Source organism: Streptomyces albidochromogenes, from assembly GCF_005981925.1.
GTDB classification, from domain to species: Bacteria; Actinomycetota; Actinomycetes; order Streptomycetales; family Streptomycetaceae; genus Streptomyces; species Streptomyces albidochromogenes.
The window spans coordinates 1-41250 of sequence record NZ_VBVX01000018.1 but is presented as its reverse complement, the minus strand read 5'-3'; the positions used below and the strand labels follow the sequence as shown (position 1 = coordinate 41250).

At 72.6% G+C, this 41250-nt stretch carries 45 protein-coding genes and 2 pseudogenes; 26 read left to right on the top strand and 21 right to left on the bottom strand.

The window, feature by feature from the left end; genetic code table 11:
- Window positions 1-190 precede the first annotated feature (190 nt).
- Window positions 191-1170, top strand: a pseudogene (bla, locus tag E2E34_RS04585) (class A beta-lactamase).
- Window positions 1171-1324: 154 nt separating this feature from the next.
- The gene (locus tag E2E34_RS04580) at window positions 1325-1675 is read left to right on the top strand and encodes a hypothetical protein (protein WP_208765143.1); all 351 of its coding nucleotides are present in this window, start codon (window positions 1325-1327) and stop codon (window positions 1673-1675) included.
- Window positions 1676-1719: 44 nt separating this feature from the next.
- Here the strand turns inward: E2E34_RS04580 and E2E34_RS04575 are convergent, their stop codons facing one another.
- Together E2E34_RS04575 and E2E34_RS04570 are read right to left on the bottom strand one after the other, a co-directional pair.
- Window positions 1720-2070: a hypothetical protein gene (locus E2E34_RS04575; protein WP_138900599.1), complete on the bottom strand. Its 351-nt coding sequence runs from the start codon at window positions 2068-2070 to the stop codon at window positions 1720-1722.
- Window positions 2071-2174: 104 nt separating this feature from the next.
- On the bottom strand, window positions 2175-2606 hold the full coding sequence (locus tag E2E34_RS04570; RefSeq protein WP_138900598.1) for an ATP-binding protein: 432 nt from the start codon (window positions 2604-2606) through the stop codon (window positions 2175-2177).
- A gap of 250 nt (window positions 2607-2856) precedes the next feature.
- Here E2E34_RS04570 and E2E34_RS04565 point away from each other — a divergent pair, with 250 nt between their 5' ends.
- The 4 genes from E2E34_RS04565 (at window position 2857) to E2E34_RS04550 (ending at window position 5901) form a co-directional block, all read left to right on the top strand.
- A complete protein-coding gene (locus E2E34_RS04565) occupies window positions 2857-3030 on the top strand; it encodes a CsbD family protein (RefSeq protein ID WP_138900597.1) in 174 nt (57 codons plus the stop codon).
- A gap of 270 nt (window positions 3031-3300) precedes the next feature.
- Window positions 3301-3597 carry a polyprenyl synthetase gene (locus E2E34_RS04560; RefSeq protein ID WP_138900596.1) on the top strand — a complete coding sequence of 99 codons (297 nt, stop codon included), beginning with the start codon at window positions 3301-3303 and terminating at the stop codon, window positions 3595-3597.
- A complete protein-coding gene (locus E2E34_RS04555; protein WP_138900595.1) occupies window positions 3581-4633 on the top strand; it encodes a polyprenyl synthetase family protein in 1053 nt (350 codons plus the stop codon). Before E2E34_RS04560 ends, E2E34_RS04555 begins: the two co-directional genes overlap by 17 nt.
- Before the next feature lie 101 nt (window positions 4634-4734).
- Entirely contained in the window at window positions 4735-5901 is a 1167-nt protein-coding gene (locus E2E34_RS04550; protein ID WP_138900594.1) for an oxygenase MpaB family protein, read from the top strand.
- A gap of 92 nt (window positions 5902-5993) precedes the next feature.
- Here E2E34_RS04550 and E2E34_RS04545 read toward each other — a convergent pair whose 3' ends face one another.
- Window positions 5994-6716 (bottom strand): TetR/AcrR family transcriptional regulator C-terminal domain-containing protein, encoded by a 723-nt coding sequence (locus tag E2E34_RS04545; RefSeq protein WP_425573309.1) that lies wholly within the window; start codon window positions 6714-6716, stop codon window positions 5994-5996.
- A gap of 91 nt (window positions 6717-6807) precedes the next feature.
- Between E2E34_RS04545 and E2E34_RS04540 the strand changes: the two genes are divergently transcribed.
- Both E2E34_RS04540 and E2E34_RS04535 read left to right on the top strand, forming a co-directional pair.
- Window positions 6808-7533 carry a DUF4386 domain-containing protein gene (locus E2E34_RS04540; RefSeq protein WP_138900593.1) on the top strand — a complete coding sequence of 242 codons (726 nt, stop codon included), beginning with the start codon at window positions 6808-6810 and terminating at the stop codon, window positions 7531-7533.
- 175 nt (window positions 7534-7708) lie between these two features.
- Window positions 7709-8140 (top strand): VOC family protein, encoded by a 432-nt coding sequence (locus E2E34_RS04535; RefSeq protein WP_138900592.1) that lies wholly within the window; start codon window positions 7709-7711, stop codon window positions 8138-8140.
- A gap of 43 nt (window positions 8141-8183) precedes the next feature.
- On the opposite strand, the gene E2E34_RS04530 is transcribed toward E2E34_RS04535, so the two are convergent.
- Window positions 8184-9113, bottom strand: a complete 930-nt coding sequence (locus tag E2E34_RS04530) for a LysR family transcriptional regulator (RefSeq protein WP_138900591.1) — start codon at window positions 9111-9113, stop codon at window positions 8184-8186.
- A gap of 84 nt (window positions 9114-9197) precedes the next feature.
- Here E2E34_RS04530 and E2E34_RS04525 point away from each other — a divergent pair, with 84 nt between their 5' ends.
- The gene (locus E2E34_RS04525) at window positions 9198-10145 is read left to right on the top strand and encodes an EamA family transporter (RefSeq protein ID WP_244315513.1); all 948 of its coding nucleotides are present in this window, start codon (window positions 9198-9200) and stop codon (window positions 10143-10145) included.
- Between the two features lie 47 nt (window positions 10146-10192).
- On the opposite strand, the gene E2E34_RS04520 is transcribed toward E2E34_RS04525, so the two are convergent.
- The 5 genes from E2E34_RS04520 to E2E34_RS04500 all read right to left on the bottom strand — a co-directional run bounded on the left by E2E34_RS04520 (window position 10193) and on the right by E2E34_RS04500 (window position 14361).
- The gene (locus E2E34_RS04520; protein WP_138900590.1) at window positions 10193-10714 is read right to left on the bottom strand and encodes a hypothetical protein; all 522 of its coding nucleotides are present in this window, start codon (window positions 10712-10714) and stop codon (window positions 10193-10195) included.
- Between the two features lie 181 nt (window positions 10715-10895).
- Entirely contained in the window at window positions 10896-12512 is a 1617-nt protein-coding gene (locus tag E2E34_RS04515) for a phospholipase D family protein (RefSeq protein ID WP_138900589.1), read from the bottom strand.
- Between the two features lie 281 nt (window positions 12513-12793).
- A complete protein-coding gene (locus E2E34_RS04510; RefSeq protein WP_167518211.1) occupies window positions 12794-13399 on the bottom strand; it encodes a flavodoxin family protein in 606 nt (201 codons plus the stop codon).
- 55 nt (window positions 13400-13454) lie between these two features.
- Window positions 13455-13805, bottom strand: coding sequence for a hypothetical protein (locus E2E34_RS04505; RefSeq protein WP_244315512.1), 351 nt, complete (start codon window positions 13803-13805; stop codon window positions 13455-13457).
- Window positions 13789-14361: an RNA polymerase sigma factor gene (locus E2E34_RS04500; RefSeq protein WP_138900588.1), complete on the bottom strand. Its 573-nt coding sequence runs from the start codon at window positions 14359-14361 to the stop codon at window positions 13789-13791. The genes E2E34_RS04505 and E2E34_RS04500 overlap by 17 nt, the downstream gene beginning before the upstream one ends.
- Before the next feature lie 383 nt (window positions 14362-14744).
- Here E2E34_RS04500 and E2E34_RS04495 point away from each other — a divergent pair, with 383 nt between their 5' ends.
- From E2E34_RS04495 to surE, 4 genes are all read left to right on the top strand, one after another.
- On the top strand, window positions 14745-15662 hold the full coding sequence (locus tag E2E34_RS04495; protein WP_138900604.1) for an NADP-dependent oxidoreductase: 918 nt from the start codon (window positions 14745-14747) through the stop codon (window positions 15660-15662).
- A 482-nt stretch (window positions 15663-16144) separates the two neighbouring features.
- Window positions 16145-17572, top strand: a complete 1428-nt coding sequence (gene rox, locus E2E34_RS04490; RefSeq protein WP_138900587.1) for a rifampin monooxygenase — start codon at window positions 16145-16147, stop codon at window positions 17570-17572.
- 587 nt (window positions 17573-18159) lie between these two features.
- The gene (locus E2E34_RS04485) at window positions 18160-19497 is read left to right on the top strand and encodes an MFS transporter (RefSeq protein ID WP_138900586.1); all 1338 of its coding nucleotides are present in this window, start codon (window positions 18160-18162) and stop codon (window positions 19495-19497) included.
- A 94-nt stretch (window positions 19498-19591) separates the two neighbouring features.
- Complete coding sequence (surE, locus tag E2E34_RS04480) at window positions 19592-20665, top strand: 5'/3'-nucleotidase SurE (protein WP_138900585.1); 1074 nt, start codon at window positions 19592-19594, stop codon at window positions 20663-20665.
- 128 nt (window positions 20666-20793) lie between these two features.
- Here surE and E2E34_RS04475 read toward each other — a convergent pair whose 3' ends face one another.
- Window positions 20794-21354: a DUF488 domain-containing protein gene (locus E2E34_RS04475; RefSeq protein ID WP_138900603.1), complete on the bottom strand. Its 561-nt coding sequence runs from the start codon at window positions 21352-21354 to the stop codon at window positions 20794-20796.
- 146 nt (window positions 21355-21500) lie between these two features.
- Here E2E34_RS04475 and E2E34_RS04470 point away from each other — a divergent pair, with 146 nt between their 5' ends.
- Window positions 21501-22247: a DNA alkylation repair protein gene (locus tag E2E34_RS04470; protein ID WP_138900584.1), complete on the top strand. Its 747-nt coding sequence runs from the start codon at window positions 21501-21503 to the stop codon at window positions 22245-22247.
- A 104-nt stretch (window positions 22248-22351) separates the two neighbouring features.
- Here the strand turns inward: E2E34_RS04470 and E2E34_RS04465 are convergent, their stop codons facing one another.
- From E2E34_RS04465 to E2E34_RS04445, 5 genes are read right to left on the bottom strand one after another with little or no spacing between them, the layout of a single operon-like run.
- On the bottom strand, window positions 22352-23008 hold the full coding sequence (locus tag E2E34_RS04465) for a VOC family protein (protein ID WP_138900583.1): 657 nt from the start codon (window positions 23006-23008) through the stop codon (window positions 22352-22354).
- Between the two features lie 5 nt (window positions 23009-23013).
- Window positions 23014-23298: a hypothetical protein gene (locus tag E2E34_RS04460; RefSeq protein ID WP_425573313.1), complete on the bottom strand. Its 285-nt coding sequence runs from the start codon at window positions 23296-23298 to the stop codon at window positions 23014-23016.
- 13 nt (window positions 23299-23311) lie between these two features.
- Entirely contained in the window at window positions 23312-23725 is a 414-nt protein-coding gene (locus E2E34_RS04455) for a VOC family protein (protein WP_138900581.1), read from the bottom strand.
- A 5-nt stretch (window positions 23726-23730) separates the two neighbouring features.
- A complete protein-coding gene (locus tag E2E34_RS04450; RefSeq protein ID WP_138900580.1) occupies window positions 23731-23967 on the bottom strand; it encodes a hypothetical protein in 237 nt (78 codons plus the stop codon).
- Window positions 23968-23983: 16 nt separating this feature from the next.
- A complete protein-coding gene (locus E2E34_RS04445) occupies window positions 23984-25021 on the bottom strand; it encodes an alpha/beta hydrolase family protein (protein WP_341870209.1) in 1038 nt (345 codons plus the stop codon).
- A 196-nt stretch (window positions 25022-25217) separates the two neighbouring features.
- Between E2E34_RS04445 and E2E34_RS04440 the strand changes: the two genes are divergently transcribed.
- The 3 genes from E2E34_RS04440 (at window position 25218) to E2E34_RS04430 (ending at window position 27313) form a co-directional block, all read left to right on the top strand.
- Window positions 25218-25865, top strand: coding sequence for a GNAT family N-acetyltransferase (locus E2E34_RS04440; RefSeq protein ID WP_138900579.1), 648 nt, complete (start codon window positions 25218-25220; stop codon window positions 25863-25865).
- Between the two features lie 41 nt (window positions 25866-25906).
- Window positions 25907-26791 (top strand): PaaX family transcriptional regulator C-terminal domain-containing protein, encoded by an 885-nt coding sequence (locus tag E2E34_RS04435; protein WP_138900578.1) that lies wholly within the window; start codon window positions 25907-25909, stop codon window positions 26789-26791.
- 102 nt (window positions 26792-26893) lie between these two features.
- Entirely contained in the window at window positions 26894-27313 is a 420-nt protein-coding gene (locus tag E2E34_RS04430; RefSeq protein WP_138900577.1) for a PPOX class F420-dependent oxidoreductase, read from the top strand.
- A gap of 111 nt (window positions 27314-27424) precedes the next feature.
- Here the strand turns inward: E2E34_RS04430 and E2E34_RS04425 are convergent, their stop codons facing one another.
- Window positions 27425-28105 carry an HAD family acid phosphatase gene (locus tag E2E34_RS04425; RefSeq protein WP_138900576.1) on the bottom strand — a complete coding sequence of 227 codons (681 nt, stop codon included), beginning with the start codon at window positions 28103-28105 and terminating at the stop codon, window positions 27425-27427.
- Between the two features lie 245 nt (window positions 28106-28350).
- Here E2E34_RS04425 and E2E34_RS04420 point away from each other — a divergent pair, with 245 nt between their 5' ends.
- On the top strand, window positions 28351-29388 hold the full coding sequence (locus tag E2E34_RS04420; RefSeq protein WP_138900575.1) for an aminoglycoside phosphotransferase family protein: 1038 nt from the start codon (window positions 28351-28353) through the stop codon (window positions 29386-29388).
- Window positions 29389-29529: 141 nt separating this feature from the next.
- Here E2E34_RS04420 and E2E34_RS04415 read toward each other — a convergent pair whose 3' ends face one another.
- The 3 genes from E2E34_RS04415 to E2E34_RS37405 form a co-directional block, all read right to left on the bottom strand.
- Window positions 29530-30207 carry a hemerythrin domain-containing protein gene (locus tag E2E34_RS04415; RefSeq protein WP_138900574.1) on the bottom strand — a complete coding sequence of 226 codons (678 nt, stop codon included), beginning with the start codon at window positions 30205-30207 and terminating at the stop codon, window positions 29530-29532.
- Window positions 30208-30380: 173 nt separating this feature from the next.
- Window positions 30381-31490 (bottom strand): amidinotransferase, encoded by a 1110-nt coding sequence (locus tag E2E34_RS04410; protein WP_138900573.1) that lies wholly within the window; start codon window positions 31488-31490, stop codon window positions 30381-30383.
- Window positions 31491-31841: 351 nt separating this feature from the next.
- A complete protein-coding gene (locus tag E2E34_RS37405; protein WP_373303704.1) occupies window positions 31842-31919 on the bottom strand; it encodes a 50S ribosomal protein bL37 in 78 nt (25 codons plus the stop codon).
- Window positions 31920-32152: 233 nt separating this feature from the next.
- On the opposite strand from E2E34_RS37405, the gene E2E34_RS04405 reads away from it, so the two are divergent.
- The 5 genes from E2E34_RS04405 to E2E34_RS04385 all read left to right on the top strand — a co-directional run bounded on the left by E2E34_RS04405 (window position 32153) and on the right by E2E34_RS04385 (window position 38487).
- Window positions 32153-32710 (top strand): CchlQ, encoded by a 558-nt coding sequence (locus E2E34_RS04405; protein ID WP_138900601.1) that lies wholly within the window; start codon window positions 32153-32155, stop codon window positions 32708-32710.
- Window positions 32711-32928: 218 nt separating this feature from the next.
- Complete coding sequence (locus E2E34_RS04400; RefSeq protein ID WP_138900572.1) at window positions 32929-34713, top strand: N-acetylglutaminylglutamine amidotransferase; 1785 nt, start codon at window positions 32929-32931, stop codon at window positions 34711-34713.
- On the top strand, window positions 34686-36932 hold the full coding sequence (locus E2E34_RS04395) for a prolyl oligopeptidase family serine peptidase (protein WP_138900571.1): 2247 nt from the start codon (window positions 34686-34688) through the stop codon (window positions 36930-36932). Before E2E34_RS04400 ends, E2E34_RS04395 begins: the two co-directional genes overlap by 28 nt.
- A gap of 134 nt (window positions 36933-37066) precedes the next feature.
- Window positions 37067-37630 (top strand): DUF2243 domain-containing protein, encoded by a 564-nt coding sequence (locus tag E2E34_RS04390; protein WP_138900570.1) that lies wholly within the window; start codon window positions 37067-37069, stop codon window positions 37628-37630.
- On the top strand, window positions 37630-38487 hold the full coding sequence (locus E2E34_RS04385) for a cytochrome c oxidase assembly protein (RefSeq protein WP_138900569.1): 858 nt from the start codon (window positions 37630-37632) through the stop codon (window positions 38485-38487). Before E2E34_RS04390 ends, E2E34_RS04385 begins: the two co-directional genes overlap by 1 nt.
- Here E2E34_RS04385 and E2E34_RS04380 read toward each other — a convergent pair.
- Window positions 38469-38657 carry a hypothetical protein gene (locus tag E2E34_RS04380; protein WP_138900568.1) on the bottom strand — a complete coding sequence of 63 codons (189 nt, stop codon included), beginning with the start codon at window positions 38655-38657 and terminating at the stop codon, window positions 38469-38471. The two genes, E2E34_RS04385 and E2E34_RS04380, sit on opposite strands and share 19 nt — an antisense overlap.
- 76 nt (window positions 38658-38733) lie before the next feature.
- Between E2E34_RS04380 and E2E34_RS04375 the strand changes: the two genes are divergently transcribed.
- Window positions 38734-39306: an antibiotic biosynthesis monooxygenase gene (locus E2E34_RS04375; protein WP_138900567.1), complete on the top strand. Its 573-nt coding sequence runs from the start codon at window positions 38734-38736 to the stop codon at window positions 39304-39306.
- Between the two features lie 96 nt (window positions 39307-39402).
- Here the strand turns inward: E2E34_RS04375 and E2E34_RS04370 are convergent, their stop codons facing one another.
- The gene (locus E2E34_RS04370; protein WP_138900566.1) at window positions 39403-39813 is read right to left on the bottom strand and encodes a hypothetical protein; all 411 of its coding nucleotides are present in this window, start codon (window positions 39811-39813) and stop codon (window positions 39403-39405) included.
- 533 nt (window positions 39814-40346) lie between these two features.
- Between E2E34_RS04370 and E2E34_RS04365 the strand changes: the two genes are divergently transcribed.
- Together E2E34_RS04365 and E2E34_RS04360 are read left to right on the top strand one after the other, a co-directional pair.
- Window positions 40347-40847, top strand: coding sequence for an AraC family ligand binding domain-containing protein (locus E2E34_RS04365; RefSeq protein WP_244315510.1), 501 nt, complete (start codon window positions 40347-40349; stop codon window positions 40845-40847).
- 214 nt (window positions 40848-41061) lie between these two features.
- Window positions 41062-41250, top strand: a pseudogene (locus E2E34_RS04360) (hypothetical protein); the annotation flags it as partial.

Here is a 41250-nt window from a genome sequence, read left to right as displayed (position 1 = left end):
GTCACGGCCGGTGGCGACAGGGTGAGCCGGTTCGGCGGGGAACAGCTCGGGAGCGCATTGGACCGCATGGCGCCCGAGGGCGAAGGTGGGCGGGTGCGGCAATCATGACCACGCACCGGGACGGGGCCGTGCCGCTCGCCCCGTCCCGCCGCACACCCCGCACGCGGGGCGTACCTCGGAGGTTCGGACCATGCAGCCCGCGCAGCCCCGGCAGTGCAAGCAGCCCGCGCCTCCCGTGCGGCGCGTCCGTGCCCGGCGCGCCCTCCTCGGCGCGCTCGCGACGCTCTCCCTCGTCCCGCTGGCGGCCTGCGGCCAGGGCGCCCCCTCGGCCTCGCCCGCACCCCCGTCCCCCACTTCGGCGGCGGCGGGGCCGAGCGCGCCGGCGAAGCCGTTCGCCCGCGAACTGAAGGCGCTTGAGCGGAAGTTCGACGCACGGCTGGGGGTGTACGCCGTCGACACGGGCACCGGGCGCGAGGTGACCCACAACGACCGGGAGCGTTTCGCCTACGCCTCGACGTTCAAGGCGCTGGCCGCCGGCGCCGTGTTGCGCACGTACTCCTTGAGCGGGACGAACCGGGTGGTCAGGTACTCCGAGGCGGATCTGGTCGCCCACTCCCCCGTGACCGAGAAGCACGTCGGCACCGGGATGACCCTGTGCGAGCTGTGCGACGCGGCCGTCCGGTTCAGTGACAACGCGGCGGCGAACCTGTTGCTGGACGCGCTCGGCGGGCCGAAGGGCCTGGACGCCCACCTCGCGCGGATGGGCGACGACGTGATCCGGGTGGAACGCCGGGAGCCCGAGCTGAGCCGCTGGGCCCCGGGCGACACCCGCGACACGAGTACGCCTCGCGCGATGGCCGAGGACCTGCGCGCGTTCGTACTCGGCGACGTCCTCGGCGAGGAGGAGCGGGCACAGCTCACGCAGTGGCTGCGCACCAACACCACCGGGGACCGGACCATCAGGGCCGGGATGCCCGAGGGCTGGGTGGTCGGCGACAAGACGGGGACCGGAAGCGGCTACGGGGCCGCAACGACATCGCCGTGGTGTGGCCGCCGGGCTCCGCTCCGATCGTCGTGGCGATCATGTCGAACCGCGACGAGGAGGACGCCGGGCACGACGACAGGCTGATCGCGGAAGCGGCGTCGGTGGTCGCCGAAACGCTGTCGTAGCGGGCGGCACGCGCGTGGGGCGCCGGGTTCCGTTCTGGTCGCCGGCCGAAGCCGCAAGGCCGTCGCACGATTCTTCACGCATGTGCGCCCGCTTCAGGGGCAAGTGGGGGCACATGACGCGACCATTGGGGTGGCGGTGACTGGGAGGCTGGGCATGACCGGGATCTGGAACTACCTGCCGGGGCTTGAGCGGATGGCCGACGAGGACCTGACCGGCTACGCCGTGGAGGCCGTGGACGGCAGTGTGGGCAGCGTGGACAGGCAGTCGGAAGTCCCCGGGTACGACCACCTGGTCGTCGACACCGGCGTCTGGGTGTTCGGCAGGAGCGTCGTCATCCCCGCCGGCCTCGTAACCTCGATCGACAGGTCCGCTCGTGTCATCCGGGTGGCCAGGACCAAGGACGACATCAAGCAGGCCCCCGCCTTCGAGCACGACCAGGACACCAGCAGCACCCGCTACCTCGACGAGCTGGGCGCCTACCACTCGCCCGTGGCCGCCCGGTAGTCCGGCGGGACCATGGGCGCCGGGAGCACACCGCGCCGGGGAGGTCAGGCGGGCTGGTCGCTGTATCCGCAGATCCAGGCCAGGGCGTCGTGCACGCCCCGGATGTATTCCCGGGCGTCGCCCTGGGTGGTGGCGTCGTCCAACTGGACCACCGAAGCGTCCACCTCGGCGGTCAGCAGCGGCAGCCCGGGGAAACCCTGGGCGGCGCCCGTCCCGGTGATCGGGGAGCGGTCGGAGCGTCCGAGGGCCCAGCCGTAGGCGGCGGCAGCCCCTGCGGCGAACGGGGGAGGCCCGCCGTGGCCCGCCTGGTCCTTGAGCGCCAGCTCGATGTCCGTGTGGGTGCGTACGCCGACGAGCGGGGTGTCGTCCGGTCGCGCGGTATGGGGGGTGGTCATGTCAGTCGCCTTCCCTGTTCGGCTGCGGAGGAACCCGGGCCTGGGCGCCTCGTCGGGACCGTGGTGCACGGACACCGCCGCGAGACCGGAACTCCCTGGTGGTCTCACCATGCCAGGAATACGTGGATTTCCTTTCCGCCCGGCTCCCGCAGCACGCCGACCTCGCGGGACAGCGCCTGAATGAGGTGCCAGCCGATCCCGCCGGCCCCGCGTGCCGGATCGCAGGAGCGTGGCACGGGCGGAGCGGGATTGGTGTCGCCGACACACACATGTATGCCGTCGAAGGTACCGCGCAGGCGCAGGACGAAGGGGCCGGGGGCGTACTGCACCGCGTTGGCCGCCAGCTCCGAGACCGTCAACAGGATGTCGTCCCGGCTTTCGCGCTCCGAAGGCGGATGCTGACCGGTCAGCTCGTCGAGGAAACGCTCCGCTGTCAGACGTGCGGCGGTGACGTCGCCGACATCACCGCGGAAGCGGGCGGTCACGGTCTTGGACCACGGAGAGATGCCGCCGTCGTCGAACGGCCCGCTCACCATCGCACCCTCCTGCCTCGTTCTCCGCGCGTGCTCTCTTCGGGTCGTACCCGCGCCTTCCCAGTCACTTTGGACGTACTCCCCCGGGACGGCCCGCAGGCGCACCCTTGCGGCGAGTCCACGGCAAAGCGGCCCAGGGAGGACACCCGTTCGTGACCGGCGGGCCGCGGCCACGTTTGACCGGCGCCTCAGCGGTCAGACGTAGGGCGTCCACTTGCTTGAACGGAAGCTCGAACGGAAGGACGTGAACGCTGTGGCTGGGGACCAGAAGGCGAAGTCGAAGGCCGAGCAGGCCAAGGGCAAGGCCAAGGAGGCCGCCGGGCGAGCCGTCGGCAACGAGTCCGTGGAAGCCGAAGGCCGCGCCGAGCAGACCAAGGGCGACGCGCGCCAGGCGAAGGAAAAGATCAAGGACACCTTCAAGCACTGACTCTCGACGCATGACGTCTGCCAGGGCCCGGCAACCCCTCCGCCGGGCCCTGACGCATAGGCGCGTTCCCCCGCCGGGCCCTCTCCGGCCACCCGTGCGACGCCGGTGGCACGCCAGTCCGGCAGGTCGCTCGATCGGTGATCCGCAGCGTGTCGCCGGACGGCTCCGGTCAGGCTTCCGATGAGACAGGGGTGAGCCACGCCGTCCACCCTCGGCAGCCGGATACCGGTCGTGCCGGAGGCGGGGGCCGAAGTGGAGGGGGAGAACGGCATGAGCTGGGACACGGGACCGGAGTGGGGCCGGCCGCGGCACAGCGACGCGGTGCTGCTGGCGGCCGGAGTGGCGGATCTGGCGACCGGAGCAGTGGGCGGCGTGATGAGCGGGCTGCGCGGACTGCTCCGCCGTTCGGACGTCGGCGAGCTGGCCGTTGAGGGGCAGCAGGAGATCAAGGCCCGCGGCCGCCTGGCCCTGGACCGTTACGCTTCCGGACCGCCCGCGCACCTCGAGGTACTGGCCCGCCATGTGACCGCCCGACGCGGGGGCGCCGGCGATGTCCGACAGGGCTGATCAGGCCGCCTTCAAGGCCCGCGTGGACCAGGTGCTGCACCAGTTCGTCGAGCGCGAGGCCGACCGCCTGGCCGACATCGACGCGGAGCTCGCCCCGGTCGCCGAGCAGCTCCAGGTCGCCACGGCGCACGGGAAGCGGCTGCGTGCGGCGTTCTGCTACTGGGGGTGGCGGGCGGCCGGTCAGCCGGACGGCGACGCCGTGGTGCGGGCGGCGGCCTCGATGGAACTGGTGCACGCGGCGGCCGTCGTGCACGACGACCTCGTCGACCGGAGCGAGGTCCGGCACGGGCTGCCCACCGTCCACATGGCCCTGCGCGGCGCCACGGCCGCCGGCCCGCGCCCGAAGGCCGCTGCCCGGTCGCTGGCCATGCTGGTGGGCGATCTGCTGATGTCCTGGGCCGGGCAGCTGTTCACCACCTCGGGCCTGCCGGCCGCCTACCTGACCCGGGCACGGCCGTTGTGGGCCGTGCTGGCCCGCGAGCTGGTGGCCGGGGAGTGCCTGGAGATCCTGCGCACCGGCGCGCGCCCGGACACGGACACGTCGCTGAAGGTGATCCGCTACAAGACGGCGAAGTACACCGTCGAGCACCCGCTGCTCATCGGCGGCGCCCTGGCCGGTGCCTCCGGCGAGCTGCGGCAGGCCTTCTCCGACTACGGGCTGCCGCTGGGAGAGGCGTTCCAGCTGCGGGACGACCTGCTCGGGCTGTTCGGCGACCCTTCCCGCACCGGAAAGGCGAACGCCGACGACATCGTCGCGCACCGGCCCACGGCGCTCCTGGCGCAGACCTGGCAGCAGGCCACGGCCGACGAGCGTGGTGAGCTCGAACGGCTGCTGGGCCGGCGCGGGCTCGCCGAGGACGGTGTGCGACGGATACGGGAGATCATGCGTCGCACCGGAGCTCCGGCCCGCATCGAGCACATGATCAGCGAGCGGATCGAGACGGCCACCGGCGTCCTCGGACGTCCGGCACTCCCCGCCGAGGCGGCCCGGGCGCTGGCCGGCCTGGCGCGGACGGCCACGGTCCGCCGCCACTGACGCCCCCACACCACCGGTACGCCGTCCCGTACGGCGCACCGCTTCCCGTGCGGCGTACCGCTGTCCGTACGGCGTACCGCTTCCCGAAAGGAGTCCCGCAGATGGCCTGTACCGAGCAGTCCCTCGACGCCCTGCGCACCGTGGGCGACGAGTTGGCCGATGCCACCGTGGCGACCATGTTCGAACGCGGTGAGGTCGGAAAGTTCAACACCCTCATGCGTTTCGTCTCCACCGCGGGCGCGCCGCTGCCCGACGGGCTGCCGGAGGTGGCCCGTGAGTACCTGCGGGCCACCAGCGCCCCGCCGGCCTGGGTCGACTGGGACGCGATGGAGCAGGCCCGGCTGTTCTTCATCGACAACAACGTGCACATCTCCACCGCCCTCTCCTTCGCCTCCATGCCCGCCTGCTACGTCCTGCCGCACGTGGCGAAACTCCTGTCCGCGACGCATTCGCTGAAGTACCCCTCCAAACGCATGGCGGAGACCGGGCAGTTCACCGTCTACCTCATGCAGCCGGGCGCCTTCGAGGCGGGCAGCCGCTTCGTCCCGGCCGCCCAGAAGGTCCGCCTGCTGCACGCGTCCATCCGCCACCACCTGCGCCGCGAAGACCGTTGGGACACCGCGAGCCTCGGGACACCGATCTGCCAGGAGGACATGATCGGCGGGCAGATGATGTTCTCCATCCAGGTCCTCGACGCCCTGCACCGGCTCGGCATCCACATGAGCACCGAGGGCGCCGAGTCGTACTACTACGCCTGGCGGGTCGTGGGCGCCATGCTCGGCATCGACCAGGACCACGCCCCGGCCGACCTGGAACAGGCCCGCGAGTTCTCCGACCTCTACATGACCCGCCACATGGGCCCGTCCGAGGAAGGCGCCCATCTCACCCGCCAGTTGATCGACCTCTTCGAAGAGGTCGTCCCCGGCACCTTCTTCGACCCCCTGGTCGGCGCGCTCATCCGCCATCTCATCGGCGACACCTGCGCCGACTGGCTCCAGGTCCCCCGCTCGCCGTGGGACACCGCTGTCAAGGCCGCACCGGCGCTGCTCGGCATTCTCGAGACGATCGAGGACAGCTCCCCGCTCGGGGCCTGGGCCCTGGACCGTCTCGGCCACCTCACCACTCTCTTCGAGCTCAGTTCGCTGACCCGGGGCCGTGTCATGCACTACGCCGTTCCCGAGCACCTGAAGAAGGACTACGACGTCGCCTCCACCGTCCCGCGAAGCCGTCGCTGGACCCCGCCCGCCCCACGGGTCCCGTATCCGTAAGCGCTCGGCACCTGTCCGCGCTCCGGGCACACGCCCCGGGTCCGCGTCCCGGGTCCGTGTCCTGTGGTCCGGCGTCCTGTGGTCCGGCGCTGCTAGCGACCGGCGGAGGACCATCCCTGGCGCCGCAGTCGCTCGAACCCGTCCAGGAGGAGATCCAGCGCGAACTCGAACTCGAACTGGTCGTCGCACCCCTGGCCCAACACGGACCCCTCGTCGTGAGCCACCGCGCCGGCCAGCTCCCTGACGTAGGGGTACTGCCCCGCGTCCTCCTGGGGCGGGGCCGGCCGCGTGCGCGGGTCGGGGCCCGGCGGGGCGTCGAACAACTCCTGTGTGAAGCCCATCATGCGGCTGCCCAGCGCGTGCATCACATGGTGGGTCAGGTCGACGGAGAAGCCGCCGGTGCGGAACATGCCGATCACGGAGTCCATGTACGCGAGCACGGCCGGCGTCGGGCCGCTTCGCGACCGGATCACTTGGGCCGCCCAAGAGTGTCCGACGAGAGCGCGGCGCGCCGAGAGGATCCTCCGGCGTACCGCCTTCTGCCAGTCGGCGCCCGCGACCGGCGGTTCGATCTCGCCCACGACGACGTCCACCATGCCGTCCAGGAGTTGTTCCTTGTTGGCGACGTGTTTGTAGAGCGCCATGGGCACGACGCCCAGCTCCTGCGCGAGCTTGCGCATGCTGAGCGCCTCGATGCCGATGTCATCGGCGAGCACGACGGCCGCCCGCAGCACCCGGTCCCTGGTCAGCGGGGTGCGGCGCACCGCCTTCGCCTGCTCCGCCATCTCGCCACCAGCTCCCTCGTGATCCGTCATTGTCAGCGTCCCGGGTTGACGAGTGTACGACGTACACCTACCGTGAGCCTTCGGTGTACGCCGTACACCTTTCATATGGGGGTAGGTCCTGGTGCTTTCGACCAGAAGAACCGCGGTCGTCGCAGGTGTACTGTTCCTCGTCACCGAGGTCGCCGCGATCGGCGGGCTCGCGCTGTACGGACCCGTGCTGCGGGACGCGGACTACGTCGTCGGTTCCGGCGCGGACACCCGGGTGTTCCTCGGCGCACTGTCCGAGATGGTTCTGGCGGCAGCCGTCGTCGGCACGGGCGTCGTGCTGTACCCGGTCCTCAGGAAGCGGGACGAGGGAGCCGCGCTGGGCTACGCGTGCGCCCGCCTGCTCGAAGCGGCCGTCATCGTCGTCGGCATCATCAGCGTCCTGTCCGTCGTGACACTGCGGAGGGACTTCGCCGGAGCGGCCGGCGGCGACGCCGCCTCGCTCGTCACGGCCGGCAGGACGCTGGTGGCCGTCCACGACTGGACGTTCCTCGTCGGGCCCAACTTCGCCCTGGGAGCGAACTCGCTGGTCCTGGCGTGGCTGATGCACCGCTCCGGGCTCGTCCCACGGTTCATCGCCGTGCTGGGGCTGACCGGGGGCGCGCTGATCTGCGTGTCGGCGACCGCCGTGATGTTCGGCCTGTACGAGCAGGTCTCCGTGCCGGGGTCGGTGGCGGCGATCCCCGTCTTCACCTGGGAGGTGAGCCTCGCCGTGTGGCTCATCGCCAAGGGGTTCAAGCCGTCCCCCCTCCTCGGCACGGCACCCCGAGGGGAGGAGCCGCCGCACCCCGCCGTCGGGTGACGGGTCGTCATTTCCTCGGGCGTGCCGTGACAAAATCGGGACAAGACTGGCGTTTCGGCGTGCGTGAGCGGTCCATGGTGGGCGACGGTGGACCAGCCCTGGGCCGCGCACGTCCGTGCGCCACGTCGGGGGCGTCGTTCCGGCCGGACTCGCCGCGTTTCTGAGGAGACTCCCCATGAACTGGACACTCGAAGTCGTCCCGGTCCCTGTCACCGACATGGACCGCGCCAAGAAGTTCTACGCAGAGAAGGCCGGCTTCCGCGTCGATCTCGACGACGAGGTCGCCCCCGGCATGCGCATCGTCCAGCTGACGCCCCCCGGTTCGCGATGCTCGATCGCGATGCTGGAGGGCATGCCGGCCGCGCCCGGCACGAAGACGATGGCTCCCGGCACGCTCCAGGGCCTCCAGGTCTGTGTCACCGACATCGAGGCGGCCCGGGAGGAGCTGGTGGGCCGCGGCGTGGACGCCTCCCCGATCCGGCACGTCGGTGCGACGGGCTGGGAGGACGGCAAGGGCGACACCTGGAACTCGTTCATGTCCTTCGAGGACCCGGACGGCAACGGCTGGGTGGTCCAGGAGGCCCCGTCCGACCTGTCGGAACGCTGACCGGCCAACGGCTCGTACGTACGGGGACCGACGCTCACGTACGTCACCCGGTGGGCGGGGCGGCGCGCGTCCGCGCGGTCGCCGTACCGCGCGCCGCCCGCGTCAGCCGGTCGGTCACCAGGGCGAGCGGGGGCCAGTTCAGGCGGCCGCGTCTGGCGACGGCGTACGCCCGCAGCTCGATGTCGGGCGCCGTGAGCGGGACGATCCGCACGTCGGGGAGCACGGCGGTGTCCAGCGGCAGCAGGCCCACGCCGAGGCCCGCGGTGATCATGCCCTGCACCAGGTTCAGGCTGTCGGCCTGGTGCGTGACGCGCGGGACGAACCCCGCCATGGAGCCGAGCGTACGGATGACGGCCTCGTCGGCGGTGTTGCGCGAATTGACGATCCACGCGTGTTCACGGAAGCGGTGGACGATGTCCAGCGCCGTCCCTTCCCCGGCGTCGGTCCGCGCGGGCACGCCCAGGCCCCACCGGGCCGTCCACAGCGGGGTGCTGCGCACGGCGGGGTCCTCGGCGGCCGGCGCGAGGTTGTAGTCGTAGGTGAGCGCCAGATCCGTCTCGTCCGCCGCCAGCAGGGACAGCGCTTCGGCGGGTTCGTGCTCCCGGATCAGCACGTGGAGCCGCGGATGGCTCACGGCCAGGTCGCCGACCAGCGGCAGCAGGTAGGAGCGGATGGCGGTGCCGAAGCCGGAGACCCGCAGGGTGCCGTTGGGCTCCGCCCCGGGCGTGAGGTCGAGGTACGCCGCCTCGACGGCGGCGAGGATCGTCACGGCGTGTTCGGCCAGCCGCCGGCCCGCGGGCGTGAGCCGGACCCGGCGCCCGTGGGGCTCAGTCAGCGCCGTACCCATCTCCCGCGCCAGCACGGCGATCTGCTGGGACACCGTCGAGGTCGTGGTGTTCTGCGCCTCGGCCACCGCGCGCATCGACCCCAGCCGGGACAACTCCACCAGCAGGTGCAAGCGTCGTGTCTCCATCCCCCCATTGTTCAGGATTCCCGAACAGAGTGTCCATGATCGGCACGTGGACACGGACGATGGCCAGGCCCTCTACTGGGGCCCATGAGCCCGCTGACCTCCCTGAACAACTCCGGCGCCGTCCGTCCGCGCCTGCGCGGTGCCGAGGGCGGCGCCCTCATGACGCTCGCGTCCATGTCGAGCATCCAGCTCGGGCTGGCGCTGTCGGTCACCCTGCTCGACCAGCTCGGCGCGCTGGGCACGACCGGCCTCCGTCTCGCCTGGGCGGGCCTGCTCCTGCTCGTACTGGTGCGTCCGCGTCCCCGCGACTTCACCGGCCGGGACCTGCTGGCCTGCACCGTGCTGGGCGCGGTGACCGCCGGGATGATGGTGTTCTTCATGCTCGCCGTCTCGCGACTGCCGCTCGGCACCGCCAGCGCGCTGGAGTTCCTCGGCCCGCTGGCGGTGTCCTTGTTCGGGTCGGGAGGCGGACGCAAGCGCTGGACCGCCGCGGCGGCTGTCGGGGTGGTGCTGCTGACCGAGCCGTGGGCCGGCGGCATCGACGCCGCCGGCGCGGGTTACGCGCTGGCCGCGGCGGCCTGCTGGGCCGGGTACATCCTGCTGACCCAGCGCGTCGGCGACAGCGTCACCGGCCTGAGCGGCCTGGCCCTCTCGATGCCCGTGGCCGGTGTCCTCGGCCTGCTCCTCGCCGCGCCGTCCGACCTGGTCCACGTGACGTGGAAGCTGCTCGGCCTCATGCTCGGACTGGCCGTACTGAGCGTCGTCCTGCCGTTCATCCTCGAATTCCTCGCCCTGCGCCGCCTGACCACCTCCGCGTTCGGCACCCTGATGAGCCTGGAGCCCGGCATCGCGCTCCTGGCGGGGCTCCTGGTGCTCGGCCAGATACCCGGCGTGCTGCCCGCGCTCGGCATCGTGTGCGTCGTGATCGCCGGCATCGGCGCCACCCGCACCGGCGCCCGCGCCCCGGAGACGGCCGAGAGACCGGGCGACGACAGCCTGAGCGCGCCGTTCCCCGCCCAGCGCGTCCCGTAGCGGCCGCCTCGGCGACCGCCGGCCGCCGGCGAGGAGCGGCGGCCCGCTCAGCGCCTGCCGGGCGCCCCGCTCCGTGGGACGTCGCGCCCGACCTCGCCGCGGTGGCCGCGCAGCCGATGGGCGGCGGCGGCACGGACGCGTCGCGTCCGGCCCGCCCGGGCGAGGTGGGCGAGGGCTTCGGGCGAGGTGACGGTCCCGGCCGCCTCGCGCTGGAACCAGTCGGAGGCGGCGGCGACTTCTTCGGCCGTCCACGGCTCGCCCCTGACGATCGCCCGCAGCAGCGCCCATTCGCGCAGGCGTCGTACGGGGAACTCGCGATCACCGATCACCGCGGCCAGGCCCCGGGCCCAGTCCTCGAACCGCGGACCGGACAGCAGACCGTTGGCCCGCCGGTCGATGTGGCGGACCACCGCTGACACGGCCATCGTCTCGTCCGGGTCGCGCAGGACGGCCGCCACCAGGGCCGTTTCGTCCTCGGCCGCCCCCTCGGCGAGCTCCCGGAGGTAGCGGGCGAAACGCTGGTGCTCGTCCCCGCCCGGGTGATCGCCGGCGGGGTTCTCCTCGGTCACGCGGCCTTCCTTCCGTGCGTCGGCGACCGGCCGCGCCCAAGGCGCGCGGCGGGTGGGGCCGGGGAGCCCGTGCGCCGACAGTACGACGTGCCGGACTGCTCCTCCACGGCCGGCCGGCACGGGAGATCGCCGGTGGCGCCGTGCCGGACGGCTTCCGGTCCGGGCCCGGGAACGCCGCTCCTCAGAACGTGTTGTCACGGCGGCGGCTGAAGGGCCTGCCGTCGGGGTCGACGAGGATCCGGTACAGCGGCATGGCGAGCGCCTTCTCCGGGTGGGAGAGGTCCGGCGGACGGTACGTACGCAGACGTCCGGGCGGCCGTGGCCCCCGGCAGCCGCCGTCGTGCCAGGCGTCCAGGGCGGCCGCGCTCGCCGCGAAGGCGTCGTAGGCGCCCACCGGGTCGCACAGGGCGTCCGGCGCGTCCGGCGCCTCGGGTTCCTCCTGGTCCAGGTGCTCGCGCGAGAGTTCCAGCCGCAGGTTCCTCGCGAAGGTGCGCGCACCGTCACCGAGGCCGCCGGGATCACGCGGCTCACGCGGGTCGGTGCTCTCGTCCAGGACGGCGCAGTCGAGTTCCGAGTCGTGCGTCCAGGAGCGGAGGTTGATGTTGTCGGACCCCACGGAGGCCCACACGTCGTCGATCACGCACACCTTCGCGTGCACGTACACCGGTGTCCCGGCATGGTTCTCCAGCCCGTACACCGCCACGCGCCCCTTGCCCCCGCGACGCAGCTTCTCCAGGGCCGTGATCCGGCCGACCAGGTTCATCGGCAGGCTGATCCGGCCGTCCTGCTCGGGGACGGTGGGGATGACCGCGACGAGACGCAGGCCGGGGTTCGCGGCCAGCGCCTCGGCGAAGAACTTCACCACATGCGGAGACCACAGGTACTGGTCCTCCAGGTAGATGAGCGCACGAGCACGCCGCAGCGCCTTGAGGTACCCGCGCGCGATGCTGCGCTCACCGTCGGGAGCGAAGTCGTAGCCCCGCAGCAGGCGGTTGGGGTACGTCCGCAGCACTTGGACGGTGTGCCTGCCGCGCGGCCCGGGATCGGGCAGCTGGGGCGGCAGCGTGTCGGCTTCGGTGTCCTCCCGGTGCATCCGCTCCCGCAGACGGGTCAGGGGGCTGCGGCTGAGCGGTGCCGGGTCGTCCCACCGTTCGCGGAAGCACGCCTCGATGTCACCGACGACGGGACCGCGCAGGGCCAGCTGGATGTCGTGCCACGGCGGTCGCGGTCCGTACGCGGCAGAGATGGGCTGCGCCTGCGGGTCACCACGGTGGGCGGCGTCGTCGTTGCGGTTGTGGCACAGGTCGGTCCCGCCGACGTACACCACGTCGAGCTCGGGGCGGCCGGGATGCCGGAGTACGACGAGCTTCTGATGGTGGGAGCCGCCCGGGCGCACCCGCATGTCGAGCAGGCACTCACCGCCACCCGCTTCGATCTCCTCGCCGAGATGGCGGTTCTCGGTCTCGCTGTACTGGAGCCGGTCCAGGTGGGAGCGCCACACCAGCCCTTTGACGATCACGCCGCGCTGCGCCGCCTCGCTCAGGACGGCGCCGACTTCGGTGCCCGGGCCGTCGAGGCGCTGGTCGGGGTCGCCGCGCCAGTCGGTGAACAGCAGGAGGTCACCGACGCGCTGTGCGCGGATCCCCGCGAGGAGCTCCGCGAAGTACGTCGCACCGTGGACCAGGGGGCGGGCGTCGTTGCCGTCCGACCAGGCCACGCGGTCCGGTCTGCGGCTGTCCAGGCGGGTCGCGGAATTGCCGCGCTCGCCGGCCGTCAGGAGCCAGTCGGTGCGTTCCACGGCATGGGCCCTCCGTCCGTACGGGGCTGTCGTACGCCTGCACGCGGTGCGGGTACCCGGTTCGTGCCCGCTCACCCGGCCCGGGCGGCTCCCGCGGCCCGGACGGTCTTCAGCAGCTCCTGGGGGCGTCCCGGTGACGCGTCACCCGCTGCCGGCCCACCGGACCGGTGACACGCCGACGGTCCGCACGTCACCCGCCCGGAGCGCGGCGGATGCCCGCGGCCGCCCCCGACGGCCTCGCGGCGCGGCGGGGCGGTCCGGGCGGGTGCCGGCCGGCCGGGTCAGGACGGCGGAGCCTGCAAGGGGTGCGCGGCGAGCGCCTGGGCGGTGGTGTGCAGGTTGGCGGCCATGGCCCGGCCGGTCCTGTGGGCCCAGTCGTGTCCGCGTTCGTCGTCGAGGTAGTCCGGGCCGGCGCCCGGGCCGAGGTGCCAGTACGTCCACGCCTGGCCGGGGATGGTGTAGCCGATGTCGCCGAGGGCTCCGCCGATCTCGCTGATGACGTGGTGGGCGCCGTCCTCGTTCCCGGTCACCACGACGCCGGCGACCCGGTTGTACGCGACCGGCCGGCCGTCGTCGTCGGTCTCGGAGAGCATGGCGTCCATCCGCTCCAGCACCCGCTGCGCGACCGAGGACGGCCGGCCGAGCCAGGTCGGGGACGCGATGACGAGGATCTCGGAGTTCAGCAGCTGCGCGTGGACGCGCGGCCAGTCGTCGCCCTCGCCCATGTCGGACTTCACTCCGGGCAGCAGGTTGAGGTCCACCGCCCGTACCGACTCCACGCTCACCCCCCGTGACACGAGTTCGGCGGTGACCACCTGGGCCAGGGCCTCGGTGTTCGACGGCTGCGGGGACGGCTTGAGAGTGCAATTGATCAGGAGAGCTCGCATGCTTGCACGGCTGCCCGGCAACCCCGCCCGTACACCGCCGGACCACACCATTCGCTCAGGTGAACCGCTCGGGCCGGGTGACCCGCTCGGCCGCTCCCCGCATCCGGCGGGCGGCCGGCTCGCCCGTGTGCCCCTCGTGACCGGCCGCCGTCAGCACGCACCGCCCCTCCTCGCAGGAGCGCCGCAGCCGTCCCCTCGAAACGGTCTGCACCAGTCCGATCGTCCAGCACATCGGGCACCCGCGCAGCGCCATCGCGCCGACGGGGAGGAGCAGCAGGCTGACCGGTCCGACCACCGGAATCAGCGCCACGGAACCGATCAGCCCGCCGAACCCCACCACGCCCCGGGCGAGATGTCCGCGCAGGGACGCGCTCGCGAAGTCGGGGCTCTCAGCTTTCGTCGCCATCGGCGTTCCCTTCGGCAGTCGGGTCGGGTTCGGCACCGAGCAGGTGGCGGACGGCGGCGCGGGCCCGGTGCAGACGCGACTTCATCGCGGCCGTACTCAGTCCCAGGGCGTCGGCGACCATCCGTCCGCTGAGGCCCTGGATGTCGCGCATGATCAGCACGCGGCGCTGGTCGGCGGGCAGGGCGGCGACCGCCGCCGCCACCCTGCCCGCCTCCAGGCGCTGCAGAACCTCCTCCTCGGCCGACGGCACGAAGTCGTCCCGAGGCGGTGTGCGGTCCCGCGCCGTCGTCCGTGCGCGCCGCAGGCACTCGTTGCGGACGATGCGGAACATCCACGACGCGAGAGCGCCGGACGCCCGCAGCGTCCCGATCTTCCGGTAGAGGATGATCAGTGCTTCCTGCGCCGCGTCCTCGGCGTCCTCGGGGGTGGCGCAGAGGGAGCGGGCGAACCGCCGCACGTTCGGATGCGAACCCGACACCAGCGCGGTGATCGCGTCCACATCACCGCGCTGCGCGGCGACGACCAGCAGTTCACCGGGCCAGGACGACTCAGCCACGGGCGCGGCCCCTTCTGCGCAGTGCGACGTGGCCACAGGCGCAGAGCAGCACGGCTCCGACGGCGACGGCGATGGTGACGATCACGGCAACCTCCATTTCACGTCCCGGCGTTCTGCCGACACGGTGATAAGAGGCGCCGGGCGGCCAAAAGGATTCCGTGCCCCACGAGCCGGGGTTGCGGGCGGAGCGGACGACGCACGAGGCGGCGGCGCCGATGGGCTGCCGTGCGGCGTGGAACGCCTGTGTTCGCCGCTGCCGGTTTCGCACCCGCCCTCCCCGGCAACCCATAGACAAGCGATCAGCCGGGCGCGACCCGGGAACCACGGAGGAAGGGCGCATCATGGGACGCGAGGACGCTGCCGGCCCCGACGGCGGACGTGACATGCGGGCGATGACGTACTCGGCCTTCGGGGGTCCGGAAGTGCTCTCGGAGACCCGGCAGCCGCGACCCAGGTTCGGCCCCGGAGAGGTCCTCGTGCGCGTACGGCGCGCGGCGGTCAACCCGGTCGACTGGAAGATCATGGCCGGAGGGCTGGAGGGCCTGATGGACACGGTCTTCCCGGTGATCCCCGGCTGGGACGTCGCCGGGGTCGTCGAACACGTGGGTATCGACGTGCCCGAGTTCGCGGTGGGCGACGAGGTCGTCGCGTACGCGCGCAAGGACTACGTGCACGGGGGCACCTTCGCCGAGTTCGTCACCGTCCCGGTGCGGGCCCTCGCCCGTAGGCCCGCGTCGCTGACCTGGGACCAGGCGGCGGGCCTGCCGCTGGTGGGTCTCACGGCGTACCAGGTGCTCAAGCGCCTGGGCACCGGTCCGGGCGACACCGTACTCGTCCACGGGGCCGCCGGCGGAGTGGGTTCGCTGGGCGTGCAGATTGCCCGCGCGCTCGGCGCCAGGGTCATCGGCACCGCCTCCCCCGCCAACCACGACCGGCTCCGCGAGCTCGGCGCGGAGCCCACGGCGTACGGCGAGGGAGTCGTCGAGCGCGTCCGGAAGCTCGCACCGGAGGGGGTCGACGTCGTCGCGGACTTCGTCGGCGGCGTCCTGGACACGACGCTGGCCGTCCTGCGCGAAGGCGGCCGGCACGCGTCGATCGCGGACCCCTCCGTCGTCGGAGCCGGCGGGCAGTGGATGTGGGTTCGGCCGAACGGCGACGACCTGGCCGAGCTCGGATCTCTGGCCGACGCGGGGAAGCTGACGGTGCCGGTGGCCCGTGTCTTCCCTTTGGAGGAGCTCGCGGACGCTTTCGCGTTGAGCCAGTCCGGGCACGTGCACGGAAAGGTCGTCGTGGCCGTCTGACCCGCTCCCCCTCCTCCGCGCCACCGCGTGCACCGGTGCCACTGCCGGGCAACCGCACCACCGGGCCACCGCCTTGGCGCGGGCGCTTCCCTGCTCGGCACGACGGCGGCTTCCGTCCGGCACGCGCTCGGTGTACGACGCGGGTGACGGGGCCGCGCGGGTGACGTGCCCGTCCGCGACGGACGGCACATGGCAAAGGCAAGGAACTCACGCGCTCCTTGCCACTTACAACCTATAGCGCACCGGGGGCCTTGCGGCAAGACCCCGGTCGTACCGCAGAATGCTCGTCCAAGGCCAGGACCAGCGGAAACGGCGAACCCGGGTGTGCACGCGTCTTTTTCGACGTGCGGCGCGCGCGGGGACGTCGAACCGTTGGCAGGGCTCGCGTCGCGGTCGCGGGGACTCGGCGTGACGGCGCGGGTGCCGTCCGCCGGACCGCGCGGAGTGACTGGCCGACATCCACTCTCTTGAACGGGCTTTCGATGATTGACGTGATCGTGGTCGGCGGCGGACCGACCGGCTTGATGCTGGCCAGTGAGCTGCGACTGCACGACGTGAACGTGGTCGTGCTGGAGAAGCTGACCGAGCCGACCCAGCAGTCCCGTGGCCAGGGCCTGCACACGCGCAGTGCCGAGGTGATGGATCAACGCGGCCTCCTCGAACGGTTCCTGGCGGTCAGCGAGAAGTTCCAGGTCGGCGGCCTGTTCGGCGGCATCATGAAACCGTGGCCGGATCGGTTGGACACGGCTCACCCGTTCGGTGTCGCCGCCTCGCAGCCGGTCACCGAGCGGCTGCTCAACGAGCGTGCGCTCGAACTCGGTACCGAGATCCGGCGCGGCTGCGAAGTGGTCGGAGTGAGCCAGGACGACGACGGGGTGGACATCGAACTGGCGGACTGCACCCGGCTGCGCTCCCGTTACGTCGTCGGGTGCGACGGCGGCCGCAGTGCGGTGCGCAAGCTGATCGGCGTCGATTTCCCCGGTGAGCCCGCCACGGTCGAGACGCTGCTCGGCGACATGGAGGCGACCGAGGACCCGGCGACGATCGCCGCCGTCGTCGAGGAGGTCCGCAAGACCCAACTGCGGTTCGGCGTCTCCCCCGGCGAGGACGGGGTGTGCCGCGTTGTCGTGCCCGCCGACGGCGTGAGCGAGGACCGTACAGCCGAGCCGACCCTCGAGGAGTTCAAGCAGCGGCTGCGGGCGGTCGCCGGCACCGACTTCGGCGTGCACTCGCCGCGCTGGCTCTCCCGGTTCGGCGACGCCACCCGGCAGGCCGAGCGCTACCGGGTCGGCCGGGTGTTCCTCGCCGGCGACGCGGCGCACATCCACCCGCCGACCGGCGGGCAGGGGCTCAACCTCGGCGTGCAGGACGCGTTCAACCTCGGCTGGAAGCTGGCCGGCGCGGTGAACGGCTGGGCGCCGCAAGGGCTGTTGGACAGCTACCACGTCGAACGCCACCCGGTGGGCGCCCGTGTCCTGGACAACACCCGGGCACAGATCACCCTCCTGGGGACCGACCCGGGCGCGACGGCGCTGCGGGAGCTGTTCGCGAAGCTGATGGACTTCGAGGAGGCGAACCGGTACGTCACCGGGATGATCACTGCGGTCGACGTGCGCTACGACTTCGGCGAGGGCCACGAACTGCTCGGCCGGCGGTTGCGGGACGTGAGACTGAAGCAGGGGCGCCTGTACGAGCTGATGCGCGAGGGCCGCGGGCTGCTGCTCGACCAGACCGGCCGGCTCTCGGCCGAGGGCTGGGCGGACCGGGTCGACCACGTCGTCGACGTCAGCGAGGAACTGGACGTACCGGCGGTGCTGCTGCGGCCGGACGGGCACGTGGTGTGGGTCGGCGAAGACCAGCAGGATCTGCTCAGCCGGCTTCCGGCGTGGTTCGGCGCCCCTGTGGGCTGAGCGCGCGGGAACGGCTCGCAGGGCGGTGCGGCGCGGTCCGCCGCCGAACCCCACCCTCGAAGCGGGGCGGCCTCCTGGCCCCGGCCGCCCCGCTTCCCGGCTGTGCGGCATGCGCAGCCGAGGCACTGAAGGGTCCTGAGGACGAGCAGTCGGCCCACGATCCCCCAACGCCGTGGCCGTGCTCACGCAGTACCCGGCAGGAGTCACCCCCCCCCGCCCGTCACGATCGACAGTCGTGGCGGGCGCGGTCCGTTGTGGGGGCGCGCCGTGGCGCGGGCTCCCGTCGCCGCGCGCCGCGCAGGTACCCGGGCGCGGCCCGCGTCGCGTTCAACCTTTCAACGCACGCCTCGGGGCGCGCGGTTCACGTAACCGGAGCATGTCCCGGCTGGCTCACGTGTCACATCCCGGGTCACGAAACAGTCGCGCCCTGCCGCACCCCTTCCCGAGATGACACGTGTCACCTACTCTCCCCTTCAGCACGCTTCGTGGCCCGATCCCGCGGCTGCCGGAGTGCGCCCGTCCCACCCCGCAGCACGCGCTGCTTCCACCTGCCTCATTGCCCGGCACGCTCTCCAGGGGGCCCACCCATGACTCATTCACTTCCTGAAGGCGCAAGACCGGTAGCAGCTGCTGCTCCCGGCACTGGCGCCCCGTCCGTCGCGCCCGACGAAAGCTCACTTCGTCTGCTGCACGTCACCCTGCCGGTCGCGAACGTCGCGCTCTACCTGCTCTGGCTCGGCGTCGGCAGCTTCCTGCTGCCGATCCAGGTCGCGCGGATCACCGGTACCAACGACACCGCCGCGCTGTCCGCCGCCAGCACCATCGGCGCGATCCTCGCCACGGTCGGCAACCCCGTCTTCGGCCAGTTGTCGGACCGCACGCGCTCCCGCTACGGGCGCCGGGCGCCGTGGATCCTCCTGTGCGCGCTGCTCGGCGCGCTCGCCCTCGTGGCCCAGGCCCAGGCGGCGAGCATCGCCGCGCTGGGGCTGAGCTGGGGTGTCGTGCAGTTCATCATGAACGGCTACCAGGCCGCCCTGACCGCCGCGATGCCCGACCGGGTGCCCGCCTCCCGTTACGGCACGTTCTCCGCCCTCGTCGGCCTCGGCGTACCGCTCGGCACGATCGTCGCCGCCCTCGTCATCGGCGGCGTACCCGGTACCAAGTTCGGCATGGACGGCGTCATCGGCGGTTTCGGCGGCCGGTTCGCCGGTGAGAACGGCTACTACCTGATCGCCGCGATCGTGGTCGTCGCCGCGGTCTTCTTCACGGCCCTCTCGCCCGACCGGGACGCACGGCGACTCCCCCGCGAGCGCTTCGAACTCAGGGCCTTCTTCGGGAACTTCTGGGTCAGCCCCCGGCAGCACCCGGACTTCTGCTGGGCGTTCGTCTCCCGGCTCGGCGTGATGCTCGGCTACTTCGTCGTCCTCACGTACAACATGTTCCTGCTGGCGGACCACATCAGGATCCCGCAGCAAAATTTGCTACCGACTGTCGGCTTTCTGATGATCGTCAACGCGCTGTGCACGGTCGCCGCCTCGGTCCTCATCGGGCCGCTCGCGGACCGGGTGGGCCGCGTGAAGCCGTTCGTGCTGGCGTCCGGAGTCCTCGCCGCGCTCGCGCTGACACTCCCGATGATCTCGCCCACGGAGGGCGGGATGCTGGCGTACAACATCGTCGGCGGCGTGGCCTTCGGCGCCTATCTCGCCGTCGACATGGCCCTGATCACCAAGGTGCTGCCGCGCACGGCGGACGCCGGCAAGGACATGGGCGTCATCAACATCGCCAACGCCGGGCCGCAGATCCTCGCACCGACCGTCGCCGGCTGGATCGTCGCCGCGGGCGGTTACGAGGCGCTGTTCCCCACAGCCGCCCTGGTCTCCCTCGTCGGCGCGCTCGTCGTACTGCGCGTACGCGGTGTCCGCTGACCCCCACGGCCCGTTCCGGCACCGCGCCGCACGATCCGGGCCGGTACCCGCACGCAAGACCTCCCCTGTCCCTTCGTACCGCACGAGGAGAACGATGACCGACACCACCGGACGGAGCGCCACGGCCGTCCTCGCCGCCACGGCCGCACTCCTGCTCGCCGTGACCGCGGGCGCCCGGGCCGAGGTCACACGGCCGCCGGACCGTGACCAGCGGCAGGGCGGCGGGACACAGCCGCTCGCCGGTCTGCGCGTCCTGATGAGCAACGACGATTCCATGCAGATGGCGCGTCCCGACGCCTCCGACGGAAAGGGCCTGTACGAGGCACGGCGCGCGCTGTGCGCGGCGGGAGCGGACGTCGTCGTGATGGCTCCTTGGGCCAATCAGAGCGGCGCGGGCACCAGCGCCACCAGCGGCGGCCACCTGACCGTCCAGCGCCGGGCCGTCCTGCCCGGCGACTACGCGAACGACTGTTCCGGCGCACCGTCGCGCGGTGCGGTGTACGGCGTGTGCAAGGGCGCGTCGGCCTGCAGCCCGCAGTCCGCGAGTGCCACACCCGCAGACACCGTACGCCTGGGACTCGGCGGTGCGCTGGCCGCGAAGGCGGGCTGGGCGGACGGCCCGGATCTCGTCGTCTCCGGAAGCAACTACGGTCCCAACGTGGCCTCCGTGGTCAACGAGTCGGGCACGGTCGGAGCCGCGCTCGCCGCGATCGACGAGGGTGTCCCCGCGGTCGCGCTCAACAGCTCGTACGACCCGGCCGTCACGACCTCGCTCCACGTGGCCGACCGCACCTATCGCCGGACCGGCGAGTTCGGGGCCGGCTTCATCGGCCGGCTGCACCGGCGTGGCCTGCTGACCGCCACGTTCGTCGTGAACGTCAACTACCCGCATCTCGCGGAAGGGCAGCGCCCTCGCGGCACCGCCTGGACGTCCGTGGGGACGCGGAAGGTGGTGCGCAGTGTGTACCGGAGCAGCGGCGACACCTTCGCGGTCGGCGGGGCGATCTGCGCGCCGGGGGCGGCGGAGTGCCGGCCCGAGACCAAGCGCGACGCGGACTTCACGCTGCTGCAGCGGGGGCACGTCACGGTGACTCCCGTGAGCCCCGACCGCACGTTCACCGGCTCGGAGTCCGCGCGGCTCGCCAGGTACGTACGGACCAGCCGCTGATCGCCGACGGCGGCGGCCGGCACGCACGGGCCGCCCGCTGACGTCTGCGGCGACCGACCGGCCCCGGCGCCGATGGAGGGGAGCGCCGGGGCCCTGGCCTCCCCCGGGGAGCGGTGTCGGCGGGGCGCTCACCGGGACCGGTCGGGGTGCGCGGCCGCCGCAGTGTCGTCGTAGACCAGCAGTCCGTCGGGGCGCAGGCGTACTCCCGGCGTGGGCGGATGCGGGACCAACCGCCCGTTGTGCATCAGGTGGTGTACGGGGGCCCTTCGGGCCACGGCGGCGAAGTCGGCGATCAGACGCCGGTGGCAGCGCCACCAGAGGGCCTCGCCGCACATCACCGCCGTCGGGCGGCGGGCGGCCTCTTCGAGGAGCCGGTCCATGGCGGCCACGAAGTCCGGGTCCCGGGTGTGAGCGGCGTACCCGCGAAAGGAGGCGTTGCGCCAGACGACGTCGGGCGAGTCCGGCGGGGCCTTGCGGAAACCGCCCAGATCCCGTTCCCAGCGGTAGTCGATGCCGGCGTCGGGCAACCATCGCGCCAGCCGGCCACGGACGACGTCGGGGTTGCGGCGGCTTCCCGGCCCGATGCGCACGTCGACCACCGCCTCCACGCCGACGGCGCTCAGCAGCTCGACCAGCCGCTCACGCTCCGCCGTACTGTGGCCGAAGGTGATGAGGCCGTACTCGCCCATACCCACACCGTCGCACAGCGAGCGGGCGAGCGACGGCCCGGCGGCCACGGCCACCAGTACCCTGCCGATGAGGTCGTCGAGGAGGGGACCGACCCGATGGCCACCACACAACCTCACCGCGATCAGGTCCTGGAAGGCACCGGCGCATGACACCCCCGACGCAGACCCGCCTCGCCCTGGCCGCCCTCGACCGGGCGCTGTCGGGCCTCGGCACGCCCGAGCGGGCCGCCCGGGACCGCGACTACCTCCGCAGCCCTCTCGAACACCTCGGCGTTCCCGTTCCGCAGCTGCGTACCGCGGTCAGGAACTGGCACCGCACCCTCGCCGGCCCACCGCTCGACGACATCCTCGCCATCGCCGAGGCCGCCTGGGCGCGAGAGGTGTACGAGTACCGATGGGCAGCGGTGGAAGTCCTGCGCTTCCACGCCGACCGGCTCGGCCCCCGCCATCTGGAGCTCGTCGAGCGCCTGGCCCGCCAGGCCGGCACCTGGGCCCTGGTGGACACCCTCGCCGTACATGTGACCGGCCCACTGCGCCTCCAGCACCCGGACGCGTCCGGACCGGTGCTCGACCGGTGGATCACCGACGACGATTTCTGGGTGCGGCGCACCACCCTGCTGTCGCTTGTCGCGGGCATCCGCAGGGGCACGCCGGACCTCGACCGGGTCGACAGGTACGGCCGCCGGACCGTCACGGACACGGAGTTCTTCATCCGCAAGGCCCTCGGCTGGGTTCTGCGCGAGCTCGCGTCGCACCGGCACGCCGACTTCGTGCGGACGTGGAGCGCCGCCCACATCGAGCACATGTCGACCGTGACGCTCCGTGAAGCGGTGCGCCGCCTGCCGCCGGGCGAAGCCGAGCGACTGCTCGCCCTGCGGGCCGCGCGAGGCTGACCGCCGGTGGGGTCGTACGTCGGTCACCGGACGGGCTCCGCGGTCATCGGCCGCGCACCGAGGGGCCCTGGTCGTCAGGGCCCCTTCCAGCACGGGTTGCTCCCTCAGGGTGCGGGTGCCGGTGCGGACGCGGCCGCACTCGCGGGAGCCGGCGACGCTGCCTCCCAGGTGAACCCGTCCGGGTCGGTGAAAGGTGCGGCGCCGCCGCCGATCAGGAGCCGGTGCGATCCGGTGCCGTCGGGCGTGAGGCCGACGTCCTTGGCCAGGGCGCGGCGCCTGTACAGCGCCAGCTTGACGGGACCCGGCCCGGCGGCGAACTCGACGTACACGCGGCCGAAGCTCTTGCCCACGGTGAGACCGCGCTCGACGTAGAACCGCTTGCTCGCGGCCACGTCCGCCACCCCCAGCAGCAGCACGATCTCGTCGATCTGCCGGGTGGCCGGGCCGGTGTTCTTCTTCGCCGAGGTGGCGACCTTCCAGACGGTGCCGTCCGGTGCCTGGACGACGCCGCCGTAGCCCCAGAGCGACTTGGCGGCGGGCTTCAGCGACGAGGCGCCGGCTTCGAGGGCCGCGTCGATGAGCCGGTCGACGTCGGCCGGCTGGGACACCGTGAGCGCCAGGACGAAGCCACGGAAGCCGGTGGTGGGTGCCTCGGAGGCCCGCAGGCGTATCTGCGTGTCCAGACCGAAGGCGGCGGTGCAGAAGCGGTGGGCGGCCGCGGGGTCGGCCACGTCGAGGGTTACGGATGCGATGTCTGCCATGCCCCTCACGCTAGTTGGGGCTCGGGGGCCGGTGCTTCTCCATTCCTGACCGGTCCGGTCACCGGCTTCGCCGCGCACGACGGCATGCCGGCCCATCGCGTCGTCGCGCCCGCTGTGCGACGCGCCATCACGTACGCGTACGGCGACTTGCCGTACGCCAGCCGGAACTGGCGGCTGAGCTGCCCGGCGGGCATCTCCGCGCCACGGGCGAGCGCCTCGACGTCCAGCGGCCGCGGGTACTCCCGGTCGATCCGGTCGCGGACGCGGCGCAGTCGCGCGAGGTCGCTCAGGTGGCCGGAGCGCTCAGCGGATCTCCTGGATGCGGACCATGTTGCCGGCGGGATCGCGGAAGGCGCAGTCGCGGATGCCGTACGGCTGCTCGGTGGGTTCCTGGACGACCTCGGCGTCGCCGGCGGCCAGCACCTTCTCGAACGTGCCGTCGAGGTCCCGGGTGGCCAGCAGGATCCAGCCGTACGTGCCCTTGGCCATCATCTCGACGATGGTGCGGCGCTCGTCCTCGGTGACCCCGGGGTCGGCGGCCGGCGGCGCCAGGAGGATCGACGTGCCGGGCCGGCCGACGGGGCCGACCGTGATCCAGCGCATCTTGCCCTGTCCGACGTCGCTGCGGACCTCGAAGCCGAGGGCGTCGCGGTAGAAGGCCAGGGACGCGTCCGGGTCGTCGTGCGGGAGGAAGCTGGTGTGAATGGTGATGTCCATGACGATCATGCTAGGCACGGACGGTCCTCCGCGCTCTCGATTCCTCCCCGGTCGGGCCAGCTGTCCCACTCCGCGGCCCAGAGGGTGGAACAGGTGCGGTCGTCCTCGTCGTCGAAGCCCCGCCACAGGTCGACCCGCGCCGGCGGGAGCAACCGCGCGCACGGCGTCGTCCGAGTCCGCCCCTCCCGCGCGACCGGTGCGGCCGGGCCGCGTTGGTCGCCGCTCGCGGCAGCCTTTCTCACGTCGCCACCGTGCCGGTCATGTCCGCCCGCCCTGGTCCGTACGGGCGACGGCCTGCTCGACGAACTGGCGCTGACCGGCGAGGAACTGGCTCGCGAACAGGGCCCGGGGCGCGACGACCGCCGTGAGCGTGAGTTTGAGTTCCGACTTCTCGACGTCGTGGCGCACCAGGGAGTGGGTGGCGTCCGGATAGTGCTCGACCCGCAGGAGCCGGGCGGGCAGCAGCTTGCGGTACGCGGCTTCGGTGTCGGCCACGTCGACGTTGACGTCGTGGCCGGCCAGGACGAGCAGGACGCGCGTGCCTCGTACGGCCCGAAGGTCGGCCGTGGCGTCGGCGGTGTGGTTCTTCTTCACGAACCGCCAGCGGTCGGCCGTCATCCGTGGTGAGCCCGGCGCGTCGTCGACCGCGTCCCGGTACGCGGAGAACGGGGCATCGCGGCGCAGCAGACGCAGTGTGGTGTCCCTGCGCCGCAGCGCCGCCGCTGTCTGTCGCGCGGACGCGCCGTCCTCGCGCATCTGGGCCAGGAGGTTGTAGCGGCCCTGCTGCCGCCAGTTCACGGCCGGGGACACGGCGATGAGGAAGCGCACGTCAGGGACGCGGGCCGCGACTTTGGGCAGTACCCATCCCGCCTGGCTCGCTCCCCACAGCCCGATGCGGCGGCTGTCGACATCCGGCCTCCGGTGCGCCCAGGCGATGGCCGCCACCGTCTCGTCGGCCCGGTCGTCCATGCTCTGGTCGAGCCAGTTCCCCGACGAACCGCCCACCCCCGGCTTGCTCAGCGACAGTGAGGCGTAGCCGGCCGCGGCGAAGGACTCCCACAGCGGCCGGTAGAAGCCGTCGTGGGTGGCGTCGATCGCCCCGTCCCCGTGGACGAAGACGACCAGCCCGTACGGCCCGCGCCGATCCTTCGGTGTGGCCAGTACGCCGTCGAGGCTGTGCCCGCCGTGGCGCACTGTGACCCGCTCCTCCCGGAGGTCGTACGTGTTCTGCCGGATCACCACTCCCACGAGCCCCGCGGCCGCCAGGACCACGCCGACCACGAACCAGAGCACCACTCGTTTCCCGCGACTCCTCCGGCGCCCGCCCGCGGGCACGTCTTCGCGCTGCCTCGTCCACACCACACCGCGCTCCGATCTATCGCTACAACAACGCTCGTTTCTTCTACGAGCGTATCAGAGATGAGAGTATGGTGGTCGGCGAGGACGACGTCCGAGACCCCGACCCAGCCCGAGAGCGATGAGGAGACCTGACATGCCGCAGGCGGAGAACAGGGACGACCCCCGTGCCGGATCCGGACCGGTGACCCTTCGGCGCGGGGTCCCGGAGGGCGCTGAGGACACGGTGGCCGCGCTGTACTGGGAGGCGTTCGGCCGCAAGCTGGGCGCGGCGCTCAACCCGCCGGCCACCGGGCAGCGCTTCATCGCCGAACACCTGCACCGGGACCGGGCGGTGGTGGCGCTCGCCGGTGACGAGGTGGTGGCGGTGGCCGGCTACCAGCTCGACGGCCGAGGGCTCACCGGCGGCGGCGTGAGCGACGTCCTGGACACGTACGGACTGTTCCAGGGCATGCCGCGACTCGCGCTGCTCGCGCTGCTCGAACGCACCGCGACCGCGGGGCAACTGGTCATGGACGGCATCGCCGTCTCCGCGGAGTTCCGCGGGCGCGGCATCGGCGGTCTGCTGCTCGGCGAGGTCTTCCGCGTCGCCGCCGAGAACCGCTGCCGGCAGGTCCGGCTGGACGTCATCGACGTCAATCCCCGCGCCCGGTCCCTCTACGAACGCCACGGCTTCACCGCGGTCCACACCGAGGGAACGCCCTACCTGCGCCGCCTGATGGGGTTCGGCGCGGTCACCACCATGCACCGCCCCGTCCCTCCGCGGGCCGGTGGGCAGCAGTGAGCCACACCGGGCCCCCCGCGCCTCGCGCCTATGCTCGGTCCATGGCCGAGAACGTCCCCGAGATCCCCACCCGCCTGCTCGTGCACGCCCTGGTCCGCGAGGACGGCACGGTCGACACGGGCGAGCTCTACACCGTCGCGGGCGCGCTCGGCATGAGCGACCAGCAAGTACGCCTGTGCATCAAGCGGCTCGTCGCCGAGGGCCGCTTCACCCACGAAGGACGGGGCCGTAAAGCCCTGCTGCACACCACCGCCGACGTCACCGGTTCCCTGGCCCCGGAGGTGGAGTACGTCCGCCACGCCTACGCGCAGGATCACGGGCAGGCGCCGTGGGACGGCGTATGGCACCTCTTCGCGTTCGCCGTCCCCGAATCGGCCAGAGCGGCGCGCGACACACTGCGCGACACCCTCCTCGGGCTCGGCGCCGCCGCCGTCCAGGGCGGCTTGTACGTCAGCGCCAACCCGATCGGGGCACACGTCGAGGCCCAGGCGCGGCACCTCGGCATCCTGGACGCCCTCACGACCTTCACCAGCCGCGACCTGCGCGTCGGAGAGCGCCGTGACGCCACCGAGCTGGCCGCCGGGCTCTGGCCCCTGGAGGAGATCGCCGGGCGCTACGAGGCACTGGCCGCGCTCGCGCGGGCCCGCCTCGGGCGACTCGACGCCGTGACCGAACCGGCCGGGATCGAACAGCTGACCATCGCCGTCGAGCTCGCCGCCGCGTTCACCCGCGCCATGGAACCGGACCCGCTCCTGCCACCCCAACTCCTCCCCCGGCCCTGGGCCGGCGCCCAGGCACGCGACCTGGCCGCCCGCTGCTGGGCCCGGCTCCTCGGCCACCAGGCGGCGTCCGCCACTGACGGACACCACCGGCTGCGCCTGTTCAGCCTGTACGCCGACGCCGTCGAGCAGGCCGGTCACGGCTGACCGGGCGTCGCCCGCCGGAACGTGCAACAGTGCGTACGTGTGAGCACTTCCGCACTCCGCGATCAGCCGCAGAGGTCACGTCTTTCGCGTCAGGAGGAGCCCGTGTCGAAACCGCCGCTGCCCGGCGAGGTGATCGCGATGCTGACGAAGCCCAATCCGGCCGTGATCTCGACCCTGCGCCCGGACGGGCAACCGGTGTCGACGGCCACCTGGTACCTCTGGGACGACGGCCGGGTCCTGGTCAACATGGACGAGGGGCGCAAGCGTCTGGAGCACGTGCGCAACGACCCGCGGGTGTCCCTCACGGTGCTGGCCGAGGGCGACTGGTACACCCACATCAGCATCGTCGGACGCGTCACCGAACTCGCCGGGGACGAGGGGCTCGCGGACATCGACCGCCTGTCGCGGCACTACCTCGGCAGGCCGTACACGTCGCGCGACCGCCGCCGGGTCAGCGCCTGGATCGAGATCGACCGCTGGCACGGCTGGGGCGCCCTGAAGGACACCCGGCAGCCCGGATGAAGCCTGCGCGCCCGACCGCACCCCGGAGCCCCGCGGCGGTCGGCACGGGCCCGCACACCTGTACGGCGGCGGGCCCGGCCGGTCACGCGGCGAAGCCGCCGCCCGGTGGGATCACGACAACTGGCCGCCGTAGTCGGGCAGTTTGAACGTCCTCTCGGCGTGCCCGCCCACCAGGTCGCTGCTGCGGTTGCCGATGTTGGCGATGATGGTGTAGCCGTCTTCCTCGATGTCCGCCCGCATGTCGGTCTTGTACGCGCTGACCTCCTCGAAGAGGTCGGGAAGGCTGCGCGTGTGCACCTCGGAGACCGGATAGCCGACCTTGCGCAGGTTGTACTCGGTGAGCGACTCGATGATGCCGGGCCGAGCGGTCACGAAGAACACGTCCACGTCCCGCGAGGCCGCGAAACGAGCGAGGTCGAGGATCGGCTTGACCGCCGGAGTCGGGTACTGCCAGAAGGCGTGGAAGTCCGTCTCCAGGGAGGTGTTGTCGATGTCGAGGACGAGGGCGCGCTTCTCGTCGGAGGAGCCCGAGGTGCGCTGCTCGATGTACGGGCGGGCCGTGGCGACGACAGCGGCCACATCGCGCTGCCAGGTGGCGTAGTCCACGCTCGACAACCGCGCTTCTGCGTCCGGGCGTTGGGGCGGGGCGGCGGCGGAGTGGGTGCGGACCGCGGGGCTCTGAGCGGGAGCCGAAGCGGCCGAGGGGGCGGTTGACGCGATCATCGTGGCCGCCGTGAGGACCACCGCGGTCACGGACGCGGCGGCTCTGCTTCTCCATCTGCATACACGCATGGGGGGTTTCGCTCCTTGGGATCACGGTTCACGGGAGGCTCGCCCTTGTGGGGCCACAAGCCTTTGAGTGACATGTCCACGACCCAGAATGAGCGGTCGGCCGCCTTCTATCTACTGGTCGGTAGCATGATTCTTCCGTGCGAGAACGCCCCCGCCCCGCCGGCCCTCCTCCACCGAGGAGAGGCGGGCCGGGGCGGGCCGCCGTGGCCCGCCTGGGCGTTTCGGGCGCGTGCGAGGATGAGCGCATGGTGCCGGGAATGACGTTCGGGAACGGGTTATGGGCCGGGCTGGGATCCCCCAGGAGCGCTCGCGTGCTGGAAAGCAGCCCCCGCTCGCGGGTATGGCGTGTCGAACTGCCGCGGACCCTGGCGGTGGTGAAGCAGCTCGTGGACGGCCCGGACGCCGACGAGCGGTACGCCCGCGAGGTGGCCGCCCTGCGGATCGCGGCCCGAGCCGAAACGCCCGTGGTACCCGCCCTGCTGGCCACCGACCCCGGTGAACGGGTGCTCGTACTGGAGCATCTGGAACACCGGCGCCCCTCCCCCGACTGGATCGTCGCCTACGCCGCCTCGCTGGCCCGGCTGCATGCCACCGCCCGTCCGCAGGACACCGGAGCACTCCCCCGGTGGCAGGGCCCGGACCAGGCCGACATCGCTTCTTTCCTCAAGCTGGCGGCGGACCTCCACGTCCCTGTCCCGCCCGGCGTTCCCGGCGAACTCGGTGACCTCGTGGACCGTCTCGCCCGGGCCCCCGGCCACGCCCTTCTCCACGGAGACCCCTGCCCGGGGAACGACCTCCACACCGACAGGGGCGTCAGGTTCATCGACTTCGAACAGGCGTCGCTGGGCAGCGGCTTGATGGAGCTGGCCTATCTGCGCATCGGCTTCCCGACCTGCTGGTGTGTCACGTCGGCGTCCGTGCCGCTGCTGGAACGGGCGGAACGCGCCTACCGCGCCGCGTGGCGCGGCGCGACCGGATCCGACCTCGAGGAGGGCCTCGCCGACTCGTGCGCGGGCTGGCTGATCCGCGGTGACGCGCTGGTCGAGCGGGCACGCCGCGAAAGCACCGACCACCTGGCCCGGATCCCGGACCAGGACTGGACGTGGGGCACCGCGACCGCCCGGCAACGGCTCGTCCACCGGCTGGGCGTCGTCAGTGGGACGGCCGCCGGCCACCCCGCCATGAACGGTGTGAGCGGGCTGGCGGCCGGCATGCGCCAGGCCCTGCTCAGGCGCTGGCCCGCCCTTCGGCCCGTACCGGCACAGCGGCCCCCTGACGCCTGACGCCGGCACAACAGCCGTAAGGCCGGGCGGTGTTAAAGCACCATCCGACACGCCTTCGCCGCCTGTGTCCGGGGCAGGTCACGCGTCTCGAACCGCACGCCGAGCACGGTTCAGCGGCCGGCGAGGGCACCGCGCGCCGGTTCAGTGCCGGCGCCGGGCCGCCGCGGCGATCAGCCAGGCGGCGAGCACCGCGGCCGCCGCTCCCGCCACCCTCCTGCCGTTCGGCGCGCGGGTGTCGGAGGGCAGGAGGTCACGGGCCCGGTCGACGGCACTGAGCGGCACACCGGCCACAGCGTTGCCGGGGGGCCGGCGCGGCACACCAGGATGGGGGTGGGTGGGAGCCGTACGGCGTACGGTCTCCCATGTCGATCCCAGCCTGCGCAGGCCCGCGCGGTCCAGCGCCTCCTGCAGGCGAGGCAGCAGGAGGTCCTCCTCGTCGCGTATGTCCTGCCGGATCAGCGCGAACGCCTGGCCGACCAGCCGGTCGTGCCGGGGATCAGCGGGATCCGTACGCCCGATCTCGGCAAAGAGATCGTTGATCTCCTGGTGCTCCTCCTCCACCCGGGAAGTGAGTTCTTCCCCGTCAGGGGCTAGACGCCGCAGGGCGGGCCACAGCACGACTTCTTCGGCGAAGGCATGGCTGAAGGTCAACTGGACGATCTCCTTCAGCGTCTGCGCGCGCTCGGCCCGTGACCGCGTGCCGGACTCGTAGCGGTTCATGAGGCGATCGAGCTCGGCGTGGTCACGCCGCTGACGTGCCAGCACGCTGGCTTCGCCGCCGAGATCCTGAATGCTCTGTTCCGCGATCGAAAGGGTCATACCGCTGTCACTCCCTGGCCGCTCTCCCGGGTGCGGATGCGGAGAGGAGCCGGGAACTCCGGCCGACGCCGCCCCGCGAGGTCCGCGGTTGTCACCGTCACCACACGCCACGCGAGTTCCCCGGGGACGTCACCCAAACCCACCGCGCACCCGCGGCGAGACCGGTACGAGGCTCACGGGAAGTAGCACTCCAGCGCGCCTCGGCGCCGGATGTCGAGCGTCGCGCAGTGGAATGAACCGCCGAACGGCGCGTAATGGAGCAGATCGCAGGGGATCGGCTCGAAGCCCCATTGTTCGAGCGCGCGCAGCAGGTTGGTGTGATGCCGCTCCGCGATGACCCTTTTTTCGTCGATCATGAGAACGTTCATGCTGAGCCACTTCCCGCACATGGAGGTGATTCTCAGCAGGCGCTCATCGATCGGCGTGGGCTCGGGCGCGACAAGAGCGTCCCATGAATTCAGGATGCCGGGCAGGCGGTCGACGTCGACGTATTCGGGATTGACCAGCACCTTGCCGGGGGCCAGCAGGACGAACGTGGTGTCGATGTGCATCGGGGTGCGGCAACGGCTCTCGATCTCGTGGATGCGATAGCCGGGACCGAGGTGCCGGCGGAGCCACTCGATGCCCATGCGATTGGTGACGTTGCTCCGCGTGACGAAGAGGTCGCGTCCCGCTCGCGCGAAATCCGCCGCGTCGAACACGGGCTCGAACTCGGTGAGGATGTAGCGCATGGGCTCACCGGCTTCGGGGACGCGGAAGTCCGTCTCGAACAGCGCGTCCGTGAGCTGCGGCTTCGGCGCCGCCGTCCAGCGTGCCCCGCGCCGGAAGTAGTCCTTGAGGAGCGCGCGGTAGGAATGCGTCTCGAAGTAGCGGGACGGCCATGCCATCGGGGTCTCGATGATCTCGTCACCGATCACGAGCATGCTGTCGCGCGGGCAGGAATTGCAGAATCCGCGCGACGACCAGTCGGGGGTCGCGAAGCGTCTCCTGTGGTCGACCGCCTCCGGGCGCGTGACCGTGACGCCGAGGGATCGCAGGAGAGCGATGAACCGATCGAGCTCGTACCGCGCTGGTTCGATCAGCGTGCGGGGATACCGAAGACCGGCGGCCAGCCCTTCTATCCGAGCCGCCCAGGGCGGAATGTTGCAGGAGACAACCGGATGACTCGACGGGAACGTCGCTCCTTCGAGCCGCCCTACGATGATCTCCTCCAGCGGATCCCACTCGTTGTGCGAGCTGACCGGCGAAACGAGAGCCTCGGCGTCGGGACGTTCGCGAACCATGACCGTTGACACCCGACATCACGCACGGTGAGCAGCGTGTGGACGAGGAGCTCCGTCCACCGCCGCCGGAATCCTGAACTTCTGCGCCGCCACTTTCCGCACCGCTTTCGACCCCCATCGCGGCCTGGTCACGCGATGGGACTCGGCCGCCGCTTCTTTCCATCTCGCCGGTCATATTCATCATGCCCGCCGCATGCGAAAGAAGCGCCCTGCCCCGGCCTCGTCGGCCGCCGCCGTCAAGGCGGCACGGGCGCTCGAGGCGGAGGGCTGCCCGGCTTCCGCCGCCGGCCCCCGGTCAGCCGACGGGGCGCCGGCGGGGATGCCGTGGGGCGGAATCCGGGCAGCCCCCGGTCAGCACTGGGGCCGCTTGCCGTGATTGGCCCCGTGCTTACGACGAGCCCTCTTCTTACGACGTCGCTTCGATGACATGCCTGCTCCCTTGCAACGCGTTGCCTTGCCTCGGCCAACGTCCCATGCCTGCTCCCCACCGGCGAGACGTCGGCGACCGCACGGGTGAAGACCGGGCGCACCGGGGCCTCGAGCAGGCGGGCCGAACGGCCTCAGCGGTGCGGCAGCCGGCAGCGGTCGGCACCGCCCGCGCGGCCGGACCGAGGCCGGCTGATGCTACGGTCCCTCCACCGGCGGGCAATTGGGGGGTTCTCGTGGAGTGGGGGACGCTGGTCGCGACGCTCGGCGGCGCGGTGATCGCGATATCCGGCACCGTACTGGCCGACCAGCTGCGTACGCGCCACGAGGACGACCGCGGCCTGGGATCGCGGCGGCGCGAGGTGTACATCGAGTTCATCACCGCCGCCGGCACCGCCCACACCCGGTTGCGCGGGCTCGCGCACTCGCCCGAGGGCGTCGCGGACCTGGAAGCGGCCAGCCGTGCCGCCCTGGTCGACGCCGGGCTCTACGAGATACGTGAGCGGCTGTACATCGACGCCGCCGCCACGGTCGCCGGTGCGGGCCAGTCGATGTTCGAGCAACTGCGTGCGCTGCGCGGTGTGGTCGCCGGGGGCGCGCGCGACACGTCGCCCGCGTTCCACGACGTCTACCACCCCTACCTCGACGCGGTGTGGGCCTACCGCGTCGCGGTCCGTGACGAACTGGAGGGCCGGTCGCTGTCCCCCGCCGTCTTCGGCTGGACCGCGTGGGACGGCCGGGAGCGTTGCCCCGTGTGCGAGGAGAACGCCGGCGACGCGTCCGCCCGGCGGTGATCCTTCACCGACGGAGGTCCCGCGGCTCGGCGCGCACGGGCTCCCCGTCCCGCTGCCGCCGCGACCGCGCGGACACCGCCGGCCGACCCCAGAATGTTGCGTGTGTGACATGTGTGGTCAGTCTTGGGGAACCCGTAGGGGGCAGTCCGGCGCATCTGTGAGGAGAGGACCTTGAGTACTTCTGATCCATGGCCCGTCGCCGACCCGGGTGGTGCCGTATGTGCGGGCTGAGCGGAGAGATCCGGTTCGACGGTGGGCGCCCCGACATCGCGGGGGTCGAACGTATGACGGACAGGCTGGCCGCGCGCGGTCCGGACGGGCGGGGGCTGTGGTCGCAGGGAGCGGTGGCTCTCGGCCACCGAAGACTCAAGATCATCGACCTGTCCGAGCACGGCGCGCAGCCCATGATCGACGCGGAGAGCCGGCTCACCGGTGTCTTCAACGGTTGCGTCTACAACTACCGGGAGCTGCGCAAGGAGCTGGAGGGCCTCGGGCACCGCTTCTTCTCCACCTCGGACACCGAGGTGCTGCTCAAGGCGTACCGCCAGTGGGGCACCAGCTGTGTCGACCACCTCCTCGGCATGTTCGCCTTCGCCGTGGTCGAACACGAGAGCGGGCGCGTCGTGCTGGCCCGCGACCGCCTGGGCATCAAGCCGCTGTACCTGGCCGAGGACGCCAACCGGCTGCGGTTCGCCTCGTCGCTCCCGGCCCTGCTCGCGGGCGGCGGGGTGGACACCTCCCTCGACCCACAGGCCCTGCACCAGTACCTGAGCTGGCACGCCACCGTGGCCGCACCGCGCACCGTGCTCGCCGGGGTCCGCAAGCTCCCCCCGGCCACCGTCCGGGTCGTGGAACGCGACGGCAGGCACCACGACCGCTGCTACTGGCAGCCGTCGTACACCCGCAGACCCGCTTTCGCCGGCATGGACGCGGCGGACTGGCGGGACGCGGTGCGGGACGCCCTGCGCACGGCGGTACGCCGCCGGATGGTCGCGGACGTCCCCGTCGGCGTACTCCTGTCGGGCGGCCTGGACTCGAGCCTCATCGTGGCGCTGCTGGCCGAGGAAGGTCAGACGGACCTGGCCACGTTCAGCATCGGATTCGAGTCCGAGAACGGCGAGGAGGGCGACGAGTTCGCCTACTCGGACATCGTGGCGAAGGAGTTCGCCACGGACCACCACCAGCTCATGGTCCCCTCCGACCGGGTGTCGGCCGGGCTCGACGGGGCGGTCGAGGCCATGAGCGAGCCCATGGTCAGCCATGACACGGTCGCCTTCCACCTGCTGTCGGAGCAGGTCGCCAAGCAGCTGAGCGTCGTGCAGAGCGGCCAGGGCGCGGACGAGGTCTTCGCGGGCTACCACTGGTACGCGCGGATGGCGGCCGCGGAGCGGGAGCAGGAGCCCGGGACGTACGCCGACGTGTACTTCGACCGGCCGCACGCCGACCTCGCGCGGATGCTGCGACCGCACATGCTGGCGGACCACGACGTCTCGGGTGACTTCGTACGTGACCACATGGCGGTGCCCGGCGCGGAGACCGCGCTCGACGCGGCGCTGCGGCTGGACACCCACGTCATGATGATCGACGACCCGGTCAAGCGCGTCGACAACATGACCATGGACTGGGGCCTGGAGGCCCGGGTGCCGTTCCTCGACCACGAGCTGGTCGAGCTGGCCGCCGCCTGTCCGCCCGAGCTCAAGCTCGCGCAAGGGGGCAAGGGAGTGCTCAAGGACGTCGGGCGCCAGGTGCTGCCGCACACGGTCGTCGACCGTCCGAAGGGGTACTTCCCGGTCCCGGCGATCCGGCACATGGCGGGGCCCGTCCTCGACCGGGTGCGCGAGGCACTGTGCGCGCCGGAGGCCCGCCGGCGCGGGATCTTCCGCGAGTCGTACGTCGCCGAGCTGCTGGCGGCGCCCGACACCCACCGGACCAACCGGGGAGCCAACGCCCTGTGGCAGGTAGCGTTGCTGGAGATATGGCTGCAGACGCACTCCATCAGCTGATCGAGGCGCGGCACGGGCAGCGGCAGCGGACCGCGCCCGCCGCGCCCCCGGGACCACTGGCGGGCCCGGCGGACCCGCCGGGCATCACGTACGCGCCCGGGGCTCCGCCCCCGCCGCCCGTGTCCGGCCCGACGCCCTTCACGTCGACCGCTCCCGCCACGGTGGCGCTGCCGGACGCGCCGGGGGCGCGGGACGCTCCGGCGCCGCTGGTCGCGCACGGCTGCTGGTATCCCTCGGCCGACCCCACGGGCGAGCACGTGGCGTTCATCTGCGACCGCGGCGGCGTACCGCAGCTGTGGGCGTCGACGGCCGACGGGGGCGACGCCCACCTGCTGGACTCCGACCCCGACCCGGTGACGGAGGTGTCCTGGTCGCCGGACGGGCGCTGGATCGCGTACACCTGCGCTCCGGGAGGCGGTGAGCACACCCGGGTGCTGTGCGTACGCCCGGACGGCACCGGCCGCCGGGTGCTCGCCGGCGCGGAGGCGGGCCAGTTCGCCCATCTGGGCTGCTGGACGCGGGACGGCTCGGCGCTGGCCGTCACGGTCGCCGAACCGGCCGTCGCGCCCCTCACGCACGGTGCGACCGCCCATGCCCCGGAAGAGGACCCCACCGAGGCGTACGGGGTGCCGCCGGGGCTGCCGCCGGGCTGGGCGGACCGGGACGGCCGTGCCACGCTCCTGGGCGGCGGTGGCCCCGACGGCGCGGGACCAGGCCGCCGGCCGGACGCGGCTGCGCCGGTGGACGGCACTGCGGCGAACGGAGGGCTGGCCGCGTATCTCGTGGACCCCGAGGCCGTGGTCTCCCCCGTCCTGCTGGCCACCGAAGCCGGGGCGGCCTCCCTGCGGGTGTGCGACGTCAGCGCGGACGGCCGGCTCGCGCTGCTGCGGCACGGGCCGCGCGGGCGGCGCGAGGCGATGGTCGTGCGCACCACCGACACGCGGACGGCCTGCGTGGTGCCGGTGGCCGACGGCGACCCGTGGATCGGCCGGTTCTCGCCCGACGCGCGCACCCTGTGGCTGCGCAGTGACGCCGACCGCGAGTTTCCGGCCCTCCTGGCGGTGGCGCTGGATGAGGGCGGCGAGTTCTCGGGTCTTCGCCCGGCGCTCGAACGGGAGGAAGCCGGCCTTGAGCTGCTGACCGTCTGCGACGACGGCGCCTCGGCCGAGCTGGCCTGGAACGTGCACGGCGCCACCGAGCTGGAGAGGGTCTCTCTGCCCGGCGCGGGGGCCGTGGGCGCCGTCGTCGCCCCTCAGTCCGTACCGCTGCCGCACGAGGTGGTCACCCGGATGGCCCACGCGGGTCCGAGCGGTCTGTTCCTCGCCCTTTCCGGCTCCCGGCGCAGGCCGGGTGTGTGGTGGCTTCCCGACGGCGTGACGCCCGTGCGCACCGCCTGGTCGGCGCGCGACGAGGACGCCGTACCGCCGGGCCGCCCGCCGGTGCGGCCCACGCCGGTTCGTCTGCGGGCCCGCGACGGTCTGCCGATCGGCGGCTGGTACTACCGCGCGCCGGGCCGCGACCCCGGGCGTCCGGCGCCCTGCGTGATCCATCTGCACGGCGGGCCGGAGGAGCAGGAGCGGCCGGTGTTCAACCCGCTCTACCACGAGCTGCTGGGGCGCGGCCTTGACGTCTTCGCTCCCGACGTCCGGGGGTCTTCGGGCTGGGGCCGCTCCTTCGTGGACGCGGACCTGGGCGCCGGGCGGTTCGCGGCCATCGACGACGTCGCGGACTGCGCCGCGCACGCGGTGGCGGCCGGGCTCGCCGACCCCACCCGGCTGGCGGTGATGGGGCGTTCGTACGGCGGATACCTGGTGATGGCGTCGCTGGTGTTCCACCCGGAGCTCTTCCGCACCGGTGTCGCGGTCTGCGGCATGTCGGACTTCGCCACCTTCTTCGCCGGGACCGAGCAGTGGATCGCGCAGTCGGCGGCGGTCAAGTACGGCCATCCCGTGCACGACCGGGAACTGCTGCACACGCTGTCCCCCATGAGCCGCGTCGACGCGCTGCGGGCACCGCTGCTGACGGTCCACGGCGAGCACGACACGAACGTCCCGCCGGGCGAGTCGGAGCAGATGGTGCGAGCGGCTCGAGAGCGCGGTGTCACCGCGGAGCTGCTGCTGCTGCGGAACGAGGGGCACGAGTTCCTGCGGGCGGACAACCGGCGGCTGTTCCGCCGTACCGCCGCCGACTGGATGCAACGCCACCTCGACCACCACTGAACCGCTGCCGGCCTCCGGTGGCGCGCGGCGCCGGAAGGCGGAGGGACGGGCCCGTTTCTGTGAGGGGCGGCCCCCTGGTGGGAACACGTCCTGTTCGCGGTGCGTCTGCGCCGCGGCCAGGGAGAGGACGGACGATGGCCGACAGCGCAGGTGAGGTACGCGAGGGCAGCGCGCCCGGGAGCATCCGGTTGCCGGGGATCGTGCTGGGCGTGGGGCTCGGCGGATTCGTCGACGGCATTCTGCTGCACCAGCTCCTCCAGTGGCACCACATGCTGACGAGCACCAACGAGGACCGCGTCGGGATCAAGTACTACCCGCCGAACACCGTCTCCGGCCTGGAGATGAACACCGTGTGGGACGGCGTGTTCCACACGGTCTGCTGGCTGGCCGTGCTGCTGGGACTGGGCATCCTGTACGCGCGGGTGACGCACCATCGGCGGCGGGTGTGGGCCTCACGCGTGCTGTGGGGCTGGATCCTCGTGGGGTGGGGCCTGTTCAACATCGTCGAGGGGCTCGTCGACCATCAGATCCTCGGCATCCACCACGTGTACGCCGGCGAGCACCAGATCTGGTGGGACATGGCGTTCCTGCTCCTCGGCGCGGTCCTTGTGGCCGGCGGTCACCTGCTGCGGCGCGGCGGCCGGCCCTTCGACCCCGACGCCGCCGACGCCCGCACGCGGGGCGGGCGGCCGTTCTGATGGGCGGCGGCGCGCACCACGTGCACGGCGGCGGCGCGGCGCACGGCGGGTGGGAGGTGCTGCTGCCCGCCACGGCGCTCGTCCTGCTCGCGGGTGGCTACCTCGTGCTCGACCACCGGGCCCGTGCGCGCAACCCCGCGCCGGGGTGCGGGCGGTGGCGGACGGTGAGCTTCCTGAGCGGATGCGCGCTGCTGGGCGTGGCCCTGCTGCCGCCGCTCGCCCCGTTCGCGCACGGGGACTTCCGCGGGCACATGGCCCAGCACCTGCTCGTCGGCATGTACGCGCCGCTGGCCCTGGTACTGGGCGCTCCCCTCACCCTGCTGCTGCGGACGCTGCCCGCCCCGCGCGCCCGGCGCCTGACCGGTCTGCTGCACACCCGGCCCGTGCGCGTACTCGCCCACCCGGTCACGGCCCTGATACTGAGCACCGGCACGCTGGCGGCGCTGTACTTCACCCCCCTGTTCAACGCGACGGCGAACCAGCCGGCCCTGCACCACCTCCTGCACGCGCATTTCCTGCTGTCGGGGTGCCTGTTCGCCTGGGCGATCGCCGGTCCCGACCCCGCGCCGTCACGGCCCGGGGTACCGGCCCGCCTGGTGGTGCTCGGCGTCGCCGTCGCTGCGCACGCCACGATCTCCCAGCTGATGTACGGCGGCTTCCTCATCGACGTGCGCGCACCCGTTCCCCAGGTGCGGGGCGGCGCGGAGATCATGTACTACGGCGGGGACCTCGCCGAACTGCTGCTGGCCGCCGCCCTCGTCGCGACGTGGCGCCCGGCCCGGCGACGCGGGCCGCGACGCTCCGCGCTCCGGTCCGCTCCCCGCTTCGTGGCGGGACGTCAGCAGGTGTCGCGGTAGGAGAGGTCCGGCAGGTACGCCCGCCAGTCCCGGCGCGACAGTCCGGTCCCGGCGCGGCGGCAGACGTCGGCGGCGACCCCGGCGGGGCCGATGCCGTACGTCTGGAGCAGCGTGTGCGTACCCGCCGTGTAGAGGGTGCGGCCGTCCGGGCCGAAGGCGAGAGCGGTCACCCCGCCGCTCCGCGCGCCACGGGCGCACGCCGTAGGGTGTCCACCGGCGCGGCACGACGACGAGGAGAACGATCCAGTGTCTGCGCCGAGCCTTGAGCACACGACTGTCCCCGCCGACAGCGACGAGGTGACCCTGCTGATAGCCCGCCGGGTGGAGCCGGGTTACGAAGAGGTCTTCGAGCAGTGGGCCCGAGGCATCCTCGACAGCGCGTCGCGCTTCCCCGGCCACCTGGGTCACGGCCTGTTCCGCTCGTCCGGTGACGGCGCTCCCTGGTTCCTCGTGCACCGCTTCCGCGACGCCGAGGCGTGCCGGTCCTGGCAGGAGTCCCCGGAGCGGGCGGCGTGGTTCGACCGGTGCGAAGGGCACCAGCACATCGAGATCGCCCGGCGCGTGCTGACGGGCATGGAGACCTGGTTCGCCAAGCCGGGTTCGACCCGCCCCGCGCCGCCCAAGTGGAAGATGGCCATCAGCGCCACCCTGGCGATCTATCCGATCACCCTGCTCGGCGGCTGGTTCCTGGTGCCGCACCTGACGACGCTCCCGGTAGCCCTGGCCGGCGCCGTGCTGGCCTGCGTCTACAACGTGCTGATGACGTACGTGGCGATGCCCACGGTGAGCCGCCTGCTGCGGGGCTGGCTCAGCGGCTGACGCGGGCCGCGCCCCTCACCGTCGGGCCGCGTGGGAGAGGGGCGCCGCCCGGCCGGTCGGCCGCCGCCACCGCGGGCCGTGCGACCGAACGTCAAATCAGCGGGCGTCGCCGTACGTCGCTTCCTCCAGCGCCCGCAGCAGCAGTTGGAACTCGGCGTCGTCCACCGCGCCGCTGACCTGGCCGAGCTGGACCGGACAGCGGTTGACGAGCGAGGCGGCGAACTCGACCACCGCCACCTGGCTCCTCGACGCGTCGCCCGACCACCCCGGGGACTTCAGCAGCAGCCCCACGCCCTCCCAGTCGACCGTGGGGTACCGGCCGGAGTGATCGATGAGAGCGTGGCCGGCCGTGGCCGCGAGGGCGTGGTCGCCGGCGAAGCGGCGCAGCCAGAAGCCGTCGCTGTGCGCGCCCAGCAGCTTCGTCGCCGCCCGCATCGGCTCGTTGACCACTCCTTGCAGGAAACTCTCCGCGAGTTCCGCGCCCGTACTGTCGTTGATCACCGTCACTGGAGTCTCCATCACTGTGAGAGGGCTGTGAGAGGGGAGCCTCGGCCGGCCCCGTTTCACTGTGCGCGGTCCCGGCTCCCGGTGGGCCGCGAACACGCCGGGCGATCGCCCGGACGCCCCGCCGGCGCCTGCCGCGAGCAGGGGCGGACGGCGCGGTGTCGGCCCCGTGGCCCGTGGGGCGGATGCGGTCTTCGCACGACGTACGGGGCCCGCGGGCACGGCGCAGGCCGCCGCGGCAGGCGGTGACGCCGCCGTCAGCGGGCCGGCGTCCCGTGCGGGTTCCGGCCGGTGGAGGCCGGCAGCTCCTCGAACGGCGTCGTCCCCTCCGGTGCCGGGAAGGGGTCCGCGAACATATCCGGGCCCGTACCGGCCCGGCCCGCTGCTCCGGACCGCTCGCGCGGACCGCGCCACCGCGGCCGGGGTGCGGCCGGCCGCGACGGTTCCGAGGCACCGGCTCGGGCGGGGAGAATGGGGTGCGGCCCCCGGGCCGACGAGTCCCGCGCGGGACCGGATGGGAGATCGGAGGTCGTGGGGTGGTGGACGACGACGCCGTACGGGGCGCGGTGCCCGAGGTGCCGGCGCGGCTGACGGAACTGCTCCGCGACCTGCCCGCGAGCAGGGGCGGGGCCCTGTGGCGGCTCGACCAGGAGGGCCGCCAACTGGACGCGAACCTGGTACGGCTGACAGCGGGCGCCGAGGTCGGGGCCTTCGTCGAGTCTCATCTCGACCTGCTGCTGTACGTGGCGGACGGCAGCGGCGAGCTGACGACGGACGGCGGGGCGCAGCGCCTTGAGCCGGGGTCCGTGGTCTGGCTCCCGCGTGGCACGCGGCGGGCCCTCGCCGCGGGCGACCAGGGCCTCGTCTACCTCAGCGCGCACCGCCGCCGCCCGGGGCTCAGCATCCGGAGCGCGAGCGCCGAAGGAGGCGAGGCGCCGTGCCTGCTCGACCGGGTGTGTCCCGCGTGCGGGCGGCTCGCCACGGAGAACGACGCCCGGTTCTGCGGCCGCTGCGGCGATCGTCTGCCGGCGGACTGACCGGCGGGGCTCGCCGCCCTGCCTGCCCGCGCCCCTGTGGAGCGAAGGGTGCCGGTGGGGCTCCTGACGTACACGCGGAGTTCATCGTACGAACGTGAAGCGGCAACCGGGCACTTCGCGGCGGTCGGCACAGTGTGCCCACCCGACCCGATCCGACCATCAGTGCGGCAGCCCGTGTCACGGCCGGCCCCGCTGTCAGGAGCTCGCCGCCCCGATGGACACGCCACACCCGAGACCCACCACCACCGCCCACGGCTCAGCCGGGGCCGCGCGGTCCGAACGGGCCAGGAATCCGTGGTGGGACAACACGCGGTTCGTCTCCGCCACACTGATCGTGGTGCTGCACACCGCGGGCAGCATCATGACCCGCGAGGACGTGCTGCACTCGTTCCACATCGCCAGC

Excerpts from the sequence above, each read along its gene's own strand:
- E2E34_RS04440 (WP_138900579.1), top strand. The coding sequence starts at position 25,218 with ATGCCGCAGGCGGAGAACAGGGACGACCCCCGTGCCGGATCCGGACCG.
- E2E34_RS04455 (WP_138900581.1), bottom strand. The coding sequence starts at position 23,725 with ATGGACATCACCATTCACACCAGCTTCCTCCCGCACGACGACCCGGAC.
- E2E34_RS04400 (WP_138900572.1), top strand. The coding sequence starts at position 32,929 with ATGTGCGGGCTGAGCGGAGAGATCCGGTTCGACGGTGGGCGCCCCGAC.
- E2E34_RS04555 (WP_138900595.1), top strand. The coding sequence starts at position 3,581 with ATGTCCGACAGGGCTGATCAGGCCGCCTTCAAGGCCCGCGTGGACCAG.
- E2E34_RS04525 (WP_244315513.1), top strand. The coding sequence starts at position 9,198 with ATGAGCCCGCTGACCTCCCTGAACAACTCCGGCGCCGTCCGTCCGCGC.
- E2E34_RS04510 (WP_167518211.1), bottom strand. The coding sequence starts at position 13,399 with ATGCGAGCTCTCCTGATCAATTGCACTCTCAAGCCGTCCCCGCAGCCG.
- E2E34_RS04435 (WP_138900578.1), top strand. The coding sequence starts at position 25,907 with ATGGCCGAGAACGTCCCCGAGATCCCCACCCGCCTGCTCGTGCACGCC.
- E2E34_RS04550 (WP_138900594.1), top strand. The coding sequence starts at position 4,735 with ATGGCCTGTACCGAGCAGTCCCTCGACGCCCTGCGCACCGTGGGCGAC.
- E2E34_RS04535 (WP_138900592.1), top strand. The coding sequence starts at position 7,709 with ATGAACTGGACACTCGAAGTCGTCCCGGTCCCTGTCACCGACATGGAC.
- E2E34_RS04575 (WP_138900599.1), bottom strand. The coding sequence starts at position 2,070 with ATGACCACCCCCCATACCGCGCGACCGGACGACACCCCGCTCGTCGGC.
- E2E34_RS04465 (WP_138900583.1), bottom strand. The coding sequence starts at position 23,008 with ATGGCAGACATCGCATCCGTAACCCTCGACGTGGCCGACCCCGCGGCC.
- E2E34_RS04425 (WP_138900576.1), bottom strand. The coding sequence starts at position 28,105 with ATGCGTGTATGCAGATGGAGAAGCAGAGCCGCCGCGTCCGTGACCGCG.
- E2E34_RS04505 (WP_244315512.1), bottom strand. The coding sequence starts at position 13,805 with ATGGCGACGAAAGCTGAGAGCCCCGACTTCGCGAGCGCGTCCCTGCGC.
- surE (WP_138900585.1), top strand. The coding sequence starts at position 19,592 with ATGACCGACACCACCGGACGGAGCGCCACGGCCGTCCTCGCCGCCACG.
- E2E34_RS04495 (WP_138900604.1), top strand. The coding sequence starts at position 14,745 with ATGCGGGCGATGACGTACTCGGCCTTCGGGGGTCCGGAAGTGCTCTCG.
- E2E34_RS04385 (WP_138900569.1), top strand. The coding sequence starts at position 37,630 with ATGGGCGGCGGCGCGCACCACGTGCACGGCGGCGGCGCGGCGCACGGC.
- E2E34_RS37405 (WP_373303704.1), bottom strand. The coding sequence starts at position 31,919 with ATGTCATCGAAGCGACGTCGTAAGAAGAGGGCTCGTCGTAAGCACGGG.
- E2E34_RS04415 (WP_138900574.1), bottom strand. The coding sequence starts at position 30,207 with ATGACCCTTTCGATCGCGGAACAGAGCATTCAGGATCTCGGCGGCGAA.
- E2E34_RS04420 (WP_138900575.1), top strand. The coding sequence starts at position 28,351 with ATGGTGCCGGGAATGACGTTCGGGAACGGGTTATGGGCCGGGCTGGGA.
- E2E34_RS04560 (WP_138900596.1), top strand. The coding sequence starts at position 3,301 with ATGAGCTGGGACACGGGACCGGAGTGGGGCCGGCCGCGGCACAGCGAC.
- E2E34_RS04530 (WP_138900591.1), bottom strand. The coding sequence starts at position 9,113 with ATGGAGACACGACGCTTGCACCTGCTGGTGGAGTTGTCCCGGCTGGGG.
- E2E34_RS04410 (WP_138900573.1), bottom strand. The coding sequence starts at position 31,490 with ATGGTTCGCGAACGTCCCGACGCCGAGGCTCTCGTTTCGCCGGTCAGC.
- E2E34_RS04470 (WP_138900584.1), top strand. The coding sequence starts at position 21,501 with ATGACACCCCCGACGCAGACCCGCCTCGCCCTGGCCGCCCTCGACCGG.
- rox (WP_138900587.1), top strand. The coding sequence starts at position 16,145 with ATGATTGACGTGATCGTGGTCGGCGGCGGACCGACCGGCTTGATGCTG.
- E2E34_RS04395 (WP_138900571.1), top strand. The coding sequence starts at position 34,686 with ATGGCTGCAGACGCACTCCATCAGCTGATCGAGGCGCGGCACGGGCAG.
- E2E34_RS04545 (WP_425573309.1), bottom strand. The coding sequence starts at position 6,716 with ATGACGGATCACGAGGGAGCTGGTGGCGAGATGGCGGAGCAGGCGAAG.
- E2E34_RS04485 (WP_138900586.1), top strand. The coding sequence starts at position 18,160 with ATGACTCATTCACTTCCTGAAGGCGCAAGACCGGTAGCAGCTGCTGCT.
- E2E34_RS04390 (WP_138900570.1), top strand. The coding sequence starts at position 37,067 with ATGGCCGACAGCGCAGGTGAGGTACGCGAGGGCAGCGCGCCCGGGAGC.
- E2E34_RS04475 (WP_138900603.1), bottom strand. The coding sequence starts at position 21,354 with ATGGGCGAGTACGGCCTCATCACCTTCGGCCACAGTACGGCGGAGCGT.
- E2E34_RS04580 (WP_208765143.1), top strand. The coding sequence starts at position 1,325 with ATGACCGGGATCTGGAACTACCTGCCGGGGCTTGAGCGGATGGCCGAC.
- E2E34_RS04570 (WP_138900598.1), bottom strand. The coding sequence starts at position 2,606 with ATGGTGAGCGGGCCGTTCGACGACGGCGGCATCTCTCCGTGGTCCAAG.